56 protein-coding genes, 1 tRNA gene and 2 pseudogenes (2 of these 59 running past the window's edge) are annotated in these 55,659 nt (G+C 63.6%); 32 read left to right on the top strand and 27 right to left on the bottom strand.

The genetic code is table 11. From position 1 onward, the window contains the following. Positions 1–368, top strand: the 3' portion of a protein-coding gene (locus tag JQ592_RS16770) for a PAS domain-containing protein (protein ID WP_211403914.1). It extends 187 nt beyond the left edge of the window; the window shows 368 of its 555 coding nt (coding positions 188–555); the start codon falls outside the window, past its left edge; it ends in the stop codon at positions 366–368. Between the two features lie 215 nt (positions 369–583). Further along, positions 584–1,372 carry a Crp/Fnr family transcriptional regulator gene (locus JQ592_RS16765; RefSeq protein WP_246820441.1) on the top strand — a complete coding sequence of 263 codons (789 nt, stop codon included), beginning with the start codon at positions 584–586 and terminating at the stop codon, positions 1,370–1,372. 278 nt (positions 1,373–1,650) lie between these two features. On the opposite strand, the gene JQ592_RS16760 is transcribed toward JQ592_RS16765, so the two are convergent. Beyond that, positions 1,651–2,136 (bottom strand): phasin, encoded by a 486-nt coding sequence (locus JQ592_RS16760; protein ID WP_211403913.1) that lies wholly within the window; start codon positions 2,134–2,136, stop codon positions 1,651–1,653. A gap of 439 nt (positions 2,137–2,575) precedes the next feature. Then, positions 2,576–2,962, bottom strand: coding sequence for a COG4315 family predicted lipoprotein (locus JQ592_RS16755; protein ID WP_211403912.1), 387 nt, complete (start codon positions 2,960–2,962; stop codon positions 2,576–2,578). Between the two features lie 146 nt (positions 2,963–3,108). Between JQ592_RS16755 and JQ592_RS16750 the strand changes: the two genes are divergently transcribed. Both JQ592_RS16750 and JQ592_RS16745 read left to right on the top strand, forming a co-directional pair. After that, positions 3,109–3,615, top strand: a complete 507-nt coding sequence (locus tag JQ592_RS16750; protein ID WP_211403911.1) for a GNAT family N-acetyltransferase — start codon at positions 3,109–3,111, stop codon at positions 3,613–3,615. A gap of 127 nt (positions 3,616–3,742) precedes the next feature. Beyond that, positions 3,743–4,042 (top strand): hypothetical protein, encoded by a 300-nt coding sequence (locus tag JQ592_RS16745; RefSeq protein WP_211403910.1) that lies wholly within the window; start codon positions 3,743–3,745, stop codon positions 4,040–4,042. Positions 4,043–4,111: 69 nt separating this feature from the next. On the opposite strand, the gene JQ592_RS16740 is transcribed toward JQ592_RS16745, so the two are convergent. Beyond that, positions 4,112–6,055, bottom strand: a complete 1,944-nt coding sequence (locus JQ592_RS16740; protein WP_211403909.1) for a DEAD/DEAH box helicase — start codon at positions 6,053–6,055, stop codon at positions 4,112–4,114. A gap of 248 nt (positions 6,056–6,303) precedes the next feature. On the opposite strand from JQ592_RS16740, the gene JQ592_RS16735 reads away from it, so the two are divergent. Together JQ592_RS16735 and JQ592_RS16730 are read left to right on the top strand one after the other, a co-directional pair. Continuing rightward, a complete protein-coding gene (locus JQ592_RS16735; protein ID WP_211403908.1) occupies positions 6,304–6,804 on the top strand; it encodes a hypothetical protein in 501 nt (166 codons plus the stop codon). A 74-nt stretch (positions 6,805–6,878) separates the two neighbouring features. Further along, entirely contained in the window at positions 6,879–7,232 is a 354-nt protein-coding gene (locus JQ592_RS16730; RefSeq protein ID WP_211403907.1) for a cupin domain-containing protein, read from the top strand. Between the two features lie 23 nt (positions 7,233–7,255). Here the strand turns inward: JQ592_RS16730 and JQ592_RS16725 are convergent, their stop codons facing one another. The 3 genes from JQ592_RS16725 to JQ592_RS16715 form a co-directional block, all read right to left on the bottom strand. Next, a complete protein-coding gene (locus tag JQ592_RS16725) occupies positions 7,256–7,768 on the bottom strand; it encodes a hypothetical protein (protein WP_211403906.1) in 513 nt (170 codons plus the stop codon). 287 nt (positions 7,769–8,055) lie between these two features. Beyond that, positions 8,056–8,469, bottom strand: coding sequence for a VOC family protein (locus JQ592_RS16720; protein WP_211403905.1), 414 nt, complete (start codon positions 8,467–8,469; stop codon positions 8,056–8,058). Between the two features lie 5 nt (positions 8,470–8,474). Beyond that, positions 8,475–9,626, bottom strand: coding sequence for a zinc-binding dehydrogenase (locus JQ592_RS16715; protein ID WP_211403904.1), 1,152 nt, complete (start codon positions 9,624–9,626; stop codon positions 8,475–8,477). Positions 9,627–9,826: 200 nt separating this feature from the next. Between JQ592_RS16715 and JQ592_RS16710 the strand changes: the two genes are divergently transcribed. From JQ592_RS16710 to JQ592_RS16695, 4 genes are all read left to right on the top strand, one after another. Continuing rightward, a complete protein-coding gene (locus JQ592_RS16710; RefSeq protein ID WP_246820439.1) occupies positions 9,827–10,306 on the top strand; it encodes a GNAT family N-acetyltransferase in 480 nt (159 codons plus the stop codon). Between the two features lie 153 nt (positions 10,307–10,459). Then, the gene (locus JQ592_RS16705; RefSeq protein WP_283816131.1) at positions 10,460–11,701 is read left to right on the top strand and encodes an MFS transporter; all 1,242 of its coding nucleotides are present in this window, start codon (positions 10,460–10,462) and stop codon (positions 11,699–11,701) included. Between the two features lie 142 nt (positions 11,702–11,843). Beyond that, the gene (locus JQ592_RS16700) at positions 11,844–12,455 is read left to right on the top strand and encodes a PilZ domain-containing protein (protein WP_026312634.1); all 612 of its coding nucleotides are present in this window, start codon (positions 11,844–11,846) and stop codon (positions 12,453–12,455) included. 331 nt (positions 12,456–12,786) lie between these two features. Next, positions 12,787–13,410: a transglutaminase-like cysteine peptidase gene (locus JQ592_RS16695; RefSeq protein ID WP_211403902.1), complete on the top strand. Its 624-nt coding sequence runs from the start codon at positions 12,787–12,789 to the stop codon at positions 13,408–13,410. A gap of 119 nt (positions 13,411–13,529) precedes the next feature. On the opposite strand, the gene JQ592_RS16690 is transcribed toward JQ592_RS16695, so the two are convergent. The 4 genes from JQ592_RS16690 to JQ592_RS16675 all read right to left on the bottom strand — a co-directional run bounded on the left by JQ592_RS16690 (position 13,530) and on the right by JQ592_RS16675 (position 20,117). Then, positions 13,530–15,284 (bottom strand): CYTH and CHAD domain-containing protein, encoded by a 1,755-nt coding sequence (locus JQ592_RS16690; protein WP_211403901.1) that lies wholly within the window; start codon positions 15,282–15,284, stop codon positions 13,530–13,532. 466 nt (positions 15,285–15,750) lie between these two features. Continuing rightward, positions 15,751–17,091: a metal-dependent hydrolase family protein gene (locus tag JQ592_RS16685; RefSeq protein ID WP_246820438.1), complete on the bottom strand. Its 1,341-nt coding sequence runs from the start codon at positions 17,089–17,091 to the stop codon at positions 15,751–15,753. Positions 17,092–17,388: 297 nt separating this feature from the next. Beyond that, positions 17,389–18,936: an FAD-dependent oxidoreductase gene (locus tag JQ592_RS16680; RefSeq protein WP_211403899.1), complete on the bottom strand. Its 1,548-nt coding sequence runs from the start codon at positions 18,934–18,936 to the stop codon at positions 17,389–17,391. Between the two features lie 473 nt (positions 18,937–19,409). Continuing rightward, positions 19,410–20,117, bottom strand: a complete 708-nt coding sequence (locus JQ592_RS16675) for a GntR family transcriptional regulator (RefSeq protein ID WP_211403898.1) — start codon at positions 20,115–20,117, stop codon at positions 19,410–19,412. Positions 20,118–20,373: 256 nt separating this feature from the next. On the opposite strand from JQ592_RS16675, the gene JQ592_RS16670 reads away from it, so the two are divergent. The 6 genes from JQ592_RS16670 (at position 20,374) to tcmP (ending at position 26,339) form a co-directional block, all read left to right on the top strand. Beyond that, positions 20,374–21,360: an ABC transporter ATP-binding protein gene (locus JQ592_RS16670; protein WP_211403897.1), complete on the top strand. Its 987-nt coding sequence runs from the start codon at positions 20,374–20,376 to the stop codon at positions 21,358–21,360. A gap of 42 nt (positions 21,361–21,402) precedes the next feature. Further along, entirely contained in the window at positions 21,403–22,692 is a 1,290-nt protein-coding gene (locus JQ592_RS16665) for an ABC transporter substrate-binding protein (RefSeq protein ID WP_211403896.1), read from the top strand. Positions 22,693–22,696: 4 nt separating this feature from the next. Then, positions 22,697–23,656, top strand: coding sequence for an ABC transporter permease (locus JQ592_RS16660; RefSeq protein WP_211403895.1), 960 nt, complete (start codon positions 22,697–22,699; stop codon positions 23,654–23,656). A 2-nt stretch (positions 23,657–23,658) separates the two neighbouring features. Continuing rightward, positions 23,659–24,537 carry an ABC transporter permease gene (locus tag JQ592_RS16655; RefSeq protein WP_211403894.1) on the top strand — a complete coding sequence of 293 codons (879 nt, stop codon included), beginning with the start codon at positions 23,659–23,661 and terminating at the stop codon, positions 24,535–24,537. Positions 24,538–24,557: 20 nt separating this feature from the next. Then, positions 24,558–25,289 (top strand): aspartate/glutamate racemase family protein, encoded by a 732-nt coding sequence (locus JQ592_RS16650; protein ID WP_211403893.1) that lies wholly within the window; start codon positions 24,558–24,560, stop codon positions 25,287–25,289. A gap of 147 nt (positions 25,290–25,436) precedes the next feature. After that, on the top strand, positions 25,437–26,339 hold the full coding sequence (gene tcmP, locus JQ592_RS16645) for a three-Cys-motif partner protein TcmP (protein WP_211403892.1): 903 nt from the start codon (positions 25,437–25,439) through the stop codon (positions 26,337–26,339). Here the strand turns inward: tcmP and JQ592_RS16640 are convergent. Beyond that, positions 26,295–27,038, bottom strand: a complete 744-nt coding sequence (locus JQ592_RS16640) for a DUF5131 family protein (protein WP_211403891.1) — start codon at positions 27,036–27,038, stop codon at positions 26,295–26,297. The genes tcmP and JQ592_RS16640 overlap by 45 nt on opposite strands. A gap of 69 nt (positions 27,039–27,107) precedes the next feature. Between JQ592_RS16640 and JQ592_RS16635 the strand changes: the two are divergent. Then, positions 27,108–27,314, top strand: a pseudogene (locus JQ592_RS16635) (aspartate/glutamate racemase family protein); the annotation flags it as partial. Between the two features lie 180 nt (positions 27,315–27,494). Further along, entirely contained in the window at positions 27,495–27,986 is a 492-nt protein-coding gene (locus tag JQ592_RS16630) for a hypothetical protein (protein ID WP_211403890.1), read from the top strand. A gap of 189 nt (positions 27,987–28,175) precedes the next feature. Here JQ592_RS16630 and JQ592_RS16625 read toward each other — a convergent pair whose 3' ends face one another. Then, positions 28,176–28,550, bottom strand: coding sequence for a hypothetical protein (locus tag JQ592_RS16625; RefSeq protein ID WP_211403889.1), 375 nt, complete (start codon positions 28,548–28,550; stop codon positions 28,176–28,178). 104 nt (positions 28,551–28,654) lie between these two features. Next, positions 28,655–28,972 (bottom strand): hypothetical protein, encoded by a 318-nt coding sequence (locus JQ592_RS16620; protein WP_211403888.1) that lies wholly within the window; start codon positions 28,970–28,972, stop codon positions 28,655–28,657. A 94-nt stretch (positions 28,973–29,066) separates the two neighbouring features. Here JQ592_RS16620 and JQ592_RS16615 point away from each other — a divergent pair, with 94 nt between their 5' ends. Next, positions 29,067–29,231 carry a hypothetical protein gene (locus tag JQ592_RS16615; RefSeq protein ID WP_211403887.1) on the top strand — a complete coding sequence of 55 codons (165 nt, stop codon included), beginning with the start codon at positions 29,067–29,069 and terminating at the stop codon, positions 29,229–29,231. A 2-nt stretch (positions 29,232–29,233) separates the two neighbouring features. Here JQ592_RS16615 and JQ592_RS16610 read toward each other — a convergent pair whose 3' ends face one another. Continuing rightward, a complete protein-coding gene (locus JQ592_RS16610; protein ID WP_018647061.1) occupies positions 29,234–29,764 on the bottom strand; it encodes a gamma carbonic anhydrase family protein in 531 nt (176 codons plus the stop codon). A gap of 79 nt (positions 29,765–29,843) precedes the next feature. After that, a complete protein-coding gene (locus JQ592_RS16605; protein WP_211403886.1) occupies positions 29,844–30,173 on the bottom strand; it encodes a DUF6949 family protein in 330 nt (109 codons plus the stop codon). A gap of 225 nt (positions 30,174–30,398) precedes the next feature. On the opposite strand from JQ592_RS16605, the gene JQ592_RS16600 reads away from it, so the two are divergent. Further along, positions 30,399–31,106, top strand: a complete 708-nt coding sequence (locus tag JQ592_RS16600; RefSeq protein WP_211403885.1) for a hypothetical protein — start codon at positions 30,399–30,401, stop codon at positions 31,104–31,106. Between the two features lie 218 nt (positions 31,107–31,324). Here the strand turns inward: JQ592_RS16600 and JQ592_RS16595 are convergent, their stop codons facing one another. After that, a complete protein-coding gene (locus JQ592_RS16595) occupies positions 31,325–33,763 on the bottom strand; it encodes a murein L,D-transpeptidase catalytic domain-containing protein (RefSeq protein ID WP_211403884.1) in 2,439 nt (812 codons plus the stop codon). A gap of 279 nt (positions 33,764–34,042) precedes the next feature. After that, positions 34,043–34,897, bottom strand: a complete 855-nt coding sequence (locus JQ592_RS16590) for an AraC family transcriptional regulator (protein ID WP_211403883.1) — start codon at positions 34,895–34,897, stop codon at positions 34,043–34,045. A gap of 238 nt (positions 34,898–35,135) precedes the next feature. Here JQ592_RS16590 and JQ592_RS16585 point away from each other — a divergent pair, with 238 nt between their 5' ends. From JQ592_RS16585 to JQ592_RS16575, 3 genes are read left to right on the top strand one after another with little or no spacing between them, the layout of a single operon-like run. Continuing rightward, positions 35,136–37,262: a molybdopterin-containing oxidoreductase family protein gene (locus JQ592_RS16585; RefSeq protein ID WP_211403882.1), complete on the top strand. Its 2,127-nt coding sequence runs from the start codon at positions 35,136–35,138 to the stop codon at positions 37,260–37,262. Between the two features lie 2 nt (positions 37,263–37,264). Next, on the top strand, positions 37,265–37,570 hold the full coding sequence (locus JQ592_RS16580) for a ferredoxin family protein (protein ID WP_211403881.1): 306 nt from the start codon (positions 37,265–37,267) through the stop codon (positions 37,568–37,570). Further along, positions 37,567–38,883 (top strand): FAD-dependent oxidoreductase, encoded by a 1,317-nt coding sequence (locus JQ592_RS16575; RefSeq protein ID WP_211403880.1) that lies wholly within the window; start codon positions 37,567–37,569, stop codon positions 38,881–38,883. The genes JQ592_RS16580 and JQ592_RS16575 overlap by 4 nt, the downstream gene beginning before the upstream one ends. 33 nt (positions 38,884–38,916) lie before the next feature. Here JQ592_RS16575 and JQ592_RS16570 read toward each other — a convergent pair whose 3' ends face one another. Together JQ592_RS16570 and cysE are read right to left on the bottom strand one after the other, a co-directional pair. Continuing rightward, positions 38,917–39,135: a DUF3126 family protein gene (locus JQ592_RS16570; protein ID WP_007602550.1), complete on the bottom strand. Its 219-nt coding sequence runs from the start codon at positions 39,133–39,135 to the stop codon at positions 38,917–38,919. A gap of 121 nt (positions 39,136–39,256) precedes the next feature. After that, positions 39,257–40,081 (bottom strand): serine O-acetyltransferase, encoded by an 825-nt coding sequence (gene cysE, locus JQ592_RS16565; RefSeq protein WP_211403879.1) that lies wholly within the window; start codon positions 40,079–40,081, stop codon positions 39,257–39,259. Between the two features lie 276 nt (positions 40,082–40,357). Here cysE and JQ592_RS16560 point away from each other — a divergent pair, with 276 nt between their 5' ends. Beyond that, positions 40,358–41,734, top strand: a complete 1,377-nt coding sequence (locus tag JQ592_RS16560) for a hypothetical protein (protein ID WP_211403878.1) — start codon at positions 40,358–40,360, stop codon at positions 41,732–41,734. Here the strand turns inward: JQ592_RS16560 and JQ592_RS16555 are convergent. Together JQ592_RS16555 and JQ592_RS16550 are read right to left on the bottom strand one after the other, a co-directional pair. After that, positions 41,720–42,475 carry an alpha/beta fold hydrolase gene (locus JQ592_RS16555; RefSeq protein ID WP_211403877.1) on the bottom strand — a complete coding sequence of 252 codons (756 nt, stop codon included), beginning with the start codon at positions 42,473–42,475 and terminating at the stop codon, positions 41,720–41,722. The genes JQ592_RS16560 and JQ592_RS16555 overlap by 15 nt on opposite strands. Positions 42,476–42,639: 164 nt before the next feature. Further along, positions 42,640–43,776, bottom strand: a complete 1,137-nt coding sequence (locus JQ592_RS16550; RefSeq protein WP_211403876.1) for a hypothetical protein — start codon at positions 43,774–43,776, stop codon at positions 42,640–42,642. A gap of 307 nt (positions 43,777–44,083) precedes the next feature. Between JQ592_RS16550 and JQ592_RS16545 the strand changes: the two genes are divergently transcribed. Then, a complete protein-coding gene (locus JQ592_RS16545) occupies positions 44,084–44,329 on the top strand; it encodes a zinc-finger domain-containing protein (RefSeq protein ID WP_007602543.1) in 246 nt (81 codons plus the stop codon). Between the two features lie 19 nt (positions 44,330–44,348). Then, positions 44,349–45,551 carry an FAD-dependent monooxygenase gene (locus tag JQ592_RS16540; RefSeq protein WP_211403875.1) on the top strand — a complete coding sequence of 401 codons (1,203 nt, stop codon included), beginning with the start codon at positions 44,349–44,351 and terminating at the stop codon, positions 45,549–45,551. Between the two features lie 21 nt (positions 45,552–45,572). Here the strand turns inward: JQ592_RS16540 and JQ592_RS16535 are convergent, their stop codons facing one another. Then, positions 45,573–46,001 (bottom strand): twin-arginine translocation pathway signal, encoded by a 429-nt coding sequence (locus JQ592_RS16535; protein WP_211403874.1) that lies wholly within the window; start codon positions 45,999–46,001, stop codon positions 45,573–45,575. Between the two features lie 171 nt (positions 46,002–46,172). Between JQ592_RS16535 and JQ592_RS16530 the strand changes: the two genes are divergently transcribed. Beyond that, a tRNA-Leu gene (locus JQ592_RS16530) sits at positions 46,173–46,261 on the top strand. Between the two features lie 319 nt (positions 46,262–46,580). Further along, entirely contained in the window at positions 46,581–47,825 is a 1,245-nt protein-coding gene (locus JQ592_RS16525; RefSeq protein ID WP_211403873.1) for a hypothetical protein, read from the top strand. A gap of 90 nt (positions 47,826–47,915) precedes the next feature. Here the strand turns inward: JQ592_RS16525 and JQ592_RS16520 are convergent, their stop codons facing one another. Then, on the bottom strand, positions 47,916–48,695 hold the full coding sequence (locus JQ592_RS16520) for a hypothetical protein (RefSeq protein WP_211403872.1): 780 nt from the start codon (positions 48,693–48,695) through the stop codon (positions 47,916–47,918). Between the two features lie 243 nt (positions 48,696–48,938). Here JQ592_RS16520 and JQ592_RS16515 point away from each other — a divergent pair, with 243 nt between their 5' ends. Next, positions 48,939–49,916, top strand: coding sequence for a hypothetical protein (locus tag JQ592_RS16515; protein WP_211403871.1), 978 nt, complete (start codon positions 48,939–48,941; stop codon positions 49,914–49,916). A 33-nt stretch (positions 49,917–49,949) separates the two neighbouring features. After that, positions 49,950–50,330: pseudogene (locus tag JQ592_RS38845) on the top strand (HEPN-associated N-terminal domain-containing protein); the annotation flags it as partial. 13 nt (positions 50,331–50,343) lie between these two features. On the opposite strand, the gene JQ592_RS16505 reads toward JQ592_RS38845, so the two are convergent. The 4 genes from JQ592_RS16505 to JQ592_RS16490 all read right to left on the bottom strand — a co-directional run bounded on the left by JQ592_RS16505 (position 50,344) and on the right by JQ592_RS16490 (position 54,197). Continuing rightward, on the bottom strand, positions 50,344–50,715 hold the full coding sequence (locus JQ592_RS16505; RefSeq protein WP_246820437.1) for a hypothetical protein: 372 nt from the start codon (positions 50,713–50,715) through the stop codon (positions 50,344–50,346). A gap of 56 nt (positions 50,716–50,771) precedes the next feature. Then, entirely contained in the window at positions 50,772–51,728 is a 957-nt protein-coding gene (locus JQ592_RS16500) for a hypothetical protein (protein ID WP_211403870.1), read from the bottom strand. Between the two features lie 189 nt (positions 51,729–51,917). Beyond that, a complete protein-coding gene (locus tag JQ592_RS16495; RefSeq protein WP_246820436.1) occupies positions 51,918–53,210 on the bottom strand; it encodes a hypothetical protein in 1,293 nt (430 codons plus the stop codon). A gap of 207 nt (positions 53,211–53,417) precedes the next feature. Further along, complete coding sequence (locus tag JQ592_RS16490) at positions 53,418–54,197, bottom strand: crotonase/enoyl-CoA hydratase family protein (protein ID WP_211403868.1); 780 nt, start codon at positions 54,195–54,197, stop codon at positions 53,418–53,420. A gap of 88 nt (positions 54,198–54,285) precedes the next feature. Here JQ592_RS16490 and JQ592_RS16485 point away from each other — a divergent pair, with 88 nt between their 5' ends. Beyond that, on the top strand, positions 54,286–54,870 hold the full coding sequence (locus JQ592_RS16485) for a TetR/AcrR family transcriptional regulator (protein WP_211403867.1): 585 nt from the start codon (positions 54,286–54,288) through the stop codon (positions 54,868–54,870). 152 nt (positions 54,871–55,022) lie between these two features. Continuing rightward, positions 55,023–55,659 carry the 5' portion of a multidrug effflux MFS transporter gene (locus JQ592_RS16480; RefSeq protein ID WP_211403866.1) on the top strand. 614 nt of this gene lie beyond the right edge of the window, so only the first 637 of its 1,251 coding nucleotides appear in the window; it begins with the start codon at positions 55,023–55,025; its stop codon lies off the right edge, out of view.

Below are 55,659 nucleotides of genomic sequence, written 5' to 3'. Positions count from 1 at the left end.
TGGCCGGGATCGACCTCAAGGACCAGAGCTTTGCGGCGCTGTTCACGGCAGCCAGCCGCAGCGAGATCGAGGAAATCGCGACCATCGTCGCCGACGAGACGCTTGGTGCGATCGCCGGCGTCACCGCCGTGCGCGAGGACGGCAGCAAGGCGCATCTCGAACTCCTGCTGCTGCCCTTCAACGCCCGCCCGCATACGCCGGTGAGCGTCACCGGCGTGCTCGCGCCGTTCGACGACGAATGCGGCGCGCTTTCAGCCTTCACCCTCACCTCCTGGCGCTACCTGCACCAGCCGGAGAAGCTGCTGCCGCGCGCGATCCGCAAATTGCAGATCGCCCGCGGGCTGATGGTGTATGAGGGGCTGCGCTAGGAGCAGCGCTCGCGTCAGACGCGCAAGCCTTGCAAACGGCGAGCGATCTTCGAGGGCCTAGTCGCGATCAGACGCATTCGCGTATCGGCTTGCCAATCGGTCAGAGGAACCTTAACTTTTAAGACGCGTTTATTTCATTCGCCATGGCAAGCGGCAGCGCGGCCCAATTGGTGAAGATGCGTCTGCCGGGCGTCCGTCCAGGGACAAGTCCCGTCATGGAGCGCGCGACCAGAGTTGGCAATCGGTTGTTAGCTGCGTTACCGCCGGCCGATTTCGCGTTGCTTGCACCCCATTTGCGAAAAGTAGAGCTCCAGCACGACGCAGTCCTGGTTCGATCGGGCGACAAGATCGAGCACCTCTCCTTTCCCTGCAGCGGCGCGATCGCCCTCATCATGGAGTTGCCGAACGGACAGACGGCGGCAACTGCCGTGATCGGCAACGACGGCGCCGTCGGACTTATGACGGCGCTCGGCCCGATCCGATCACCCATGACTGCGGTCGTCCGCGTGGCCGGGACGGCGCTGCAGATCTCGCCCGCACGATTTCATATTGCGCTCGAACGCAGTCCCGCCATTGCAACCTCGGTTCAGCTTCTCACCAGGATGCTGCTGACGCAATTCCAGCACGTCGCAGCCTGCAATGCTCTGCATTCGGTCGAGGCGCGCCTCGCCCGCTGGCTGCTGCACATCCACGACCGGACGGATGGTGGCAACATCCTGCCCCTGACCCAGGAGACGCTGTCGGAATTGCTCGGCGTCCGCCGCACCACGGTCACGCACGTGGTGAGCGCACTTCGGTCATCGAGGGCGATCAAATCCAGCCGGCGCGGCCAGCTGGAGATCGACAGGCACCGGCTCGAGATCATCGCCTGTGAGTGCTACAAGGTGATGACCCGCAGGATCGATCGGATCGTTTCGCAGGATGCGCCAAGGGTCCTTCACGCCGCGCCGGCGCGGATTGGCTGCCCACCCCCGGACCCGCCCTTCGCCAAGACCGACTCGTAGACCCACGCCTCTCTGGCGAACCATTCGTGCGTCGCGGCGCACATCCTGCAATAGGTGCGCGAAAAGAACACCGCACTGCACCGAAACCTCTCGCCATCCATCTCGATGCCCGTCGGAATGGCGTTTCCCGTTTCCGGGCACTTGATCATCACCATACCCATCCTGATTTCCTCCAGCTTGGCATCACCTCAACAGTGAGGGAGGCCGCAACCGGCTGGACGGCGCCTCTTCTTGCGAAGACGCTCGTCCAGCCGGTCCGCGCGGCCAACCGCTTCGATTCAAGCAGCGCTACGCAATACCCGGTTGAAGCTCTGCTTGATCGGCTCGGCCGTTTCCGTCGCGACCTTCTGGGCGAGGTCCCAGAGTTCGCGGTTCTGGGCCGAAGTCGCTTCAAAGGTCTTGCGGCTGTGGGCGGTGGAGAGATTGACGAGATCGGCAAACGACCTCGCATCGACAAGCTGGGAAATGAAGTCCAGCGTGGAGGTGGTATTGACGTGGGATATCTCGATGAGCTTGATGCCGTAGTCGGCGGCACGCTTGGCATTGGTCGAATAGGCATCGCAGAGAGCTGTGGTGACTTCCTCCGAAGTCGCCCTCACCTTCGCAAAATTTGCCTGGGCCCGCGTGGCGCCCTGCTCGGCGAAACTGCCGAACACCGTCTGCATGTTGAAGAACGGTACGTCGAACTGGAGCTTTGCGCTTCCATTGGCCCCCACGTCTTGCGGAGCGGCATTCGTCTCGACTTTCACATTGGCATCACTCACGGGCTTTCATCCTTTCAAGCGAAACTAGATAACGGATTGAAGACTCCCCGAGGCGTCGAGGTGCGTGCCGCACCAGGACACCAATACTGCTACTTTCAACGCGGTGGGATTGTTGCTGCGGATAACCGCCCCCGTCCCCCTTGTGGAAGCAACTATGAACGAGGAGAGTCGCCAGTTCGGTTCGCTTTCAGACTCTCGGCGTGAATTAATTCAATTCCTGCGACGAAGCGGCGCAGACCGCGTTCCGCATCTCTAAAGTTGTCGCAATCGCATGCGCCAACTTGAGATCAGTGCAGCAACGCCCCTGCAAGGCAAATGATCGCGCTTGCAACATGACTTTTCTTGCCGGACTTGCGTCATGTCCCGAGCCGTTCCGGCCCGCGTGCGGCCCGGTGCGCCTGCCTCCGTGAGGCGGCGCACCGGGTCCGTGCGCGATCCGTCAGGGCATCGCCAGATGCCAGGCACCGTTCAAGAAGCCGTCGCCGATGATGTCGCCCGGCTTCTGGTCCTTGGCGAAGGTGTAGAGCGGCTTGCCCTTGTAGGCCCATTGCCTGGAGCCGTCGTCGCGCGTGATGATGGTGTAACCGTCGCCGGGGGCGTCGCTCGCCTCGGCCTTCAGCACCGGCCAGTTCGTCGCACACGGCCCGTTGCAGGCCGACTTGCCGTCGGCATCCTTATCGAAGGTGTAGAGCGTCATGCCCTTGACGTCGGTGAGCACGTTGCCCTTGTCGGTCTTGCCGGTCTTGGTCGGCGGCGCGGCGAACGCGGCGGGAACGATCGCGAGCGAGACGGCGAGCGTGAGTGCGAGGCGGATCGAGGACGTCATGGTGTCTCCTGTCATGCAATTGGCTTGCATGGGTAGGACGCCGCGCGAGGCGTCGTATTCCTACGCGCGCGGCGAAGATATTTTTCGCTGCGCGCACCGGCGCGGCGGAATAAACTGGAATGAGTGAGACGGAACGACAGCCCGACATGAGCAAGCCGCATTGGCGTCCCGCGCGCGCCTCCGACCTGCCCGCGATCAGCGCGATTGCAGTACGCATCCATCCCGATCTTCCGGAACGCCCCGAGGTGTTCGCGGAAAAGATGCGGCTCTATCCCGATGGCTGCCGCGCGCTCATTGCGGACGACGAAATCGTTGGTTACGGCCTCGCGCATCCCTGGAAGCAGCACCGGATTCCGCTGCTTGATGTCTTCCTCGAACTGATCCCCGACGATGCGGATTGCATCTATGTGCACGACGTCGCCGTGCTGCCCGATTTCCGCGGCGGCGCGTCGCGCGCTTATGTTGCCGATATCGAGAAGTTGGCTCGTGCGTCAGGCATCGCGGCGCTCGCGCTGGTCTCGGTCTATGCCACGCGGCCGCTATGGGAGCGGTCCGGCTTTCGCCCCGTACCGCCGGATACGCAATTGCGCGCAAAGCTCGCATCCTACGGCGACGGCGCAACCTACATGCTCCGCGACCTCGCTGCGACGTAACGCCCCGGCCGGCCAATCCCGCCTCACGCGGGCGTGAAGCCGCGCCTTCGAACCGCTTTCGGCCAGCTCCCGTCGAAGAACCGTGCGGGCCGTTCCGGTCTCGCCGAACCGAGACTGGAGAATGTCCATGAAACTCACATTGTCGAAACTTGCCTTGATTGCATTCGCTGCGACGGCTGCGTTCAGCGCGACCAGCGCCAACGCCACGCAGTATCGCACCTATGGCTGCGAGTTCGCCTTCTTCGAGGGCTGTTCCGGCCTGGTCGAGCTGCCGAACCAGGGCGGCGCGCGTCGCATCGTTCGCCCCACCCACGATATCTCGCCCGTTTACATGAAGCAGACCGACCCGCGCTACAATTCGGCGCTGCGTGATGCCGGCGGTGGCGGCGGCGGCGGAGGTGGTGGTGGCGGTGGCGGCGGCCGCTGAGCTCACACCTGATTTCCAACGCGATGCCGCCGGAGCGATCCGGCGGCATTGCTCGATTCAGACTGAAGATCAGCCGCGACGCTTCTTTTTCGGCTTCTTTCCCGGCGCGCCCTTCACCGGCCACGGCGTGACCGAAGGCTCTGCGTGGCCTGGCTTGTTCTTGTGCTTCTTTTTCTTTCCGAACGAAGAACCATCGTTGAATTTCGGCCTGCGCTCGCCGTCAGCTTTGTCGCGGGACTTGAATCCACCTGCGTCGCGCGGGCGATCGTCGCGACGCTCACGATGATCGTGCTCGCCGCGCTCACGCCGCGGCGCGTGTGATCGCTCCTCCGAAGGCTCGTGCCGCTGCGGAGCATCCGTCATCGGCTCGATGCGGATGCTGTCCTCCTTGTCCGGACGCTTGACCTTGGCGGCGAAGGACTCCGCGACCCGCTCGGAAATCTCGAACTCGGTGGTGGTGTCCATGATCTTGATGGCACCGATGTCGCGCTTGTCGATACCGCCTCTGCGGCAGATCATCGGCAGCAGCCAGCGCGCCTCCGCATTCTTGCGCCGTCCGATCGCGGCGCGGAACCAGACGCTGCCCTCCGCCATGGCGTGTTTCGACGACGCTTTTCCGGACTTTGATCGCGGCTTGGCGGGACGATCGTCGCCGCCTTCAAACCTGTCACGACCACGCTCGTCGCGCGGCCGGGCGGTCCGCTCGCCAGGATCGATGATGTCTTCGGGCGCCGGCAGCCGCGCGCGATACAGCCGCGCGAGCGCCGCGGCGATGTCCTCGGCCGACCGCTCGGCCAATAGCGCCTGCGCCAAGGCCAGGTCGTCGGGAGTCGTCTCCTCGGTGAACAGCACGTCCTTCATGCGCTCGTGATCGAGCTTGCGGATCTCGTCCGCCTGCGGCGCCGTGCCCCAGACCGCGTCGGTCCCGGAGAGATTGAGCAGCAGCTCTGCGCGCCGCCGCCGTGCGGGCGGCACCAGCAGGACGCTCGTCCCCTTCCGGCCCGCGCGCCCGGTGCGGCCCGAGCGATGCTGCATCACTTCGGCGTCGTTGGGCAAATCGGCATGAATGACGAGGTCGAGGCTCGGCAGATCGATGCCGCGGGCGGCAACGTCGGTCGCGACACAGACGCGGGCGCGCCCATCGCGCAGCGACTGCAGCGCCAGCGTCCGCTCGTTCTGCGTCAGTTCGCCCGACAGGGCCACCACGGCAAAGCCGCGCTCCAAGAGCGCTGCCTGCAAATGCCTGACGGCGTCGCGCGTGCTGCAGAACACCAGCGCGCTCGGCGCCTCGTAGAAGCGCAAGACGTTGACGACGGCATGCTCGACGTCGGCGGGCGCGATGCGGATCGCGCGATACTCGATATCGGCATGACCCCCCTCGTCGCCGGCGACCTCGATCCGGAAGGCGTCGCGCTGATATTGCTTCGCCAGCGCGACGATGCCGCGCGGAAACGTCGCCGAGAACAGCAGGGTGCGGCGCGTCTCCGGCGTGGTCTCGAGGATGAATTCCATGTCCTCGCGAAAGCCGAGATTGAGCATCTCGTCGGCCTCGTCGAGCACAACGGCGGCAAGTTCGGAGATATCGAGACGACCGCGCCGCAAATGATCGCACAGCCGCCCGGGCGTGCCGACGACGATGTGCGCACCGGCGGCCAGCTCGCGCTGCTCGCGCCGCGGATCCATGCCGCCGACGCAGGAGACGACGCGCCCGCCTGCATGCCCATACAACCAGGCCAGTTCGCGCTGAACCTGCAGTGCGAGCTCGCGGGTCGGCGCCACGATCAAGGCGAGCGGCGCGGCCGCGGGTCCGAACTGCTCGGCGTCATCAAGCAGATTCTTCGCGATGGCCAATCCATAAGCGACCGTCTTGCCGGAGCCGGTCTGGGCCGACACCAGCAGGTCGCGGCTGGTGGCTTCGTGGGCGAGCACCGCGAGCTGGACGGGTGTCAGTGATTCATAGTTCCGCTCGGCCAAAGCTCGGGCGAGCGGCGGGGTCAGGGCCGGAAGAGACACGAGATGGGAAACCTTGGTTGATTCAGGCGCGGAACGATGAACCCGGCGGGCCTGAGCTGGCGTGCGCGGCAAAGGGCCTGGCCGCACGCTGGCGATTTGATTGGGGGCTCTTTACGCCAAGTGCTGCCAAATCACCATGCCTTTGATGCATGGCTTTCCGGAGAGAGCCCCGCGCCTGAAGGTTGCAGCGGATTTTTGTGGCTACCTTTATTAACCTGAGACCGACCGGATCTGATGGGAATGCCCCCGTGACGTCCTCCGTCAAACGCACCTGCGGCGACTGCACGCTCTGCTGCAAAGTGATGGCCATCGAGGCGCTGGCCAAGCCGGCGAACAGCTGGTGCCGGCACTGCAGACCCGGCCGCGGCTGTGCGATCTACGCCGCGCGGCCGGGTGAATGCGAGGACTTCGCCTGCCTGTGGCTGGTCAACGATCTCCTCGATGAACGATGGAAGCCAAGCCGGTCAAAGCTCGTCCTGACCACCTCGGAGGACGGCATCGAAGTCCGCTGCGACCCGGGCTCTCCCAACGCCTGGCGCAGGGAGCCCTACGCCGGCGACATCCGCGCATGGGCGGCGGAGGGCGAACGCAACGACATGACGGTGGTCGTGATCGCCGGTCAGCGCCTGACCCTCGTCACGCCGGATTGGGAGTTCGATCTCGGGATCGTGGGGCCGGACGAACGGATCGTGCGGGAGATCGAGGGCACGAAGGTGGTGGGCGCGAGGGTGGTGAAGGAAAGCGATTGACTGGATGCGAGCCCTTGTCGCGTCGGAGATTCGATCCCAAATCGTGCCTCACTGAAAACAAAACTGAGTGAAATATGACCGACAGCATATCGCTTGCCGACAAGCTCGCGACCTTTGGGGATTATTGGTCGCCGCGCACGGTCACGACCTTCAACGATTGCGACGTGATGGTGGTGAAGGTGAAGGGCGAGTTCACCTGGCACAAGCACGATGACACCGACGATTTCTTTCTGGTCCTGAAGGGCAGTCTCGACATCGAACTGCGCGATCGCACGGTGACGCTCGGCCCGGGCGAGCTCTATGTCGTGCCCAAGGGCGTCGAGCATCGCCCGGTGGCGCGCGAGGAGGTTCATCTGATGCTGATCGAGCCGACCGGCACGCCGAATACGGGAGACAAGGCCACCGCCGCTGCGCGCAAGCTCGCATAGAGGGCAACTCGCCCGGCGCGGGCCTAGTCCCTGGAGATCGCGAGCCGGCTGAAGCTGGCGACCAGCTTGGCTCTTGCCCGCGCAACACTGTCCTTGGCCGCGTGGGCCAGGGCCCGAATGGCCCGCCAGGCTTCGGTTGCCTGCAGCCACGCTTTCATCTCGGTGAATTTGCCGTACGCCCAGGCGAATGCCGGAATTCGCATCAGCTTGTCGCGCGTGAGATGGAACAGGCGCTCCACCAGCACGAGCTTGAGCAGCTCGCCGATGATGAAAGTCGCCGCACCGCCCACGACCTGACCGGTTGCAGCGAGGTAGGCTGCGACCGGCTTTATCGGCTCCAGAATGATGACGGGCACGGAAAACAGGGCGAGTGACGGATAAGGCGGAAGCGCCCTGATCCAGGCGCGCAACCGCCTGAATTCGAAATGCCGCCCGATCCAGCGCGCGATGGGCCTTGCCACGGCCATGAAGACCGCATCCACCAGGAAGTAGATCGCAGCCAGGATATAAGTGACGGGTTTCAGGATTCGCTTCACGATACCTCTCCCGCGAACTGAAAGCCGGAACTGGGACTTAAGTTTCACCCAGGCGTGAATAACTTGCGGATTCCTGGTGGAACTTTTTGGGCGGCCGTTGTGCGTCTTTCCTTCTCCCCTTGCGGGAGAAGGTGGCGCGAAGCGCCGGATGAGGGGTATCTCTCCTCGTATTCAAATGCGAATAGGACTCGCGGAGAGATACCCCTCACCCGTCTCGCCGCTTTGCGGCGAGCCACCCTCTCCCGCAAGGGGCCCGCAAGGGGAGAGGGTGAAGTCGCCCTGCGCGCTCAGATTTCGGCATAGACCTCCAGAAGATTGCCGTCAGGATCGCGAAAGAACAGCGTGCGATGTCCGAAGGGCTGGTCCGTGGGCGGCGAGAGCAGCGCCACGCCCTGCCGCACGAGTTCGTCGGCGCATTGATCGACCTCGGCCGCGGAGACCTTGAAAGCCAGTTGCAGCGAGGCGCTGCCCGCCGGTGTCGGCGGGTCAGTCGCGGTCCGGCTCGGACTTGCCAGAGCCAGCGTATTGCTGCCCAGGGCGTACTCGATCCAGTTCGGCGAGAGCTCGCGCGAGAGCGGAAAGGCGAGCACGTCCTCGTAGAAGCGCCGCATCGCGGCCATGTCGCGCACGAAGATCACGGTGTAGTCGACCGCACGGATGGCGCGGAAGGGTGAGCGGGATTTGCTTGGCTTCTCGTCCATCACAGCTAGTCCACCAGCTCCGGCCACGGTATAATGGTCGACTTCACCGTCTTCATCGCCATCGCGTCCTTCACCGCCTGGGCGACGCCCTCTTCGGTGAACGGATAGATCGTCTGCATCTTCAGCCACGGATATTTGTCACGCGTGCGGTAGAGCATGTCGACGCCGAGCGGCAGATCGTTGCCGGTGAAGCCCCAGGATCCCAGCACGTTGAGATCCTTGGTGCAGATGCGGTGCCATGACGTGTCGATCGAGCCGGCGTCGGTGAACTGGCCCATCTCGACATAGGTACCGCCGTCGCGCAGCATCTCGATGCCTTCGGGGCCGGCCGTGGGATGGCCCGAGCAATCCATCACGAGATCGGCGCCGAAGCCGCCGACGATTTTGCGCACGCGATCGATGCGCTCCTGCGGCGATTTGAGCTCTTCGATGTTCACCGTCGCCTCCGCGCCGAACTCGCGCGCGAGCTTGAGCCGCGGCTCTTCCGGCGCGCCGACGCAGATCACGCGCCCTGCGCCCATCTCCTTTGCGGCGGCGACCGCGAGAATGCCGATCGGGCCCGAACCCTGGATCACCACCGTATCGCCCCAGGAAAAACCACCGGCCCGGGTCGCGCGGTTGAAGGCGCGGATGCAGGAGGTCAGCGGCTCAGACAGCGCGCCGAGGCGCAGCGACATGTCGTCGGGCAGCTTGTAGATCTTGGTGCCCGGCAGCATGTCGAGATCGACATAGACATATTCGGCCCAGCCGCCCCACATGTGCGGTGCCTTGTCGAAGCCGAGATAGCGGCCGTAATAGACCGGCGTCAGGCACTTGTTCGCCGTCTGCGGATAATGGATGCAGTAGTAGCAGCGCCCGCACGGCATCAGCGGCGGGATCATCACTTTCGAGCCGACGCTGAGCGGCTTGCTCATGAAATCCTCGGTGAACTCGTCGCCGCATTCGACGATGATGCCGCCGAGCTCGTGACCGAGCGTGAACGGCCAGGGCAGCGGCTTCGGCCAGTGTCCCTTGAGGATATGCAGGTCGGTGCCGCAGACCCCGCAGGCGCCGACCTTGATCAGCGCGGCCTTGCGACCGACCTTCGGCCACGGCACGGTGCGGATGACGGGCTCCGAGCCCGGCCCTGCGTGGGTGCAGACGCGGATTTGTTGCATGGCTGTTTCCTCGGTGCCCGCTTTGTTATGGTTGGTGATGCGGGCTGAGGCGAAGCGTATGTGAGATGGGCGATCGTGCCAAGCGGACAGTCTCGTAGCCCGGATGGAGCGGAGCGTAATCCGGGAAAAAGTCCATCCACGGCGATACGGCCCCGGATTTCGCTGCGCTCCATCCGGGCTACGGATCGAGGATGATGCCAATGCTACGTGACTATCAACCAGCGGATGCCGACGCGATCGTCCGTGTCGCATTGGCGGCCTTCGCGCAGTTCGAGCAGCACTATTCCGACTGGCCGCTGTTCATGACTCACGTCGCGAAGATGCCGCTGCTTGCCAAAACCGGCGAGATCATCGTTGCCGAAGACGATGGCCAGATCATCGGCGCCGTCGCCTATGTTGGCGCGCAAGCGCCGAAGCCGGCGTTCTTCGATCCGGCCTGGCCGGTCATCCGCATGCTGGTGGTCGATCCCCTCGCGCGCGGCAAGGGCATCGGCGGGCAATTGACCGAAGAATGCCTGCGCCGCGCCGAGCGCGACCAGTCCCCGGTCATCGCCCTGCACACGACGCCGATCATGACCGTCGCGTTGCCGATGTATCTGCGGATGGGATTTGTGAGGATTGGAGAGGCGCCGGATATTTTGGGCGTGCCGTATGCGGTTTACGTGAAGTCGCTCGGGTAGGATCCGGTTCGTAGCCCGCATGAGCGTAGCGACATGCGGGGAACAGTGGCCCCGGATATCGCTTCGCTCATCCGGGCTACGGGACACACCCAAGTGTCTTGAGCACGGGACAGCGAACGTGTATGGCCCGAACAGTCCCACCCTGGTGCCCGCTTGAACCCCCTTCCCCAAAATCCCGTGGTCGCGTCCGGCTCGTTCGCGGCGATGAGGTCCGTGCCGTATCGTCTCCAGTTCACGGCCTACGTGCTGGCGATGATGGCCGACAATATCGAGCATGTGATCAGCTATTGGGTGGTGTTCCAGAAATTCCATTCGCCGACGCTGGGCGGTTTTGCCGTGCTGTCGCACTGGCTGCCGTTCCTCTTGTTCTCCGTCGCGGTCGGCGGGCTGGCCGACCGGGTCGACCCGCGCCGCATCATCCAGTGCGGCATGCTGCTGTTCATTGCCGCCTCGGCCGGATGGGGCTTCTTCTTTCTCACCGACACCATCCAGATGTGGCATGCGATGCTGCTGCTGGTGATCCATGGCTGCGCCGGCGTGCTGTGGCAGACGCCGAACCAGCTGCTGCTCTACGACCTCGTCGGTCCCGCCGATCTGCCGAGCGCGGTGCGGCTGAACGCGATGGCGCGCTATCTCGGCATCCTGGTCGGACCGGCTGTCGGCGGGATCATCATGCTGACGCTCGGCCCCTCGCACGGCATCATCTTCAACACGTTGGTCTATCTGCCGATGCTGCTCTGGCTGTTCTGGGCGCCGGTGCGGGACAAGAGCCTGGCTGCGCGACGCTTCGCCGTACGGGGCCTTGCCGACATCGTGCTCACTATCCGCGCCATCGGCAAGCAGCCGGTGCTGACGGCAATGACGTGGCTCGCCGGCCTCACCTCGTTCATGATCGGCAATGCCTATCACGCCCAGATGCCAGGCTTTGCCGGCGATCTCGGCCATGGCGATCCGGGCGTGTCCTACAGCGTGCTGCTCGCGGCGGATGCGGCCGGCGCGCTGCTGGCCGGCATCGCGCTGGAATCCTGGGGACGGCTGAAGGGCACGCCGCGCACCGCGATCACGCTCGCGATGCTCTGGAGCGTGGCGCTGCTCGGCTTCGCCGCCATGCGCATCTATCCAATCGCGATCGTGCTGCTGTTCTTCGCGGGCTTCTTCGAGCTGTCCTTCAACACCATGGCGCAGGCCCTGGTGCAGCTGAACGCGCCGCATGACATCCGCGGCCGCGTCGTCGGTCTCTACAACATGGCCGGCCTCGGCATGCGGGCCTTCAGCGGCATCACCGTCGGTGTGTTCGGCGCGGCGATCGGCATCCACTGGTCGCTCGGGCTGTCGGCCGCCGTGCTGCTGACGCTGCTGGCCCTGCTGTATCGGCAGGGGGCACGGACGGCTTGACCGGTCGCTCCCGCCCCGGATGTGGCTGTTCGAGCGCATTGTGTCTGTCCGTAACGGGCGCGTCCGATCCTAACGCGGCATTAACCCTATGCACCTTAGGGTCGTGCCGGACTCCGCCCGGGCGGGGGGTCGGGTGTTGAAAATGGCGTTGGCGAACAAAAAATTTCTTCCGGCCGCCGAGGAACGTCGGCGTTTCCAGCGGGTCAAGGTGCACCTGCTCGGCCGTTACATGCTGCCCGACCGCCGGGAATTCCCCTGCCAGGTCATCAACATGTCGCCAGGGGGCCTTGCTCTGCTCGCCCCCGGCATCGGCAATGTCGGCGACCGCGTGGTCGCCTATCTCGACCATATCGGCCGCGTCGAGGGCAAGATCACCCGCATCATCGACAATGGCTTTGCCATGACGATCGGCGCGACGCCCAGGAAGCGCGACAAGCTCGCGGCACAGCTGACCTGGCTCGCCAACCGCGACATCCTCAATCTGCCGGAGGACCGCCGCCACGACCGTATCGTGCCGCGCAACCCGATCGCGGTGCTGACGCTCGAGGACGGCACCAAGATGACCTGCCGCATCATCGACCTCTCGCTGTCGGGCGCGGCCATCGCCGCCGAGAACCGCCCGCCGCTGAAATCGACCGTCCTGCTCGGCCGGGTCCAGGGCCGCGTGGTCCGAAACCTCGAAGACGGCTTCGCGCTGGAGTTCATGCACGAGCAGCCGGCAGAGACACTCGAAGAGAGCGTTACCGCGCGGTAAAGCGAAAGAACGCCAAAACCACCGATTTTCCAGCCCTGAAGGCGGCCTCCGCGACACGGACGCCGCCTTTTTCATGCGTTGTGATGGGCGCTGCGCGGGTTAACGCGAGGGCGCCTTGCGCGCCGAAACGGCGGTTCCGCCAGCGTTTCCGCGTTAATCGATAAAGTTTGAATCAATTGCAGTCATTTCAAATTTTATGCGAATTTTATTCAAGTATAGATCGAATTCGCCGAGCGTTTTACTTGTATTCGTCTCGACTTGACTTGGTCGACTTAGCGGCAACTCAAAAGCTCCGTGCGAAATGTGGTCCCAACAAGAAACGGGGGCCGCAATGTTTGATTTCAGGGGACAGGGGAAGGGACTGGCGATCGCCGCCATGCTCTTCGGGATCAGCGCGGCAGCGCAGGCCGGCGAAGGCCGTCTGCTCTACGCGAGTCTCGGCGACACCACACGTGCGCCGATCGGCTGGGTCGAGTTCTGTGCGGACAATGCCGCTCAGTGCCAGGGCGGGCCGACGCAGCCGCGCGACATCGTGATGTCGCAGACCGCGTGGCGCGACCTCGTCAAGGTCAATCGCTGGGTCAACGAGACCGTCAAGCCTTTGACCGACCAGGAGCACTGGGGCGTGATCGAGAAGTGGTCGCTGCCGTCAGACGGTTACGGCGACTGTGAAGATTATGTGCTGTTGAAGCGCAAGATGCTGATGGATGCCGGCTGGCCGCGCGAGGCCCTGCTCATCACCGTTGTGCGCGACAAGAAGGGCGAAGGGCACGCGGTGCTGACGGTGAAGACCGACAAGGGCGAGTTCGTTCTCGACAACCAGAACGAGAACGTCGTTGCCTGGACGGAGACCGGCTACCGCTTCGTCAAGCGCCAGTCGCAGGGCGATCCCAACGTCTGGGTCTCGCTCGGCGATACCAAGCCGGCGGTCTCCACCGCCAGCGCAAGAGATTAGGAACGAGACAACAGGTTACGCGACCCGGTCACATCCCCACCCCTCCCCGTCCCAGACCGGTTCGCGCGCGCCCAGCCATCCCCCAATGGCTGGGCGCAACTTTTTTGGAGAACACGCAATCAGTTCAACGACGACCAGGGCACGCGCGCGGCGGTGAAGTCCCGCCAGCTGTCCTGCAAGGTCTGCTGCACACCGATCGAAGCACGCGCCTGCCAGCCGGCGATCGCGGCCGCTGCAATGGCGCTGTCGCGATCTTCGGCGCCGAGCCCGTCGAGCAATGAGGCCATCACCGCCATGTCGTTGAAGGCGCCGAGCTCCTCCTGCAGGCCGGCGAGCCTGCGGGCGAATTTTCGTGCGGACTTGCGATCGGCGAACAGCGGCAACAGGAACTCGCCGAGATAGCGCAGGCGCTTGGTCGCGAGCCGCACCCGGTGCACCTCGTCGACCGTGAGCGACTTGAAGCGGCGGCCGCGCTTGAGCACCTTGGCGTGCTGCGCCGACAGGACGCGCTGCGCGAAGTTGACGGCGGGCTCGGCGAGCCGGCCGAGATCTTCCGCCGCGACGTCGTTGCGCCAGCCGCGCGTCTCGATCCAGCCGCCGAGGCTGATCAGGAAGACGGCGCAGCGGCGATCATCGAGCGCAAGATGCGCCTTGCGATAGGCCTCCGACTGACGCTGCGCTGCGACCCGCCCCAGCGCATCGAAGCCTGCCACCGAAGGACAGGCTTTTGCGATCGCCGGCAAGGTGTCGAGCTGGAACACGTCCCAGTCGCGCGCGGCGGACAGGTCCTGCGCCAGCCATCTGGCTTCCGACCGCAGCGCGTCGAGATTAGAGAGCGCGCCGGCTGAGCGCATCAGGTCCAGCGCCGAGCGCAGCCGGCGCAGCGAGACACGCAGCTGATGCACGCCTTCCGGATTGCGGCCGTCTTCGGCCGCCGGAAGCGATTGAAGCAGATGGAGGAAGCAAGAGCGCAGGATTATCGCGAAGGCTTCGTCGAGCGTGACGGAGGGATCGAGGCGAAGCTTGCCCGGCCGGCGCGCCGAAGGCGCCTTGTCCGCGGCAAGGTCGAAGCCGCGCGCGGACTTGCTGCGGATCGACGGCTTCACCGCACCATGCTCCGCAAGCCGCAGGGCGATTTCGTAGATCGCGCTCGCGCTGCCGCTCTTGAGCTCCAGCTCGATCTCGCTCACCGGCAGCGACCGGTCGCCCGCCGTCAGTTCGCCCTGGTCGAAGGCGATCTCAACCGTGCCGGACGGCAGGTCGACGATGCGCGTGTGCCGATGGATATCGGCCGTGAAGACCGCTTCCAGCGGCTGCGTTTCGAGTTGCTCGCGAAGCTTCTCCGGAATGAATGGCATCGCCAGAGCGGGATCGGGCGCAAGCGAGGCCACGCTCGCCTCCCACTCGCCACGGCGTAGCGGATCGTCCGCGGCGTCGGTTTTCACGGTCTGCACGAAGCGCGTGCCGCTCTGGCGTACGCGCAAGCTCAAGCCGGCGCGCCGAAGCGTCCGCTCCGGCGTATCGTAGTAGACGGATTTCAGGTGCTTGCGCGAGCCCTTGTTGCGTGCGTTCGCCGCGACGACCGGCGCAGCGCCGAAATGTGCCATGCGATCGGCATCGACGAGAAGCTTGAGCTCGACTTCGCCGATGGGACGCGCGGTGGTGCTCGGCTCAGATGCAGGCGCCGTGCCTTGCAATGGCGCCTGCTCGATCACGGCGCTCTCGACGTCTGCAGGTTCCGCGCTTCGCTCAGCCGGTTCAATTTGCCTGAGGAAGCCGGCGACGGCTTGCGTTCTCTTGTTATCCTTGGAGACAGGATTCTGATCCGGCGCGCCCGGGTTCTTGCGAGCCGGCGTTGCGTCTGATTTTAGCATTTGTGGTGACATGACATTTTGATGACAGAGCAACAGCATATAGCCGGAGCGATCCACGTTGAATAGTAACGTTGCGCTGCAGTGCGTGATCGTCCACATGAGGTGTCGGGGCGCAAAATCCGGCAAGGTTTGTCATAATCCGGGTTCCGACGCGCCGAATTAAATTGCTGCGAAGCGCATTAGGTGATCGAATTCAATTGCGAATCTTGCCGTTCTCGAAAGCGAGATGAACGCGTCAGTGAGATTGACTCATGCTAGCCGAGAAATTCTTTCTGGTTCTGGAGACGCTTAGAAGTCACGCCGCCGATGACAGCCCCGGAATTGTGACAAGCCCTGTTGCGACAAGCCCCGTGCAGCCTCCTGCGGTCCCGGAAGTTGCAACGGATTCGGTGCGCAAGAGGCTGGTTCCCGACGATCGGGACTAGAAGCGGTTCAAATTTCGCCAGATCGCACCAGACGATTGGCGTCAGTGTGCGAGACTGTTCCTGTAGATCTTGCCGCCCTTCATGATCACGACGATATTCTTCGCGGGATCTTCGATGAGGGCAATGTTGTCGAGCGGATTGCCGTCGACGAGCAGGAGATCGGCCAGCGCGCCCTCCTCCACCACGCCGAGCTTGCCGGGATAGGGATTGCGCAGGCCCGACAGGCTCAGCAACTCGGCATTCGCGGACGTTGCCATGGCCAGCGCTTCGGCCGGCGTGTACCAGCGCGTCAGCGCGGCCAGCATCGATCCTTGCCTGTCCGCCAGCGCCTTCGAGAACAGCACGTCGGTGCCGAACGCGGTCTTGATCTTGTACTTCTTCACGAGCGCATAGACGCGATCCGTGCCCGCAACCACCTGCCGCATCTTGTCCTGCTCCGCAGGTCCCAGCGCAGCGGCGCCGGACAGGTCGAGGAACGGCTGTGTACTGAGCCAGATGCCCTTCTCCGCGATCAGTTTCGCGCTCGCCTCGTCCATGAGATGACCATGCTCGATGCACCTCACGCCGGCCGCGATCGAGCGCTGGATCGCCACCGGCGTATAGGCATGCGTGACAACGTAAGTCCCCCAATTGTCGGCGGCTTCGACGGCTGCGCGCAGCTCGGGCTCGGTGAAGGTGGAGACATCGAGCGGGCTGAACGGCGATGCAACGCCGCCGCCGGCCGTGAGCTTGACCTGCGAGGCGCCCTGCATCAGCTGCTCGCGCGCCCGCACGCGCACTTCGTCGGGACTGTCCGCAACCATGCTGCCGCCGATCCGCTCCATGCGGCTGAGCATGCCGCCGATCGTGCGCGGCAGATCGGAGAGCTGCCGGAAGTCACCATGTCCGCTGGTGACGGTGATGATGGCGCCGGACGGATAGATGCGGGGGCCGGCGACGAGGTCCTCGTCAATGGCCTGCTTGAGGCCGAAGCTCGGCCCGCCCATGTCGCGCACGGTGGTGAAGCCACGCATCAGCGTCGCTGTCGCTTCGCTGGCGGCGAGAAGATTGTTGTAGCCGATGTCGCCGGCGAGCGCGGCCATCGGCGTCGGGCGCACCAGCATCGCGTGCCAATGCGCATCGATCAGGCCCGGCATCAGCACGCGCCCGCCGCCGTTGATGACCTCAGCGGTGGTCGTGACGTCCGCCGTCGAAATCTTCTCGATGACGCCGTTTCTGACGAGAACACTTGATGGCGCCGAGAGCGCGCTGCCCCTACCATCGAATATCCGGACATTGCGGAACAGAACCGCGGCGTCCTGAGCCGGTGCTGATGACAGGCTACCGAGCACCATCGCAATGCCGGCAAGCAATGCAGCGATGGCGAAGACTTTGGCCGACATCCTCAAACCCGACATATCAGCCTTCCGCACTGGTTCAGGCTACGCGAGGGGCGATGGCAGGCACGCAACGTCGGGCGACAGTTAACGCCGCCGTTTAGCTACCGTCAACTTACAACCATGGCGGCAATATGCAGCTCCGCCATCCGCTGTGATGAGGGATCGGCTCGTCCGACGGCAATTGAATCAAAGCAAAGAGAGGTCGCCTGTGGCGTCAGGCTGCGCGCGCTCAGGCGCCCAGCACATCCGCCGGCGGCGGAGCTCCTTGAAACCTCACCGCAACATGTTGGGGATTGCCGCTCACTCTGCGGCTTGAACATTAGTCGGCCAATCGGCCTCGCCCAGCGGCGAGACCGCGGGGCCGTTGAGCGCGGTGCCGTCAGGCGCAAATTGCGATCCGTGACATGGGCAATCCCAACACTGCTCGAGCGAATTCCAGTGCACGACGCAGCCCAAATGGGTGCAGCTCGCCGAGTGCAAATGCAAAAGTCCGTTCCGGTCCCGGCATGCCGCGACCTTTTTCAGGCCATCGCGGACAAGGCGCCCCTCCCCCGGCCGCAAACGTTCGACGCTGGCAATCTCACTCGCGGTGAGATACTCCGCAAAATTCTTCAGCGGCGTGATGTTCTCGCTGATGAATTCGCCGATGTTCTTCTGAATCTTCCGTGCCGGGGCGTAGACCTCCTCCCACGGGCTCGCGCCAGTCATGATGAGATCCGCAATCAACATGCCCGCCATAAGCCCGTTCGTGATGCCCTGTCCGGAGTCGCCGCTGACGATAAAGAGGTGCTCCTCACCTGGGCTGCGGCCAACGAAGCCGGTGAAATCGAGCGGCTCCAGCACCTGACCTGACCATCGATGAGTGACCTCGCGCAGGGCCGGCAATCGCTCGCGCGCCCAGCGTTCGAGCGCAGCTAGCCGCTGTGCGCCGTCGTCAGCTTCACCGGACTTGTGATCTTCTCCGCCGATGATGACGAAGTCCTCGTCCGCAGAGAACGGCTGAAGCCTGACATAGTGATAGGGATCGAGCGTGTCCCAATACAGCGCATCCTCCAACGCGCCGGCCGGAATCTTGGCGGCGAGCGCATAGGTGCGGTAAGGCGCCTGCTTGGTGTGGATCGCCACCTGCACATTCACCGGCGAGTTCGTCGCGACCACCACGTCGCTGGCACGGACCTCGTGACCCGAGGTGGTGGTCACGACCATGTCGCCATGCTGTTCACGGATGCTTTCAACGCAGGTGTCGGCGTAGAGCTGCGCCCCACGGCGCTGCAGTGCGCCGGCGAGTCCGGCGAGATATCTGGTCGGGTGCAGGCGCGCCTGGCGGGTGAAGCGCAACGAACGCGCCAGACCTCCGGAGTGGAATGCGGTCGGCTCGACGCAATTTTCGACGAGAATCCCGAGCCTGCGGCAGCAATCCAATTCCTGATCCAGTTCAGACGCGGGCGTTTCGGGCGCCAACACCCAGTAGCCGTCCACCCGCTGAAAATCGCAGTGGATATCCTCGGCACTTTGAATGGCCTCGGCACGGTCGATCGCGGCTTCGACGCTCCGATAATAAAGTCGCGCACAGTCGACGCCGCGGACCCGGATCAGTTCGTCGTAGCCATCGTCGAGCGCCGTCGCCAGATGCGCCGTAGTGCGCGCCGTCATCCCGCTGCCAATGTGACCACGATCGAGTACCGTGACCGAACGTCCATGGCTGGCGAGTTCATAAGCGACCGACAGCCCGGCTATTCCGGAGCCAATGACGGCGACGTCTGTGCCGACCGTACGCGACAGCGCCGGAGCGTCGGCGACCGAAACATCCATCCAGAGCGATCGAGTGTGCTCGTCCCGCACATTCATGGCGCTGCTCCTCGGAAAAGCAAACGATGCAGCAGGATGAGGGTTCCTATGTGCCCTGCCACAGCGCTCTTTAGGAACCTTCGTCGCGCTCGCGCTTGAACCGGCATGAAAGATCCATCACCCGGCATGCGCAGGGCGCTGCGTCAGGCGCAACTATACGGCCATTTGCTCGTCCGAAACGACAGGCTGTATTACCCGGGAGGCAGCCATCCGATCTGCTCGGTGCAGCTTGCACGAGAGATGGTCAGATCAGGATGGATGACAAAGCGAAACGGCGACTACGAGATCACACCAGACGGGCAGCTCGCAGCAGAACGCGAGCTCGGTCACTAGAGCATGATCCGGAAAAGTGTGAAGCGGTTTTCCGAAAAGATCATGCTCAAACAATAACTAAAGCGCGATGACGATTCATCCCAATCTCATCGCGCTTTAGTGTGGTCCCGCAGCTCCGGCCGAAACGTCTGTCGGTACCGTCAGGCGCCCAGCACGTCCGCCAGCCGCAGCTCGTCGGCGGCGGGATCCTTCAGGAACAGTTCGGCTTCGATCTCTCGCAGATGCGACAGCATTTGTGTACGCGCGGTCTGCTTGTCGCGCTTGCGGATCGCGGTGACGATGCCGGCGTGGTGGTCGGTGCCGCAGGCCGGCGTATCGTGGCGGCGGTAGAGCAGGATGATGAGCGAGGAGCGCGCGATCAGCTCCTTGAGGAAACCGAGATAGATGCTGTGCCCGCTCATCTCGGCGACGAGCCGGTGAAACTCGCCGGAGAGGCGAACCGAAGCGCGCGCGTCGCCACGCAATTCCGCTTCGCGCTCCTCAGCAAGATGCTGGCCGAGCCGATCGAGCCAGGCCGGTGAGACCGCGTCGATCGCGTGGTCGACGATGGTGGGCTCGATCAGGCGCCGCGCCTCGAACACCTCGCGGGCGTCGGCAGGCGACGGGCGCGCGACGAAGGCGCCGCGGTTCTTCTCGATGTTGACGATGCCCTCATGCGCGAGCTGCTGCAGCGCGGTACGCACCAGCGTTCGGCTCGCGCCATAGATCTCACCGATCTCGTCCTCGCCGAGCTTGGTGCCCGGCAGCAGGCGATGCTCGAGGATCGCCGCGGTCACACCCTCCCTGATACGGCTGACGCGATCGCTCGCGTCTGGCGCATCGGGTTTTTGGCGGGTCTTGGCGGCCATGGATGTGAGGCTCGATCGGCGAACGTTCGGCCTCGAATGTTAGTCGACGAGCTGTATCCAATCACAGGCGAAACTTTATACAATCTTCGCCCGTTTTGTGTGCAGATGACTGCGCAGGCGGCGGGCAGCCCAAATACGCGGGATTCGATCTAACGATCTGACTCCGCTGCACAGTTTTGGGATTTTGCCGACCGACGGCTGTTGGCACGGACCTTGCGGAGAGAGGCGGAAGCAATCGCCCCTCCTCGGACATGCCATGGCCACTCCCGCCGCTCTCGAACTGGTCGCCGTCACCAAGCGCTACGACACGACACTGGCGGTCGACACCGTCAATCTAAAGATCCCGGCGGGCACCTATTGCTGCCTGCTCGGCCCCTCCGGCTGCGGCAAGACCTCGACCCTGCGCATGATCGCGGGCCACGAGGCGGTCAGCGAGGGCGACATCATCCTGGGCGCGCAGAACGTCACCGACCTCGAGCCCGCCAAGCGCGGCACGGCGATGATGTTCCAGTCCTACGCGCTGTTTCCGCACCTCTCCGTGCTCGACAATGTCGCCTTCGCCCTGAAAATGCGCGGGGTCGACAAGCCGACACGGCACAAGCGTGCCGGCGAACTCCTGGAGCTCGTGGCCATGAGCCCCTATGCGGGCCGCTTGCCGGCGCAGCTCTCCGGCGGCCAGCAGCAGCGTGTCGCGCTCGCCCGCGCGCTGATCACCGAGCCGCAGATCCTGCTGCTCGACGAGCCGCTGTCGGCGCTCGATCCGTTCCTGCGGGTGAAGATGCGCGGCGAACTCAAGCGTCTCCAGCGCGAGCTCGGCATCAGCTTCATCCAGGTCACCCACGGCCAGGAAGAGGCGATGGCGCTCGCCGACCACATCGTGGTGATGAACCACGGCAGGATCGAGCAACAGGGCTCTGCCCGCGACATCTTCCACCATCCCCGCACCGAATTCGTGGCGCGCTTCATCGGCGGCCACAACGTCCTCAGCGACGCCGGCAACCTCATCGCCGTGCGCGCCGATCAGCTCGGCATCGTGCCGTTTGCCGACGGCGCGTTCGGCGCGCCGGCGCTGCTGACCCAGACCGAGTACCAGGGCTCCTACATCGCCGTCTCGCTCACGCTCGACGACGGCACCGCCCTGTTCTCCCATGTTCCGGAAACCACCTTCGACGTTCACCCGTTCCGTCCGGGCGACCGCGTGCTGGCGACCTGGGATCCCGCCAAGGCGCAGCGCCTGCAATAGCGCCGATCGATCACTGGAATGCGCAACAGAGGAGTGACTGATATGACCGAGACCACCAGGACAAAAGGCGTCAGCCGCCGCACGCTGCTCAAGGGCACCGCGGGTCTTGCCGGCCTTGCCGCCGGCTCCGGCGCCATCACCGGCTTTCCCTATGTGAAGTCGGCCGATGCGAAGGTGCTGCGCTATCTCGGCACCGCCGTGAACGAGGGCGATGACATCTCCAAGCAGTGCCTGAAGGACACCGGCATCAAGATCGAATACATCACCGCGACCACCGACGACGTCACCAAGCGCGTGATGACCCAGCCGAACTCCTTCGACGTGCTGGACACCGAATATTTCTCGCTGAAGAAGCTGGTGCCGTCGGGCAACATCCTTGCCCTCGACGCCAAGAAGATCAAGGAATTCGACAACATCACGCCCGTCTTCACCAAGGGCGAGACGCCCGGCGGCAAGAAGATCGGCAACCAGGGCACCGCGCCCTGGAAGGTGCTCTATCTCGAAGGCAAGGACTCCAAGAAGTTCGCGACGTCGGCAACCGAATTCGTCACGCTGATCCCGACCGTCTACAATGCCGATACGCTCGGCATCCGTCCGGACATCATCAAGCGGCCGATCAGCTCGTGGGCTGAACTTCTCAATCCCGAATTCAAGGGCAAGGCCTCGATCCTCAACATCCCCTCGATCGGCATCATGGATGCCGCGATGGTCGTGGAAGCCACCGGCAAGTACAAATATGCCGACAAGGGCAACATGACCAAGGAAGAGATCGATCTCACCATGAAGGTGATGACCGAGGCCAAGAAAGCCGGCCAGTTCCGCGCCTTCTGGAAGGATTTCAACGAGAGCGTCAACCTGATGGCCTCGGGTGAAACCGTGATCCAGTCGATGTGGTCCCCGGCGGTGACGAAGGTGCGCTCGATGGGCATCCCCTGCACCTTCCAGCCGCTCAAGGAAGGCTATCGCTCCTGGGCCTCGGGCTTCTGCGTCTCCAAGGGCGTGTCGGGTGCCAAGCTCGAATGGGCCTATGAGTTCGTGAACTGGTTCCTGTCCGGCTATGCCGGCGCCTATCTCAACCGCCAGGGCTACTACTCGGCCGTGCTCTCCACCGCGAAGGCGCACATGGAGCCCTACGAGTGGGCGTACTGGATGGAAGGCAAGCCGGCCGAGAAGGACATCAAGGCGCCCGACGGCTCGCTGCTGGAAAAGGCCGGCGCGGTGCGTGACGGCGGCTCCTACGAAGACCGCATGGGCGGCGTTGCCTGCTGGAACGCCGTGATGGACGAGAATGACTACATGGTCCGCAAATGGAACGAGTTCATCGCGGCCTAAATTGATGGACACGTCAGAGGACATCCTGCATCAGGCATCCCCGGACCTCGTCCGGGGATCGGAGACGGCGCGCCGCAGCAAAGCGGCGCGCCTGTCGCCGTCCTTCATCTCCTGGCTCCAGGCCGGGCCGATGATGCTGGTGTTCCTCGCCTTCTTCCTGATTCCGCTGGTGTTCGTCGTCATCGTGTCCTTCTGGGACTACAACGAATACCAGTTGCTGCCGGCCTTCTCCGGCCGCGGCTACACCGACACGTTCGAAGGCTGCATCGCGCAGCTTCCCGAACTCTGCACCATCGGCAAGACCTATCTGATGACGCTGAAGCTCTGCTTCATGGTCTGGGCCATCACCCTCTTCATCGGCTTCTGGGTCGCCTATTTCCTCGCCTTCCACGTCAAGTCCAAGACCTGGCAGATGGGATTGTCGCTGCTCTGCACGATCCCGTTCTGGACCTCCAACGTGATCCGCATGATCGCCTGGATCCCGCTGCTCGGTCGCAACGGCCTCGTCAATTCCGGCCTCGTCAAGACAGGGCTGATCAACCATCCGCTGGAATGGCTGCTGTTCTCCGAATTCTCCGTGGTGCTGGCACTGGTCCACCTCTTCACCTTCTTCATGGTGGTGCCGATCTTCAATTCGATGGTGCGCATCGACAAGTCGCTGATCGAGGCCGCCTATGACGCCGGCGCCACCGGCTTCCAGACCCTCGTCAACGTCGTCATTCCGCTGGCCAAGCCCGGCATCGTGATCGGCTCGATCTTCGTCATCACCATCGTGATGGGCGACTTCATCACCATCGGCGTGATGGGCGGCCAGCAGATCGCGGCGGCCGGCAAGATCATCGAGACGCGGGTCAACGCGCTGCAGTTCCCGGCTGCCGCCGCGAACGCGGTGATCCTGCTCGCGATCACCTTCCTGATCATCACCATGATGTCGCGCATCGTCGACATCAAAAAGGAGCTCTGAGCATGAAGGAAGGACGCCCGCGCTCTTTCTACGTGCTCGCGGTCTTCTTCGCGGCCTACACGCTGTTCCTCTACGGCCCGATGATCGCGATCTACGTGCTGTCGTTCCAGGGCCCGCAGGGCGGCCTCACCTTCCCGATGAACGGCGTGTCGACGTTCTGGATCGCAAAACTGTTCCAGGGCACCGGCATCGTCGATCTCGGCGCGGCCTTCCGCCGCTCGCTGCTGCTCGGCGTCATCGTGATGATCGTCACCGTCGTGCTGTCGGTCGCCGCCGGCATGGCCTTCCGCAGGAAATTCAAGGCGCAAAGCATCCTGTTCTACTCGGCGATCGCCAGTCTCATCGTTCCCTCGATCATCACCTCGCTCGGCATCTCGCTTGAATTCCGCATCATCGACGACCTGATCAAGGCGCACTGGAACGAGAATTTCGAGACCTCGATGGGCCTGCTCACATCAGGGCTCGGTGCACACCTGACCTGGACGCTGCCGTTCGGGCTGCTCATCATGTTCGCGATCTTCAATCGCTTCGATCCGCGCCTCGAGGAAGCCGCGCGCGATCTCGGGGCGACGCCGTGGCAGACCTTCCGTCACGTCGTGCTGCCGATCATCCTGCCCTCGGTGATCGGTATCGGCCTGTTCGGCTTCACGCTGTCCTGGGACGAGCTCGCGCGCTCCAGCCAGGCGATCGGAGCCGTGAACACGTTGCCGCTGGATCTGCAGGGCCTCACCACCACCGTGACCAACCCCGACATCTATGCGCTCGGCACCGTGATCTCGGCCGTCTCGTTCACGGTGATCACGCTTGCGCTCGGCACCATCCACGTGCTCAACAAGCGGCAGGCGGCCAAGGGCTCGGACGCCGGCAAAGGGCTTGTCTGACAAGGGCTTGTGTGATCGCGATGCGGCTTCACGTCGTCAATCCCAACACCACGGCGTCGATGACGGCGAAGATCGCCGCTGCGGCGCGCAGCGTTGCCCTGCCCGACACCGTGATCGATGCGCGCCAGCCCGCGATGGGCCCGGTCTCGATCGAGGGTTTTTACGACGAGGCTTTTGCGGTGCCCGGCATGCTCGGCTGCATCCGCGACGCCGATCGCGACGGCGCGGATGCGCACATCATCGCCTGCTTCGACGACACTGGCCTCGATGCCGCGCGCGCCGCCGCGAAAGCGCCGGTGATCGGCATTGGCGAAGCCGGCTTCCACATGGCGAGCCTGATCGCGGCGCGCTTTGCCGTGGTGACGACGCTGGGCGTCTCCATAGTGCCGATCGAGCATAATCTCAAGAAGTACGGCCTCGCTGATCGCTGCGCCCGCGTGCGCGCCGCCGAGGTCCCGGTGCTCGCACTCGAGGAGCGCAACGCGGACGCGCTCGGCAAGATCTCGGCGGAGATCACCGCCGCCATCCGTGACGACCGGGCAGAGGCCATCGTGCTCGGCTGCGCCGGCATGGCCGATCTCGCCAATGAGCTTGCCGCAACCCACGATCTGCCCGTGGTCGACGGCGTCACTGCTGCGGTGACGCTGGCGGAATCGCTGGTGCGGCTGCGGCTGAAGACGTCGCGACTGGGGCCCTACGCGGCGCCGCGACCGAAGACGTATTCCGGGCTATTGTCGCCGTTTCAGCCCTAGCCTCGGTCGAACACCGACAGGCCTAGACTGAACCGGCTGCCACACGTTTTCTTATCGCAAATAGATTGATACTATTTTTAGTAGAGTGTACTTTCGAGCACATATTTTGGCGAACATTAGCTACGCCGCTGGGGCGTGCGAGATATCATGATCGCAGATCACGAATTTGGCGGGCAACATACCGAACTCAAGTTGTCGATCATTGAGGGGTATTTAAACGCCTTTACCACAGCGCTTCGTCCTCACTTCAAAAACCTCTGGTACGTTGACGCGTTTGCTGGGAGCGGGACTCGGACGGTACGAACTGAACGACAAGGCGCTACCCTAGTAGAAAAGCCTGTCGAAGAAGTCGTCGAGCGAAGGCGCGGATCAGCCCAGATAGCCCTGGATGTAAGACCTGAGTTTGATTTCATAGTCTTCATCGAAAAGAATCCCAACTACGTGTCCGCACTGGAAGATTTGCGCGCCAAAAATCTCCGACGCAAGATCGTTGTCGCAGAAGAAGATGCGAATTCGGCCTTGAAACGACTTGTTGCCAACAACAGCTGGGACGACAAGCGGGCCGTTGTCTTCCTTGACCCATATGGAATGGAGGTCGAATGGACAACGCTTCAAGCGCTTGCCGGAACACGAGCGATTGATGTCTGGTTTCTATTCCCGTTGGCGGGATTGTTCCGACAAGCCACTAGGAAACTGACCGACATTGACGAGCATAAGCGCGCTGCGCTGACGCGAATCTTCGGCTCAGAATCTTGGGAAGAAGAGCTTTATCCCGATGTCGGCAACCCCGACATGTTCGGTGTGTTGCCCGAGCGACGAAGAGATTTAGATCCGGCCGGCCTCGAGCGTTACGTACAAAAGCGGCTCAGCGAAATCTTCGGTGCTGTATTGAAGCCGCTTGCGTTACCCATCGACCGCGCGCCGCAGATGTTCTCACTGTTCTTATGCATTTCTAACCCAGCGCGAGAAGCGATCGGTCTCGCCACAAGGATCGGAGAGCACCTCTTAAATCCCAAGCGGCATCTCATCATACGTCCGACCACGAAGTAGTCTGCCGGATGCTTTCTTGTTCCTACCGCCCCATTGCTTGAAGAAGAACGCTGTGCCGTGACGACGGCAAGCAATCTCGATTTCATCCACCCACTTTGGGTCCATGGGCCGGGCGCGTGGACCGCTCTCACCGCCAACGATCGCCCAATGAATGCCGGAGAGATCCGCAGTTGCAACAGATCCAAGCAGCGGTTCGAACGAAATGAACCTGACCACTGCTCGCACCCGTCGTAGATCGTTGATGCGATCGAGGTAATCGGCGTTCTCGACACTAGTACCAAGCCAGACATTTTGGAGCGTTGGCAGCGCCTGCGAGATCTCGGCCATCCGGTCGGGGCGCTTAGTCAGGATTTGATAAGTGTGCTGCGGTGTCGCCTCCATCGTCGACCACACCTCGTGGATAAAATTCTCAGGCACGTTCGCGTGGAAAAGATCGGACATGGAGTTCACAAAAATCTGGCGCGGCTTGCGCCAAGCCTTGGGAGCTTCAAGTGCTCGGCGATCGAGGAACAACTTGCCAGTCCAAACAGCTCGTCCGCCGCTCTTTCGAGTTAGACCGCGGTATTTTCCAGCTCCCATGGCCTCGAGTCGCGCGGCCATACGCATCGCGTAGCAATTGGTGCAACCAGGCGAGAGTACAGTGCACCCCGCCACAGGATTCCAAGTTGCGTCGGTCCACTCGATTGAAGTCTCGGCCATCCTGCATCCTCCGAGTGGTTAGACCTGACAGAGCGCAGTAAATTATCCCTGAGGGTGCTCGATCGCACCAGCGTCGTGCTCGGCTGCGCCGGCATGGCCGATCTCGCCGCCGAGCTTGCCGCAACCCACGGCCTGCCCGTGGTCGACGGCGTCGCCACCGCGGTGACGCTGGCGGAATCGCTGGTGCGGCTGCGGCTGAAGACGTCGCGGCTGGGGCCCTATGCGGCGCCGCGACCGAAGACCTATTCCGGGCTGTTGTCGCCGTTTCAGCCCTGAATCTGGCCATTTGGCCCTAGCTCCAGAGGGTAAAGCCAAGCGCTGGCTGCTTTTTTGGCCGCCAGCCTCTTTTTGGTCCCAATTGTTGCCGAACAGTAACACTTTCGGGACATCCCGGTGGCCGTTTTGGGCTGCCGGTCTTCGCCACTCACCAAGTTTCAGATTTGGGTTTTGTCAGCGATGATCGATCTCGTGGAGGACACACGGTCCACCCCCCTGTTTCGCCTTGGCGCCCAGCCCATCGCGCTGACCGCCGCCGTCCTTTTCTTGCTGATCGCCGGCGTGACTTCGATCGCGATCTGGCGCGCCTATACCGGCTCCGTGCCGGAGACCGACCGGGTGGTGGCGTCGCGGCAGCTGCAGGCCCGCACCGCCCAGGCCTCCGAGCAGCTGGTCGAGAAGACCAAGGGGCTGGAGGCGACCCAGCAGGAATCGATCGACCAGCTCCAGGTTGTGCAGGATCAGCTCCAGACCGTGAAGCGGCTGCTCGCGGCCCAACAGACCGATACCAAGCGCCTGTCGGAGCAGGTGGCGAGCCTGAACGAATCCATCGACGGCTTGCGCCAATCCTTCGCCAGTGCCCGCGCCACCGAGGCCGAGACGCCCTCGGTTACCCGCAGGAAACCGGCTCGTCACCGCCATGCCAGCGCGCGCAAGCGCTCGCGCGGCTAAACTGGCCTCCGCCGGCGGCTTTAATTTTCTCCACTTGTGAACTGGATCACATTCGCCGGTATGATTCCGCGCGATGCTGCCCCCTACCGGATGGCGTGAGCCGATTTCAATATCCGGGGCTGGCAAGGTCGTTGACGGTATACTGCGTCAACGGCCTTGTTTTTTATTGGGCCAGCTGATCTTCCCGCCTCATTCACAGACGTCGACGCGACGATATCGCCATCCCGAAGGCGTCATCACGCGCTTGCGGACGACGTAGCAGCCGCCGTAACCGCCATCGTCATAGCCGGTACCATAATAATAGGGATCGCCATAATACGGGTAGCCGTAGCCGTAATAAGCGCCGTAATAGCCGGCGCCGGCAAGGCCCGCGCCGATGGCAACGCCCGGCCAGAAGCCGCCGCCATGCCAATGGCCGTGACCGCCATGGCCCCAGCCGCCATGGAAGCCACCGCCATGGAAACCGCCACCATGTCCGAAACCGCCCCGCGCCTCTGCCGCCTGCGGCGCCGACAGCCCGACCGCCGCGACGGCCAGCGCCGCCATCATCGTCTTACGTAGCATCACTCGATTCCTCCGCGTGGACACGCTCCACGCTTCAAAGCGGGATCAAGCTAGCGTTGTCGGGGCAATCGGGACAGCCACGCTGTCTCACTTCCGCGCGAGCATCAGCAGCCGCGACAGATGCTCTTCATCTTCTTGTCGAGCTGTCGGTTCTCGGCACTGACGGTGGCGTCGGCGGCTCCGCCGGTCCCGGAGCCGGTGGTCACTCCGGAGCCCGGGCCCGACGATTGAGCCGTACCCAGGCTGTTCGTGCCGGGCGGCGGCGCCGGTGCGTTGGCAACACCTCCGGTCGGCCCCGACGAAGTGCCGGTCGATCCGGCAGTGCCGCCGGTCGCTTGTGCGAAGGATACGGCCGGCATCGCCGCGAGGGCGAAGATCAAGACCAACGTCTTCATTGAAGCGTTTGCACGCGGTGGGGCCATTGGGATGCTCCTTTATCCGTCAACGGTCCCGACCAGGACCCGTTCCGGAACCAATGCCGTCACATCGGCTTGAAAGCGAGGAGGCCAAATCACGATGACCGATCGCGATCCCTTTGCAGAAGGCGAACGCGCCGCGCGCGAACGCATCCCGGCCGAAGCCAATCCCTACGTCGACGGCAGCGACGAGCATGCGCTATGGGCGGCCGGCCACGAGAAGGTTGCGGGCGCGATCGAAGCGCGCGAATCCGGGGGAAGCTGAGCTCAGCCGATCCGCTTCAGGCCCTTCTTGAAACGCGGGCCGTTGGCGACATAAAACTTCGCCGCGCTTCCCATCCTCTGCACCTGCGCATCGTCGAGCGTGCGGATCACGCGCGCAGGCGATCCGATGATCAGCGAGCGTTCGGCAAACTCCTTGCCCTCGGTGATGACGGAACCGGCGCCGACGATGCTGTTGCGACCGATCTTCGCGCCGTTCATCACGATCGAGCCCATGCCGATCAGCGCGCCCTCCTCGATGGTGCAGCCGTGCAGAATCACGTTGTGGCCGACGGTACAGTTCCTGCCGATGACGAGCGGAAAGCCGAGATCGGTGTGGCAGGTCGAGCCATCCTGCACGTTGGCGCCCTCGCCGATCTCGATCCACTCATTGTCGCCGCGCAGCACCGCGCCGAACCAGACGCTCGCACCCGGCTTCAGGCGCACCCGGCCGATCACGGTCGCGGTCTCCGCGATGAAATAGTTGCCGTCGGCGGGAAGTTCGGGCGCCTGCCCGTCGAGCTCGTAGATCGCCATCAAGGTCTCCTGTCGGGTTGACCCAGCCATAGCGAAACGGCGGCCCCGACGCAAAGGGCCGCGCGGCCTGTCAGGCGCTTCAGATCAGAACGCCGGCGGCGCGCAAGGTCATCAGGAAGAAGGTGCCGCTCATCATGCTCCAGAAGCCGGCGATCACGGTCGCCATCATCACGAATTCAACGCGGCGGCTTTCCATCCGCATGCCGCGCAGCGTGTTGCGCATGATGATGAAGGGCGCAGCGAACACCAGGAACGGCACTGCCGCGAAGGTCTTCGGCGCGACGCCGTCCTGCAGCAGGCCGAAGCCCGCGGGCCGCTGCGCGACCGCCTGGTATCCGTTCACGAGGGCGCCGGCGAGCGCGAAACCGATGCAGATCGAGAAGAAGGAATTGAGAGCTTCAGGTGTCATCGGAAACTGTCCGCACTTACGCAACGCCGGAGCCTTCCTGTGACAAATCGTGCTGGTTAACGCTACATTATCCTTAAGAGAAGGTTAACGGCGCCAGCCAATCCGCGCAGGGCCCTCCCCCCTCCCCGCGGCCGGCAAGGCTGCGCGAATTCGCCGCCCCGTGGCATATTCGCCGCTGATTCGTCGGCCATCGGCCGACTTCGGGTCTTTACGCGCGCGCATGTCATGACGGTGTTTTCGGCAGCTCCCCTCAGGTCCTCCAGGACGCGCACCCGGGCGCATGTCGTTCCGATCGTGCTCGGCGGCGCCGCCGCCCTGTGTGCGGTCGCGCTGGTCGCCTATTTGCTGTGGCCGACCTGGGGAGCCGGCGGCGCCAGTGCCCCGGACAAGCTGCCGGTCAGCGTCGGCGGCACGCTGTTCAACCTGCCGACGACCGCGATCCGGATGAAGATCCAGCGGCACTCCGGGCCCCAGGAGCGTATCGATCTCGATTTCCTCTATCCCTCGCTGGAGCCGCCCGGAGCGCCCAAGCACGTCACCGCCGATACGGTGGAAGCGGCGGTGCAATCGATCGACCGCATCTTCCTGTCGATCGCGGCCCATCACGATGCGCTCTCGCCCGAGCAGCGAACGGCCACGATCTATCCGCGCTATCTCGACCAGGCTGCGACCCAGCCCGAGGACGGGCTGACGATGCGGATGTTCCGCACTGAGACGCCTTACGGCAGCGAGGATTTCTATTCCGCGACAAGCCCCGCGCTGGCCGCGCGCTGCACGCGCGATGCGGCGACCCCCGGCATGTGCCTCTCCGAGCGCCGCGTCGGCGGCGCCGACCTCACCTTCCGCTTTCCGCGCAGCTGGCTGTCGCAATGGCGCGAGGTGGCGGAGGCGATGGAGAAGCTGACGGCGCAATTGCGCGGACCGAAGAGCTGAGCGGGGCCTTTCCGCCCCGCCGCTAGATCGGCTTGCTGGGATGGGCTGGAGCCTCCCGGACAAAAAACGTCGAAAACAACCCCATGCACAGTAGCCGGGGGCCTGGCACGACTTCGTATTTTTCGAAGTCACGTTGACCCGTCGGGCAAAACAGGGGCATGATGGCATCATGGGGCGGCGGTAAGGTTGGGAACGAGCGCCTGCGGTCTCCGCCGACGTCAAGGTCGCGGCCAGCCCGCGTGAATATGCGTCGAATGCCCCGCATCGCCGGGCCCCAGCACTTCCGTTGCTCCAAGCTCGCGGCAGCGTTGCTGAAACAAAGCGGCCGACGGGTTGCCGGCGCCCACATGCCGGCCGTTGATTGTGTTGAGGTCGGCGGTGCACCCTGCGTAGTGGCGGGAGTTCGTATTGTGGCTGCCACCGCAGAACTCCGATACCGAGAAGCTGAACGATTCCGCCAAATCGAGCATGCCTCTGAGCATTCGGGGATCGAGGTTGACCACACCGCCAGGCGCGTTTCTGTAGGAGCTGCGGTGTGCCGCACGCCCCTCGGCCGTGTCCTTGATGTTGTCAAAGGCCGTGGCGTTGTCCTGGACTCCCGAGGTGTGCGCGCGTGCAAGCACGATTTTCGGCGATTGCAGGATTCGCATTGCCAGCGAGGCCGTCGTTTCGCTGGCATCTGCTGCGAGATGGGCCGCCGGCGGCTCGAGCTCGCTCCAGATTTCGTCCGCTGCGCTGTCTGCGACGAAGCGCGCGGCAGCAGGCCCGGCAGCTCTCGAATACCACGCAAGGACGAGAGAACCGCCGGTCAATGCGGTCACGACCTCGGTCACATACCGGTTCTCGAGGGCGAGACATCCGTCGCTCCGTCCGATCCGGCCTGTACGGCTGATGAAATCCTGGGACACATAATCCGCGCCGTGCACAACGACGGCGCGCGCCCGGGCGTTGGAGTTGGTCGCTTCAAGGCCGTCGAGGCGCATCGAAAAGCCGTGCGCTCCAGAATAGGTCTCAGCGCAACGGTAGACACCGAGCGAGGTGCAGTTCGAGCCGGGTCGATTGGAGAAGACGCTCGCATAACCGTCGTCCGTGGGACCTTCGGATCCCTTGCCGTGCGCGCAGAGATAGGACTGGACGTGCTTGTCCCTGACGTCGAACAGGAAGAGTCTGGGCTCGCCGGATCGCCGGTCGAAATCGGCAATCGCCCAGTACCGGGCCGATACGGGACCGCCGTGGTCGTTCCTGAAGCTGATCAGGGTTTCCATCGGCGCGGAGAGTTCATGGCTCGCTGCGAGCTCGCGCAAAATCTCCTCATCGTTGTCGCGCGCGGCGACTGCGGGAGCGCTCGCCGCGGCTGGCGCCGCCAGCATGGGTCTCGCAAACGCTGCCATGTCCATGGCAAGGCCCCGGGTGACGAGCATCGGCGCGCTGCCGAATGCGTCGACGAACGTCACGTTGCGATCTATCGCAACGCCGCCGATCTTGTCATCCGGAATGATGTGCTGAACCATGCAGTAACCGCGGTGCGGAATGTCGGGCACGTTGCTGCCAGACTTCCAATAATGTTTTGTCTTGAGACTAAAATAGAGCTCATCCGCAGACAGAATACAGTTCGCGCCGACGTAAACACCTGTCGTATAGCCGGCGCTCTCCACCTCCCTGAACCAGGCATTGCAGTAGGCGATGACCGCGCTCGCCGGCGTTCCAGCCGCGATCCCCTCCAGATCGAGCCATACGCTGGACTTCTCTGCCAACCCGATTGCCCGGGCATGCGCAGCGGCGTTGCCGCCGCACTCGACCCCGAGCGTATCGGAAGGTGTCCAGCCGGACGGAGCGACATGCTGGACCGCCATGACGGCAAGCCCCGCGTCCAGGATGATATCGAGCTCGTTGGCGGTCAGATCCTTGGCAGGCGGTTTCGCTTTGCGCGACAAATAGCGGATCGCGAACTTGAATCCCGCTTCTTTCAGAGCCTTGGCCGTCGTCGCCGTCAGCTTCGTATTCGCGTCGAATCCATGCATCCCGGCCTCGGCCGGTTGTGCTCTCACGCTGGGAATACTGGCCGCCGCCACGCTTTCCAATCGCAACGCCGAGATCATGGAAGGAGTCCCCAGCATGGCTTGAAACTCGTCGACGGCGTCTCGGCGCAGCCACTCGTCAATTTCGTGTCGCTTGACGGGGCCATTGGCCCTTACGGTTCGGCGCAGAAGGCGAGCAATGTATTCCATCGCCAGAAGGTGGTCGCGCTTCATGGCCTTTTGGAATGCGTTCCCATCCAGTGAGCCGACCTTTGTGAGAACAAGATTCTTGAGCTCCGGCCCAAATGCCATGGAGTTCGCACTGACCTGCCAGGCACCCGCTTCAATCGTGGTCGGCGTCGTTGACGTTGGATTGGTGGTATCGACGCCTGCGTTCCAGTCCCAGGATGATTCAAAGCCCGCAAGCACGCGCATCACTTCCAGCATGGCGGCGCGGCGATGCGGAAGCCCCTGCCAGGGGCCGAGTACCTCGACCACGCTCGAATAGACGTCTGCGTTTTCGTTCGGGGCGAAGATGTCGTCGGGCGCCGTTCTGCCCCACGCAATTAATTCATTGAGAAAACTGTCCGGAGGGATACCCCGATTGAGAACCTTCCGCTTCGTCGCACCGAAAGCCATCGTGAGATTCTCCCTCGCGTGTTCGTGCGGACAGTTCGTTTAATGACGCCAGCCAACAACTTGGCTTCGCACTCGCCTTTCTACCAGAGGATGAACTATTTCACGATGATGCGTCAAGGTCGGGATGCCGGCAGTTAGTGGCATCTCAGGGGAGATATTCGGACGCGGTACACTTTGGGTCTCAGAATGTCGGCGACGAAGGCTGTCTCGATCTCCGTCGGCGATGGAGGAGAACCTATGCGGAAGGCCAGTTGAGATGCGCTCGCCAACTCGATGCGGTCAGTCCCGGCCCTTCTGCGCCCGGTACAGGCTCGGCGTCGTTCCGACCGCCTTGCGGAAGGCGCGGTTGAAATTGGCCTGCGATGAAAATCCGGCGGCATAGGCGATGTCGACCAGCGGGCGATCGCTGGTGGACAGGAGCCGCTTGGCGAGATCGAGACGCTGACGGCTGACATATTCATGCGGCGCGGCGCCAGTCGCCGCCTTGAAGCTGCGGGAGAAATGCGCCGGGCTCATGCACGCCACCGACGCCAGATCCTTCACCGTGACATCGCGCTCGACGGATGCGTCGATGAACTCGGTCACGCGCGACAGCCGTTTGGCGTCGAGCGGTTTCTGGACAGCGCAGGACTGCTTCAGCCGGACTGACGTCGCCGCATAGCTGTGCACCAGATGAGCCGACAGGGCTCGTCCCAGGCTTTCGACCAAAAGGCGGCCGGTGGAGGTTTCCTGTTCGAGCTCGGCGAGGATCCGACTGGCGACATGCTCGATGAACATGTCCTGATCGATGGCCTCATAGCGGATCGACATTCCCGACGGATCGATGTCGAGATCCCTGAGCATGGTGTCGTCAAACGGCTGTCCGGGAAGAAAGATATGCAGGCATTCCTGCATCTGGTTCTCGACGCGGATGAAATCCTCGCGGATGCCGGCCGGACAGAGCCACACGGTGCCCCTTCTGCCGAAGGTGCGCTGCCGCATGCCCGCGCCTTCCCGATCGACGACGGAGTTGCCACGCAGCAGGATTGCGATCTCGGTGTCGCGCGGCAATTGCGGCGGCAGATCGCCCGGCTCATGGCTCCATCGCTCGGCAAGGAGATGACCCCATCGCCGGTCATTGGACGTCTGAAGCATTCTGCCGGTAACATATTTATCGACAGAGTTGCCAAGCATACCCATCGTGAATCTCCGCCAGATAGCGCGATGTGGGTAAAAAGGTATTGCCGGGTCCAGCAATTAGCATGCCAGACATCCGGCCGGCCGTCCACGGGCCGAGAGCAGTCCGGGACAACAACACCGCACATTTTGAAAAGCCAGACCGCGCCCGGCCGCCGCATCCTCGGCCGTCTTGAATCAGGAAACGGAGAGATCCATGGCCCGGACCACGGTCATCGGCGCGTGCCCCCACGATTGCCCGGATACCTGTTCCATCCTGACCACGGTCGAGGATGGCAAGGCGATTGCCGTCCGCGGCAATCCCGACCATCCGTTCACGCGTGGACGGCTCTGCGTGAAGGTCAACAACTATGAGGAGCGCGTCTACAGCGACAAGCGTATCCTCCATCCGCTGAAGCGGGTCGGCCCGAAGGGCTCCAGGCAGTTTCAACGGATCTCCTGGGATGAAGCCCTGGAGACCATCGCGTCGCGCTGGAAATCTGTCATCGCCGAGCACGGGGCGCAGGCGATCCTGCCCTACAGCTATCTGGGCACGCAGGGCATCATCAACGGGCTCAACGTCGGCGATCCCCTCTTCAACAAGCTCGGTGCGACCGTGCTTGAGCGCACGTTCTGCGACTCCGCCTCGTGCACGGCCTACATGATGACGATCGGGCACACGCCGGGTGTCGATCCCGAGAGCTTCGTGCATTCGAAATACATCATCCTGTGGGCCTGCAACACGCTGAGCACGAACTCGCATCACTGGCCGTTCATCGAGCAGGCGAAGAAGGCCGGCGCCAAGCTCGTGGTGATCGATCCCGTCCGCACCCGCACCGCGCGCCTCGCCGATTGGCATATTCCGATCCGGCCCGGCACCGATGCCGCGCTCGCGCTGGCGATGATCCACGTCATCATCAAGGAGAACCTGGTCGATCGCGACTACGTCGACAAATACACCGTCGGCTACGACGAGCTGGCGGAACGGGCGTCGAGCTACACCCCCGAATTCGCTGCGCAAGAAACCGGCATTCCCGCCAGCGACATCATCAAGCTTGCCCGGGAATATGCGACCACGCCGCCAGCCGTCGTGCGGATCGGCGTGGCGGTCGAACGGCATGCCGGCGGCGGCCAGACCGTGCGCGCGATTGCGTGCCTCCCGGGATTGATCGGCGCCTGGAAGCATGTCGGCGGCGGCCTGCTTCAGCTGCCGATCTGGGCATTCCCGGTCAGATGGGACGTGCTGATGCGGCCCGATCTGCAGCCCGAGAAGATGCGCGTGCTCAATTCCTGGCGCCTTGGAGCTGCGCTGACCGGCGAGCTCGGCTTCGATCCGCCGATCAAGGCGCTGTTCGTCTACAACGCCAATCCGATGGCGATGGTGACCGAGCAGGGCAAGCTCGAGGAGGGACTTGCGCGCGAGGATCTCTTCACCGTCGTCAGTGAACATTTCCTGACCGACACCGCCAGATATGCCGACATCGTTCTGCCCGCGACCACCCAGCTCGAGCAGAAGGACATCATGTTCTCCTGGGGACATCTCTACCTGTCCTACAACAACCAGGCGATCGCGCCGCTCGGCGAAGCCGTCTCCAACACCGAGCTGTTCCGCCGCCTCGCGCATGCAATGGGCGTCACGGATCCGTCCTTCTTCCGCAGCGACGACGAGATCATCGAGACCTCGCTCGACTGGACGAGCCCGGTGCTCGCCGGAATTGCACTCGACGACGTCAAGGCCAAGGGCTATGTGCGCCTCAACATGCCGGCGCCCGCCGACTGGGCGCCGCATCGCGAGGGCAATTTTCCGACGGCCTCCGGAAAGTGCGAGTTCAAGTCGACGATCGCCGGCGGCGGCAACTTCGTGGTGCCGCTGTTCCGCCAGGGCTACAACGGCGACCAGGATGGCGCGCCGGTCGATCCCCTGCCCCACTACATTCCGCCGAATGAGAACGCGCGCACGGCGCCCGTGCTCGCAACGCGATATCCGCTCAGCCTGATCTCGCCGAAGAGCCACGCTTTCCTGAATTCCAACTACGGCAACCTGCCGGCCCAGACCGCGCAGGCCGGCGAGGAGCAGGCCGTGCTGCTCAACCCGGACGATGCGGCCAAGCGCGGGATCGTCGCAGGTGCGCCGATCCGCGTGTTCAACGATCGCGGCTCGTTCGAGGCGTTCGCCACCGTCTCGCCCGACATCATGCCGGGCGTCGTGGTGGCACCGTCCGGCTACTGGCAGCGGTCCAACCGCAGAGGCGCGACGGTCCACGTGCTGACGCCGCCGGCCTTCGCCGACCTCGGCCGCGCGCCGACATTCTCCGACATCCTTGTTCAGGTCAGCGGGGCCTGACGATGACATATGTGGTCACCGACAATTGCCGCGGCTGCCGATACACCGAATGCGTCACGGTCTGCCCGGTGGAGTGTTTTCACGTCGACGAGGCCATGACCTATATCGATCCGGAAAACTGCATCGACTGCGGCGGCTGTGCACCGGCCTGTCCGGTCGGCGCGATCGAGCCGGACTATCGCCTTGCCGCGGACAAGAAATATTGGATCGACGTCAATCGGAAACGCGCGGCTGAAACTCCCGTCATCAGCGCACGCTTGGCGCCGCTGCCGGGTGCCGACGAGCGCAAGCTGGCACTGGGCCGATGACGGGTTCTGCTGCGAACGAACTGCGCATCGCCGTCGTCGGCAGCGGACCGAGCGGCTTCTACACGACCGAGGCCCTGTTGCGTTCGGGCGCGCCCGTGACCATCGACATGTTCGAACGGCTGCCGGTGCCGTACGGGCTGGTGCGGTTCGGCGTGGCGCCCGATCATCCGAAGCTGAAGCAGGTCACCATGGCCTTCGACAGGATCGCGAAAGCGCCTGGCTTTCGTTTCATCGGCGGCGTCAAAGTCGGAGACGATGTCACCGTCGACGAGCTCCGCGAGGCCTATGACGCTGTCGTACTTGCAACGGGCGCCGAACTGAGCCGGCCTCTCGGCATTCCGGGCGAAGCTCTGCCCGGGAGCCACAGCGCAGGTGATTTCGTCGCGTGGTACAACGGTCACCCGGAATTCCGCGACCTCCAGTTCGATCTCGACCATGAGGCTGCGATCGTCGTCGGTCATGGCAATGTCGCGCTCGACGTCGCACGCATTCTCGCCAAGACAGCCGACGAGCTGCGCCAGACCGACATCGCGCGCCATGCGCTCGAAGTTCTGGCGGAGAGCCGGATTCGGGAGATCTCCATCGTCGGCCGCGGCGGACCGGCCCAGGCAAAATTCAGCGCGAAGGAATTGCGCGACTTCCTCGAATTGAGCGCATGCGACACGGCTGTCGACGGCCGCGACGTCGCGCCGGACGAATTCGAACCGCTGAATCCCGGAGATCCGGAGCTGATCGAAAAGCTGTCGCTGCTGCGCGGCTTCTCGCAGCATGCCGTGACCAAGCCGCGGCGCTGTCTCGTTCGCTTTGGCCTGTCGCCCGTCGCGATCAAGGGTCGCGGCCGGGTCGAAACAATTTCATTCGGGCAGCGGTCGGGCGCCGTCGAGGACATCGCTTGCGGCCTCGTCTTCAGCAGCGTGGGCCGACGAACGACGCCTGTCGCCGGCGTTCCCTACGATGACGATCGCGGCGTCCATGCCAACATGGATGGACGTGTCGCGAACGGTGGTTCGGTGATCGAGGGGCTCTATGTCTGCGGATGGAGCAAGCGTGGGCCGAGCGGCACGATCGGCACCAATCGCGGCTGCGGAATTGCGACCGCAGAGGCCGTCCTGGCGGACATCGCCCACCGGCGGCCGCGCACGGATACGCCCGAGGCATTGCTTTCGCGCGTGGTCAGCCGCGTCGCACGAATCGTGAGCTATCCGGATTGGGGCACGATCGACGCCGCCGAGAAACGCCGGGGAGCCGCGCTCGGCAAGCCCCGAGAGAAATTCGTGACGATCCCCGACATGCTCGCGGCGGTGGACGCGTGACCCGAGAAGGGTCACGCCACGGGGCAACGGCAGTTATTCCTGATCGACGAGATCGTCCTCGAGGATCGCCATCTGGAACTGGAACGAGCGATCGTCGTCCTCGTCGTCGACGAAGAGCACGCCGATGAACTCCTCGCCGATATAGACCTCGGCGGAATCATCTTTCTTCGGCCGCGGCACGACGCGGATCTTGGGATTGCCGAATACGCGCTTCAGATACGCGTCCAGCTTTCTGACTTCTTTGACGTCCACGGCAAGTCTCCGATCAAAATTGGTCGGCGGGTTTTAGGACGAGACGCGACGAACCGCCAGCATGAATTGCCAAAGAATTTTGGGGACGAAAGGGCCGGAGAATCCGGCCCTTGTTACGAGCTTAGAGCCCCATCGCGTTGATCATCTGATCCATGGTGCGCGACGGCTCGGCGCAGCCGGCTTCGCCGACGATCTTGGCCGGCACGCCCGCCACCGTGACGTTGTGCGGCACCGGCTTGACCACGACCGAGCCCGCCGCGATGCGCGCGCAATGGCCGATCTCGATGTTGCCGAGGATTTTTGCGCCGGCGCCGATCAGCACGCCATGGCGGATCTTGGGATGGCGGTCCTCGTTCTCCTTGCCGGTGCCGCCGAGCGTGACGCCGTGCAGGATCGAGACGTCGTCCTCGATGACAGCCGTCTCGCCGCAGACGAAGCCGGTGGCGTGATCGAGGAAGATGCCGCGGCCGATGCGCGCGGCCGGATTGATGTCGGTCTGGAACACGGCGGAGGAGCGGCTCTGGAGATAATACGCAAAGTCCTTGCGGCCCTTCAGCCAGAGCCAGTGCGCGAGGCGATGGGTCTGGATGGCGTGAAAACCCTTGAAGTAGAGCAAGGGATCGATGAAGCGCGAGGTCGCGGGGTCGCGGTCGTAGACGGCGACGAGATCGGCGCGGAAGGCGTTGCCGAGATCGGGATCGTCGCGCAGCGCCTCGTCATAGGTCTGACGCACGAGATCGCCCGACAGCGCGGAGTGATCGAGCCGGTCGGCGAGACGGTGGATCACCGAATCCTCAAGGCGGCTGTGATGAAGCACCGTCGAGTAGATGAAGGTCGCAAGCTCGGGCTCGCGATGGACGATGTCCTCCGCTTCGCCCCGGATCCGGTCCCAGATCGGATCGAGCGAGGCGAGCTTTCCTCCCGGATTGACCTGATGCACTGCCATGGGATTTGCTCTTTCGAATTGGCTCGTTTTGCGGGCTCTATAGCACAGTCTAGACGACAAAGTCCTGACCGGCTTGCCTGAGAGTGAACAGCACCTTGCCCCGCGAAAGCATGCCAACGCCTTGAAAGACAACGATTTATTCTGGCGCCCCCAAGCGACAAGGTTGGCTCAAAGTGGTCAGGGTTTTGCCAAATTCAAGCCGGGGCGCGTCAAACTATTGGTGAATTCTGTCCCAAGCCTTATTGCGGGCATGGTCCCGGCGACGACGGAGCGGTTTTGAGCATCACCACCGATCAATTGCGCGCAGGCGCCGCAGGGTCGCTTTGGCTGCGGCTGGCGGCCGTCTCTCTGCCCCTCCTGATGATCGCACCGGCATTCTGGAACGGCTATCCGCTGTTGCAATGGGATACCGGCGGCTACCTGGCGCGCTGGTACGAAGGCTATCTCGTCCCCAGCCGGTCCACCGTGTTCGGCCTCTATCTGCACTATGGCGAAAGCTTCGGCTTCTGGATCAACCTCGCGGTCCAGTCGCTGGCCGCGCTCTGGCTGTTGCAGCTCAGCTTGCGCGTGCTCGGTTTGATGCAGACGTCCCGCTTCGTCGCGATCGCCCTGCTCCTGATCGTGTCGACCGCCCTGCCCTGGCTCGCCAGCATGCTGCTCACGGACATCTTTGCCGGGCTCTCGATCCTGTCACTGTTCCTGCTGGTGATCGGCGGGCAACGGACATCAACGCTCGAAAAGATCTCGCTGTTCGGCTTCACCGCCTTTGCCGCCGCAACTCACAGCGCCACGCTCGGCGTGCTGCTCGGCCTCTGCGTCGCCGGCTGGATGGCGCGGCCATTCGTGGGCCACAGGCTTCCGCGCGCCGGACTGGCGCAGGCGAGCATGACCATCGTCGCCGGCGCCCTGATGCTGGTGTCGGCGAACCATGCGCTGTCGGGGAAATGGGCCTGGACGCCCGGCGGCTATGGTGTTGCCTTCGGCCGCATGATGCAGGACGGCATCGTCGCGCGCTTCCTCAACGACCATTGCCCGCGCGAAAACTTCAAGCTCTGTCCCTATCGCAACCAATTGCCGGCGAGCGCCGACGAGTTCCTGTGGGGCAAGAGCATGTTCAACACGCTCGGCCGTTTCGAAGGCATGAACGACGAGATGAGCTACATCGTCGTGCATTCGCTCGCCGATTACCCGGCCTGGCAGGCCGGCGCGGCCCTGCGGGCGATGGGACAGCAATTGCTGCATGTGGCGACCGGCGAAGGCACCAATGGCTGGATCCCGCACACCTATGGCATCATCGAGCGCTACATCCCAGCCCAGGTCGCGCCGATGCGCGCGGCGCGCCAGCAGCACTGGGGCGTCGATTTCGACTACGTCAACTGGCTGCACGTGCCCGTCGCGCTGGCCTCGATGCTGGCGCTGGTCGCGCTGCTCGGGCGCGCGCTTGCGAACCGCCGGCTCGACGACCTGACGCTGCTGGCTGGGACCGTGATGCTGGCGCTGCTCGGCAACGCCTTCATCTGCGCCGTCATCTCCGGCCCGCACGACCGCTACGGCGCGCGCATGGCGTGGGTTGCGACCTTCGTGGTGCTGATGGCGCTCTTCCGCGCGTTCGGTGACGACAAGCCGGCAGACAAGGCTTCAGCCGCGGCGTGACAGGAAATCGAGCACGCCGGTCTTGTAGACCTTGTCGCCGACCGCGCGCATGTGATCGCGGTTCGGAATGTCGAGCACTTCCGAACCCGGAATGATGGCGCCGAGCGCGCTGGCGGAGCCCGCGACGTCGTCGGTCGAGCCGACCGCAATCAGCACCGGCACCTCGATGCGTGCAGCCTGCTGCCTCGTCATGAGGTCGCGCGTCCCGCGCAGGCAGGCGGCGAGCGCCTTGCGGTCGGACCGGGTCTGATCGGCGAATGCACGGAATGTGCGCCCGACGGGATCGGTGACGTCGTCGAGCGAAGGCGCTTCCAGCGCTTTCGCCACGTTCTCGCCGGGGCCGGTGCCCTCGATCAGGCCGCCGATGCCGATGCCGCCGAGGATCGCCGAGCGCAGGCGTTGCGGCTCGTTGAGGCCGAGCCAGGCCGTCATCCGCCCGCCCATGGAATAGCCCATCATATCGGCCTGCGGGATGGCGAGATGGTCCATCAGCGCCAGCACGTCGCCGGCCATGACGGGAATCGAATATTGCGCCGGCTCGTAGAGCTTTGCGCTGTCGCCATGGCCGCGATTGTCGAGCGCAATCACCCGGCGGCCGTTCTTGCGCAGCTCGGAGACCCAGGTCGGATAGACCCAGTTCACGTTCTTGCTCGAGGCAAAGCCGTGCACCAGGATGATCGGATCGCCCTCGCCTTCGTCGAGATAGGCAATTTCAACGGCGCCGTTGTGAAAGCTCGGCATCATCAGTTCCAGAGGTCTTGAGGGGGGACGATCGATCTTAGAGCATGATCCGGAAAAGTGTGCAGCGGTTTTTCCTCGCGACAAACGCGGAACGCGTTTGCGCGGAGATCATGCCCAAACATTAGCCCAAAGCGCGACGCCGAATGACCTCAATCTCGACGCGTTTAGGCCTTGAGGGCCGCATCCGCCAGAGCGACTTCGGCGGCGATCTGCGCGCGGCGGAGCCGGCGCGCCCTCTTGCGATCGCACCAGGCCTGGGTCAGGCGCTCGGTGGTCGCCTTGATCGAGGACAACAGGCCGAACAACGTCAAAACCGCGCCGAACAGCCACATCGCCAGATCGAACACGCCGCCGACGAGCAGCAGCGCGCCGCGGCCGAGCAGCTTCATGATCGCACGGGTCTTGCTGCCTTGCGCTTCGGCCAGCCGCGCCGCGCGCGCGACGTCCTTGGGGCCTTCGGCGATCCGCAGCGTGTCCATGGCACCGCGCGTGCCGGTCTTCTCGGCGACGCGCGTGACGTCCTTGCCGAGCCGGACCAGCGCCCCGGCCTTCTCGGCCCGGAACGCGGCCCTGATCGCGCTCGCGGTCTCGCCCGGGCGGAACACGGAACCCTTGGCGACCGCGTTCTGAAGCATCGGGGTGTCCACGATCTCGCGTGCGGAACGGCCGGCCCATGCGGCCAGCCCTTTGCCGAGCCGTCCGACCTTCCGCGCGTCCTTCACCAGCGTCAGCCCGGCGCGCACCGGCGCGGCGCCGCCGACGGAGACGTAGGTCGCCGCCGTCACCACAAGGCCCGCGGTCGCAAGGCCGAGCACCAGACGGTCGGTCTCCTCGCCCATCGCCATATGCTTGCCCTCGCGCACGACGTCCCTGACGTCGCCGATCACGAAGAGGTCGCCGGCAACGGTTCCGGACAGGCTCGCGACGTCGTCGGCATTGCCGGTGACGAGGCCGGTGGCGAAACGTTTCGCGAAATGCGAGGTGGAGTTCTCCGCCTTGACCGCATCGCTCACGCGATTGAGGAGGTCGTCCGGAAGCGCGATGTTGCGGTCACGCGCCAGTGCCACAAAGCTGTCGGCGAGATCGGCGTCGCCGGCGGAAAGCGCGGCCTCGATGTTGTCCTGGACCAGGTGGTCGTTCTGCCGCAGCAGCGCGTCGAGCCTCAGCTCGGAGAGCACGGCCGGATCGTCCTGGGCGGCGAGGATCGCGCCGGCGTTCCGGGCATGCGGCGCTACCTGCGCGAGCAGAAGGCTGCAAGCCGCAATACCGGTCAACGCTGTGCTGATTCGCAGCCATTTCATGCGGAAAAGCCCGGACGGTCCTGGATCATCGGCGCCTGATGATTCGTCTTTTGTCTCAATTGCGCACGTCCTCAGACATAGTATGCCAAAATTGCGACACAACGTCCCCGACGAAAGAAGGGCTTCTCTCAGGCGGCAAGATTGTGTCGAATTTGCATGAGCAAATGAGCATGGGGCAATTGCGGGCCTTTCGGTTCCGCTGGACTAGCAATCATCTGCACCCGCCTTTATGGTCCGCGGCGCCTCAAAGAAGCCGCGTCAGTTTTTGATTGTGTCTGCCGCCATTGCCACTCCAGGATGAACTACGATGTCCGACCATGTCGTCCCGCACTTCCACAACGATGCCGGTGTCCCCGTCATCGAGATCGGCTCGCAAGAGTTCATGTGCGTGGGCGCCAACCCTCCGTTCGATCATCCGCACGTCTTTCTCGACCTCGGCAACGACAACGAGATCATCTGCCCTTACTGCTCGACGCTGTATCGCTTCGCGGCCGACCTGAAGGCGGGCGAAGCCCGCCCGCCGGAATGCGTGCTGAAGGACAAGGTGGCCTGACCGCGTCCATCGGTCAGGGGTGGCGCTCTCCCGAACGATTGTCATCGCCGGTGCCGGCATCGGTGGACTGACGGCCGCGCTTGCGCTGGCCGCCCGCGGTTTCCGCATCGTGGTGCTGGAAAAGGCCGAGCGTCTCGAGGAAGTCGGCGCGGGCCTGCAGCTTTCCCCCAATGCCAGCCGCGTGCTGGTCGAGCTCGGCCTGACCGATCGCCTCAAGCAGCGCGCCGTCGTTCCGGAGGCGGTCTCGATCATGAGCGCGCGGGCCGGTGGCGAGCTGCTGCGCATGCCGCTCGGCGAAGCCGCCTCCGTGCGCGCCGGCGCCCCCTATTGGGTGGTGCACCGCGCCGATCTGCAATCCGCGCTCGCCGGCGCAGTCGCCGACCATCCCGATATCGACCTGAAGCTGGGGGCGACCTTCGAAGACGTCGCCCCTCATGCCAAGGGACTGACGGTGGTCCATCGCAGCGGCACGATCCGCCGCAGCGATCTCGCCAGCGCGCTGATCGGCGCCGACGGCATCTGGTCGACGGTACGCCAGCATCTGTTTCCCGAGGTGCAGCCGCGCTTCTCCGGGCTGATCGCCTGGCGCGGCACGCTCGATGCCACGCAGCTGCCGAAGAACTACACCGCCCGGCGGGTGCAGCTCTGGATGGGGGCGAACGCGCATCTCGTCGCCTATCCGATCGCAGGCGGACGCCAGATCAACGTGGTCGCGGTGCTGCCCGGCACCTGGAACAGGCCGGGCTGGAGCGCGCCCGGCGATCCGCGCGAGGTGATGGACGCGTTCGCCGCGCCGCGCTGGCCGCCGGCGGCGCGGATGATGCTGTCCGCGGTCGACAGCTGGCGGAAATGGGCGCTGTTCGGCGTGCCCGACGGCTGCCCCTGGAGCAAAGGCCCGGTCGCGCTGCTCGGCGACGCCGTGCATGCGATGCTGCCCTTCGCCGCGCAAGGCGCCGGCATGGCGATCGAGGATGCCGCCGTGCTCGCGCAGCTTTTGAGCCTCGAGGCGGCCGAGAGCACCGCGGGCATCACGGCCGCGCTGAAGCAATATGGCGCTGCGCGCCAGGCCCGTGTGCGGCGGGTGCAGCGGACCGCACGGCAGCAGGGCCGCATCTATCATCTCAGCGGGCCGCTCGCGATCGCGCGCGATCTTGCGATCCGTGCGCTCGGCCCGGACCGCATGCTGGCGCGGCAGGACTGGATCTACCGCTGGCGGCCCTGAGGTTGGTGCACTTGTGCCGGATCAGCGCGCGGCGCTGCCGGATCTCGTCGGAGCCGGCTTGATCGCCGGCGGCTGCGGGGTCGAGGCCGCCGGTTTTGCGTCGGGTGGCGTCTCCCGGCACCTGTTGCGGCGCCAGGCGTCTTCAGCGAGCTGCGCCTGCCCGCGCACCGCGACGTAGTCGTTGCGATAGGCGAGCTCGGACACGACGGCCCCGCCGGCCCCGGTCTCCGCCTTGTCCATCAGTCTCTGCAAGTCCGCCGTGCGAGTGGCGAGCGTCTTGCGCTCGGTCTCGAGCTGCTTGCAATCGTACAAATCGTACTTGGCCGGATCGGCAAAGGCCGGCGCGACCGTCTCGCTGATGCCGGCGCAGCCGGCAAGGGCCGCGCCGCCCGCGAGCAGCACGAGAAGCGCGCCGCAACAGCGCAGGGAAGCGGAAAGCGAAGCAGCCATGCCGGATGAATAGTCCCCGTGGATTGAGAATGCCTAAAGCAGCAACAGATGTCCGGATTGAGGCTTTGCCTTGTGCGCCCGGCTCGCTTAAGGAAGGACACCCGCCGGGCCGCAAAACGCCAATTCCAGACGGCCGCAGGTGGACTTAAGTGTTTGATCTCGTTGGATCAAGCGGGCATGGCGGAATTGGTAGACGCAAGGGACTTAAAATCCCTCGGTGCGCAAGCGCTGTGCCGGTTCGACCCCGGCTGCCCGCACCACGAGAGCTGATGGGGCGAGGATGGCGCCCCGGCGTGAAAATCTCGATTTCGGGCATTGCAAGAAGTCAGCAAATGGCGATGCAGCGCGGAGCCGTCCTATTCGGCGAACTGGCCGTCGCAAGCCAGCGCGCGAACCATGGCAGTCATGGCTGGCGGGGCGCGCGCAGCGACCAGAGACGAAGGAGTAGACCGCGGCCGCCGCCATCGACGTCGTCATTCTGGCCCGTCTCATCGTTAATCTCAGGAGATGTCCAATGAACCGCTTTGTTCTTCACAAGACAGTTGGATTTTGATTTAGGGCCCGCTACCATAGCGGGTATTGTATATTTCATTCCCGCTGATGGCGGAAAATCATTTGGAGTCATCGATGGCTCGGATACCTCGGCAAGCTCACCAGGACGAAACAGTGAGCGGAGAAAGCAAAGTCTCCATTCGGACCAAGCGTTTCTTGTACATCGGATATTTTACTCTAGCTCTGGCTGCGGCTGCCTTATCTTTGAAGAAGGCACCAGGAGCGTTGCTTGGCGTTGCACTCATCCTGATTGTTTTGGCGACCATCGTTTCTCTTCTCACTTCAGCGCTCGCCAAACGGCAGACAGTTGCCGCACTGGCATGCCTCTGGACCGTGCTCGTTCTCTCAGTCGGTGTCACGCTCCTCTTTCTGTCGTCGCTTTTCTTGGGAGTTCCGGAAAGAGGTGCAGTTTTCGTCGCTCGGCTGCTTGGTGATACGCACCTTGCAGTATTTTCGAGCGACACACCCGCTGTCGTCATCGAGTCCGACAAAAAGACCCTACCGGATGCATTCCGACAAGCTCCGATCACCTCGGGCGATCAATATGATAAGACCGCAGCTCTATCCAAACTTCCGACTGCGACCATCAAGGGAGCGGTCGTTAACGTCGATAGCCCGATAATCTATTTCAGTGTTCTACGCTTGCAGGATGCAGAGCTGCAAACCGGCGGGCGTGATGTGACCATTGAAGCGGTGAGGATAGAGACGATCGGTAGTGCGGCCATTCGCGCGGCAGTGCCTGCGCCACAGCCTGGACAGCCAGGCAAGCCCGGAGGAACGGTTACTCTCGTTGTTTATGATAGGTTGGCGGGAGCCATTGCCATTGACCTCAAGGGAGGCGACGGCGGACGGGGAGCGGACGGGCTGCCGGGCCCCAAGGGTGGAAATGGCGGACCCGGTGAGAACTCTGCTTCTGGAGCATTCGACTGCAAACACGGCGGCGGCCCAGGTGGACCGGGCCAGCCTGGTGGCGCCGGTGAAAACGGCAAGCCAGGGCTTCCTGGTGGCGAAGGAGGACGGTTCATTCTCAAATCGAAAGAGCCAGACCGAGATAGCGGCCTTATCACTTTCAGCGCGAAGGGAGGCGCGGGTGGTGCTGGAGGTGCCGGTGGCAGAGGCGGCCCAGGCGGAGACGGCGGCCCTGGCGGCCATGGCGGCGGCTACTGCGGCGGAGGACAGGCCGGTCCGGTGGGGCCCGCTGGAAAACAGGGAAGCAATGGAGATCCGGGCGCGATCGGTAAGGATGGCACGTTCGCCAAAGTGCCGCTGTGAGGGAGCCGCCACGTTAATTTTGCTCTGAGCCACGTCCCCACTCGACATGGCTTTCCAAAGCAGGAAGTGCTCCACAGGGCACATGCAGGTCTACGTTCCACGTTGGACCAAAGAATTGTCCTGATCGCGCGTACCCCGCAGCACTTCGAGGAATTCACCCCACTCTTCGAGCGAGGCAGAACTCTTGGCCAGATTGCAACCGACGTGCGTTAGGTGAACGTTCTCGGCGTTATAGGCCTTGTTCGTGCTGCCGATGCGGTCCGCCGACATTTGCAGCACAGGGTTCTCCTCACCAGGCACGATCCGCCCGTTGCATAGTCCGCATCTCCCTTGCTGCTTCCGCCACAGATCATTGAGAAGTTTGAACAGGTCCGAGAAGTTCAGCGAACTGCGCTCCGGATAAACGCCCGTGCGGTCGGTACCTGCACGCGCCACAGAATTCGTGATGTTGCCTACGAGCCGGGTTAGATCCTGGTTCAAGAGTTGATCTTCGGGAATCGTATGCAGGCGCCGCTCAACGTAGGGCGGAATGTCTATGGCCGTGAGCTCAAGGGCCAATAACGTCTCACGATCCGCGTTCTCGACTGGAATAGGTCTTCCCCGCTTCGTGGGATTAGCAAACCATTGATACGTTGCCGGCATGCATACCTTTGCCTCCGGAAACTCTGAGAATGTCCAGCAGCGGACGATCGGCATCGACAACTTCCATCGACCGGGATGCGTCTGTTGCGCACGCCTCCAGGTCTCTGGTTCGACCAACTCGCCCGTGGCTACGATGATGTTTGGTGCCACGTCCACAATCGACATCAGCCGTTGCCGATGTGCCGGATCTAACGTGTCTTTTGGATTGGCGGTGCCGACCGTGATCACGAGGTCTCTGCCGCGGGTGTAGATACCGCCAAACCTGTTGGCGATCCCCGGCTGAGAGAACGAGAGAGCCGGCCACAGTGGTCCGGCCGGTCCCCACTCACTTTTGGCGTATAGTCGGGTGTCAGGTCCGACAATGTCTTCCAGAACCATTGAAGTGTGCCCGTCGTCAAATAATGAGGGCAGAATAGCCCCAAATGATCTAGAAAATTGAGCCCGGCGAATAGTGCATGCTAAGATAGCATCATGCCACAACCCGACGAGCTTTCCTTCGATTTTCTGACCGGCCGTGAGGGCGACTTCATGGAAACGGTGATGGACGATCTTAAGGCCGTGCCATGGGCCAAGCCTCTGGTGGCCGACATCAATAAAAACGGGGGTCTGAAGGGCGAAAACAAGGCGAAGCTGTTTGAACTCCGCTTCGGCTCAGAGCTTCATAAGGCGGGGATCCAGCCGCGATACGAAGTCGCGGGCGAAGGAGATTCGACGCTGGATTACGGGTTCGCGTCTGGCGGCCAAGAGTATCTGGTCGAGATGATGCGCCTAGAGGAAACCGATGCGGTTCGGGCCGCCACCACAAAGGAAGAATTCGAAGACGGCGCGGTGATGGTCAAAAGGCAGCTCACGACGACTGCCGAGGACTCGCGCCAATCCGAGGAAGGCGAAACTCTCAAAGCGGTTGAAAGGATCTGCCAAAAGTTCGAACGGGACGGCACGCCGCACAAATTTCCGCCACCAGGATCAGCGACGCATGTACTCCTTGCGGATGTTCGGACGCTTTTCAATGGCGGTGATAAGTGGGACCGCGTGAACGTGGGGCTTGGCGGGGAGTACGTGCCCCATGAGTTCTTCCGTCGTTATTACAGGGGTAGACTGGTTACTGGTGTTTTCAGCCCCAAGACCACCTTGAAGGGGGCGGCAGAAGCTCGTGAACGTCTTCACTTCATTGGCTTCGTGAATGAGCAATCCTATGAAAATGGTGGATTTGGGTCTTCTATCCAGTTCATTGCCAATCCGCATTTATTCAAAAGCGTGGAGGACGCCCGCGCGGCACTAGCCGGGTGGCCGCTTGGCGAGCCAGAGATATTGAACGCACCGAAAGTCCCACCTCGCCTTCAGAAGCTCGTCCATGCAATGTCAAACCTCAAGGTTGGCGAGGCGGCAGAGCTCTCACAGCTTCTCCGTAGCAAATGGAGGTTGCCTTCGTCGGATGCTGACCGCTAGTCAGATCGGGGCAGAGCGCGGGGCCATTACCTTATGTCTTTTAAGTCTTACGAATTCGTGTGTGACAAATGCTTCAACGATGAGGACATACAGGGCTATGTCCAAGGCATGGCCGAAAACAAGAAGTGCGATTTTTGCGGAAGGGTTTCGAAGAAGCCGATTGCCGCTCCCCTTGAAGATGTTGCCGAGTACATCGCCGAGCGTGTCTGCAGCTACTATGACGATCCCGCAAACGCAGGATTGCCGTACGAGAGTGCTGAAGGGGGTTATCAGGGAGTGACTTACATAACCCTGGAAGTGTTTGATGAGATGGGGCTCGATTTCCCGCGTAAAGGTGGAGAACGGCTGCGGGACGAGTTGGCCGAGAGGATGCCTCACGAGCTTTGGTCAGATGCAGAGCCATTTCGGCTGTCAGAGCATGAACAGCTTAGATACAGCTGGGAATCATTCTGCGAGGTAATAAAGCGCCGGAGGTTGTCCATGACATGCGGCTATCTCGCGAGCAGCCGAAGTCCTGATCCTGGGGGACGAGGCGGCGCTTCACTGTGCGGGGCCGAGACGGTGCTGGCGCCCGGCGCGGGACGAAGAGGCTGGCTACGACGATCGGGTCGGTATCGCCAAGGGCAGCGCGCTCCTGGGCTAGTCCGCTCATCACGGTCCGCATCTTGAGGATCTCCTCAGCAACGAAGGTGCAATCCTCGTCCCGGTTGATCTGCTCGTGCATAATGGCCTCGGCCTCGCGCATGCTCACACGCAATGCCCTGATTAATCTACGAATTTCGTTGATACGGTTGTCCATGGCTCGCTCCTTGGCTGGACGTGCAGCATAAGAACGAAACATGAACAAAGAGTGGCTCAGACGGCAACATTCCGCTCGACTTGAAGCTCCCTGAAAACTTTCGTCACGGGCAGGTGAAACGGCAAGTCCGTGTTGGTGTGGTGCCAACTGAACGGACACGCTTTCTCGATCGAGATGCCGAGCGTCGAGTTGAGCGCGCCGAAGCCATCGATCGTGCCCATCACATCGATGATCTTCCTGTATCGGGGCGGCATCGCGACTGCTGCGGACACCGTGACGATCCAGAACTTGTCGGCGGGAATAGCCTGTTCGATCGCCGGTGTTTCCTTCAACTCGTACAGCGCTTCCGAGATCACGAGGTTGCCCTTGGAGTGTCCGGTCACCAGGGAGAAGCTGAAGCGGCCATCGCTCAGCAAGGCCATGACCGTCCTTGTATCCAGGCTGATGCGGCCGAGTTCGAGCGGTGACGTCGGCGGGCTCAGAGTCTCCGGACGGTTGAGCGCCCGGCTCATGTCGTCCAGCTCCTCGAACTGATGGCGCAGGCGGTTGAGGGTGCCGAACCAGAACCAGCCGCCGAGCGCCTCGGTCAGCAGATCGGCAAGCCCATAGCCCGACACGACGGCTGCGACCGCGACACCAAACGCATCCGCCACGTTTCGCGCGAAGGCCGCCGCCCCCAGCGCCGAACTGCCGACGCCCGCCACCGCCAGGATGCGGACATCGGCGCCGCCGGCATTGGCGAAATCTTCCACGGTGTTGCAGAGCTTGAGCGTTCCGGCGCCGAATGGCGGGACGATCAGGATGGCGCCCTCGCGCGCCAGCCAGGGGGCCGTTTCGCGGGCCTCCTCATCGGTCACCTTGCCGATGTCGTAAAAGATTCCGTCGAGGACCGCGTTCCTGCGGCGAAATGACTCCAGGGCCGCCTCGCGCAACGGTGTCCGGGATTCGAAGATCTCCTCAAAACTGTTGCGGCGAAGCTGGGCCGTCGCGAGCGAGCGTTGCGTCGAGAGCATCATGGGTCTCCGCAGCCAGTCGAGCGAAGGTTACCGTAGCAAGAATCTTGCCACCTTGGGTGGTATCACCGCGCCGCTCGGGGCAGCGCCTGGGTCCGACAATGGATCGCGCCCTTCTTTTCAATTGCGCAGCTCGTTGGCGTCGCGAGACGCTAAGGCCTGCAGCGCCGGCTTCGATGGTGAGAGCTCTCATGAACGCACGTCCTGCGCCTCAGGTCGCATCGGCTCCGCGCGAAAATCGAGCAGCAGGATCCAGAAGCTTGCCAGCGCGACGATGAGGAGGATGAAGCCGCCGTCCACCGTGTGTCCCGAAATCGACACCAGGCCGGGAGCGAGGAGGCCGACGGTGAGCATGGCGGCGAGTGCCAGGGCCGGAAGATCGGCGATGAGAACCGCGGCATAGACCGCGAGCTCGAAGAAGGCATATTCCTTGAGGCGCGGCGCGCTGACATAGAGCGCAAACATCGCGAGCACGGTGACGCGCGTGGCCACGCGGGGATGGTCGATCAGCCAGCGATCGAGCTGCGTCAGAAGCAATCCCCCTGCCCGAACCGGTTCGCTGCCGGCCGCGCGCAGAACGGACAGCACGAACGGCACGAGCACGAGCGCGAGTGCTGCGAACGCATAGGTGGCGAACATCACCGGCTTGCTGTCGCCGAGCCCAACCTGGTCCATGAGGCTACGCGCCAGCAGCAGCAGCGACGGATTGGTTTCCATGAGCTCGACGGCATGCTGATCGGGGATCTGCTTTGTCAGCGCAGCGAGCCAGCTCGAGAACAGGTCGGCGTAGAACACTCTCGAGATCAGGATCGGCAATGCGAAGCCGAATGCGGCCACCGCGATCAGCACCAGCTTGCGCGCTCGCGGCAGCGGCAGGAAATAGAGCGCGGCGATCACGGGACAGAACACCAGCTTCAACGAGGTCACGAGACCAAGCAGCGCGGCGCCGCCGACGCGCAAGGCAAAGCCGCGGTCCCATGCGCCGGATGCCGTTGCGCGAAGCAGGAGCCTCAGCGCGACCGCAGTCAGCACGCCGCCCAGGATCGCGAAATTCCCGGTCGCCCAGACCCATTCGAAGCCGAGGAACGCGCCGAACACGCAGAGCAGCCTGAGCGCGACATCGCGCGGGCTTGATCGCGTCCGGCCAAGCCCCGGCAAGAGCAGGCCGCAGAGCACGGCGAGGACGAGATAGACGCCCATGTGATGAGCGACGAGGACGCCGCCCGCGCACACGGGACGGAAGACGTCGAGCGTCACAGGCAGATAGGGGTAGGAGAGCCTGGTGCCTTTCAGGTTCTTGACGAAATAGGGATCGAGCCCGTCGGCATAAGCATCGACCGCGGCGCAATTGACGCGAGCGTCCCAGCCGTAATTCACGGGAAGCGTCGCGTCGCTGGCAAGATTGCCGAGCACCAGCAGCGCCGTCAGCCCGATCAGGCAGGAAAGCCAGATGTTTCGCCCTGTGTTTCGCCGTTCGGTCATATCGACCGAGGGGCCCAACCATCGTGCTACGTCGGACACTGCGAAATACCTTGTCTTGCGGGATTCCTCCGGGGCGCCTGCGCCCCGTCAGGCCACAATGGACAGGATGAGTTGCGGATTCATCTCCCCGATGCGGCGTCCGCGATCATATGGTGAATGACTGGTTGCCGGCCCGCGGCCGGGACGGCGGCGGAACTCGTCGCCTGCCTATCGCGGCGTGCGAGCCGCCAGCCAGGCATCGAGCGCTTCGCGCGTATCCTGGGTTGCCGCCATGCGCGCGAACTGCTCCCCCTCGATGGCGAGACCTTCGGAGATGGAGACGTTGAGGCCCCGCGTGGCGGCGGTGATCACCCGGGCGACCGCCAGCTGCGAATGCCTGACGATGCGGCCCGCCAGCGCGAAGGCGGCGTCCATGAGCTGCTCGTGCGGCACAATGCGGTTGACCAATCCCATCTCGAGGGCTCGCTGTGGTGAAAAGGAATCTCCGGTCAGCAGGTATTCCAGCGCCCGCTTCCGGCCCACGAGCCGCGGCAGGCGCTGGGTGCCGCCGAAGGTCGGCGTGATGCCGATGGCAATCTCGGGCTTGGCGAAGCTCGCCCGCTCGCTCGCGACGGCAAGATGCACGGCTTCCGTGATCTCGCAGCCGCCGCCGAAGGCGATGCCGTTGACCGCGGCGATGACCGGCTTCGGAAACGCTTCCAGGCGCGCCGTCATCGCCTGGCCGCGCCGCACGAACGCCTTCACCGCGGCATCGGGTCCGGCTTTCATGCTCTCCGAGAATTCGGCGATGTCGGCGCCGGCCGAGAACGCCCGGTCGCCCGCCCCGGTCAGGACGACGGCACGGATGTTTGCATCGTCCTCGATACGGTCGAGCATCGCCATCAGGCGGTCGATGAGGGCGTAGCTCAGCGCGTTGAGCTTGTTCGGACGATTGAACGTCAGCAGAGCAACGGCACCGCGCGTTTCCGAGAGGACGAGATCGGACAAGTGAAGGCTCCTTCCAGGTCGAACAGGCCCGGAAGTCAGCCACACCGGCTTCATTGTGTATACTCACTAGACGGTATACATTGGATCGATGTCGAGACAGGGTGACAGCACGCGGGAGCAGATCGTCGTTGCAGCGACGCGCCTGTTTTATGGTGAAGGCATCAGGGCGGTGAGCATGGATGCCGTCGCCGAGAAGGCGGGCGTCACCAAGAAGACGCTCTATTATCATTTCACCAGCAAGGACGAGCTCGTCGCCGAGACCATCGCAGCCCGGGATCAGCCGACGCTGGAGCTCTACATGCGCTGGTTCGCGGAGACCGACGGCAGCGTGGCCGACAAGGTCCGCGGTCTCTTCACCAAGCTCGGACGCTCCGTGAACACGCCGCGGTGGCGCGGGTGCGGATTCCTCCGCACCATCGCCGAGCTCGCGAACACCCCGGCCCACCCTGCCGTCAAGGCCGGCGCGGCCCACAAGAAGCGCTTCGAAGCCTGGCTCGAAACGGAATTGCAGGGCCACGGTGTTGCCGATGCGGCGGCGCTCGCGCGCCAGATCGTGATCCTGCTCGACGGCGCCACGACCGTGATGCTGATCCATCGCGATCTCGACTATGTCGAGACAGCGGGGCAATTGGCGCTCGGCCTCGTCGAATCAGCCAAGAACCGCCGGACTTGAGCCGCCTTTAACCCCTCGCGGGCCTGCCGGAGTGACGGGCGACCTCCCCAACTCGTGTCCGCTCCGACCCCGCCTGACAGCCATCCCGAAACATGGGTTGTGCGGCGCAGCATGGACGCTAGAAAAAGCCCTGAATTTCAGAGGTGAGCTTCTTGTCCGACGTCAATGCCGACGATTGGGTGTCCTCGGGACACCGGCCCATGGGTTTCCCCGAATTTGTCATCGTGATCGCGTCCATCATGGCGCTCAATCCGCTTGCCATGGACATGATGCTGCCGGCGCTGCCCAATATCGGGGCGGCATTCAAGATTCCCGTCGCCAATCATCTCCAGCTCGTGCTCTCGACCTTCCTGATCGGCTTCGGCGCCGGCCAGTTCGTCATGGGCCCGTTGTCGGACCGCTTCGGCCGCCGCCCGGTGCTGCTCGGCGGCATGGCGGTCTATGCGGTCGCGAGCGTGCTGGCGGTTGCCGCGCCCACATTCGAGACGCTGCTGCTGGCGCGCGCGCTGCAGGGGCTCGGCACTTCGGCAACGCGCGTGATCGCGACCTCGATCGTGCGGGACTGCTATGTCGGCCGCCGTATGGCGAGCGTGATGTCGCTCGCGATGATGGTGTTCATCGCCGTGCCCGTGATCGCGCCGTCATTCGGACAGGCGGTGCTGCTGGTGACGGCCTGGCGCGGCATCTTCGTCGTGCTGATGCTCTACGGCCTGCTCGCGCTCGCATGGTGCGTGCTGCGGCTGCCTGAAACCCTGCCCGAATCGGAGCGTCGGTCGCTGGCGCCCGCCG

It is taken from the genome of Bradyrhizobium iriomotense (assembly GCF_018129405.1).
GTDB classification, from domain to species: Bacteria; Pseudomonadota; Alphaproteobacteria; order Rhizobiales; family Xanthobacteraceae; genus Bradyrhizobium; species Bradyrhizobium iriomotense_B.
The sequence above is the reverse complement of the archived record's forward strand: the minus strand, read 5'-3'. Positions and strand labels throughout refer to the sequence as shown.

Excerpts from the sequence above, each read along its gene's own strand:
- JQ592_RS16765 (WP_246820441.1), top strand. The coding sequence starts at position 584 with ATGGAGCGCGCGACCAGAGTTGGCAATCGGTTGTTAGCTGCGTTACCG.
- JQ592_RS16755 (WP_211403912.1), bottom strand. The coding sequence starts at position 2,962 with ATGACGTCCTCGATCCGCCTCGCACTCACGCTCGCCGTCTCGCTCGCG.
- JQ592_RS16750 (WP_211403911.1), top strand. The coding sequence starts at position 3,109 with ATGAGCAAGCCGCATTGGCGTCCCGCGCGCGCCTCCGACCTGCCCGCG.
- JQ592_RS16745 (WP_211403910.1), top strand. The coding sequence starts at position 3,743 with ATGAAACTCACATTGTCGAAACTTGCCTTGATTGCATTCGCTGCGACG.
- JQ592_RS16730 (WP_211403907.1), top strand. The coding sequence starts at position 6,879 with ATGACCGACAGCATATCGCTTGCCGACAAGCTCGCGACCTTTGGGGAT.
- JQ592_RS16720 (WP_211403905.1), bottom strand. The coding sequence starts at position 8,469 with ATGGACGAGAAGCCAAGCAAATCCCGCTCACCCTTCCGCGCCATCCGT.
- JQ592_RS16715 (WP_211403904.1), bottom strand. The coding sequence starts at position 9,626 with ATGCAACAAATCCGCGTCTGCACCCACGCAGGGCCGGGCTCGGAGCCC.
- JQ592_RS16710 (WP_246820439.1), top strand. The coding sequence starts at position 9,827 with ATGCTACGTGACTATCAACCAGCGGATGCCGACGCGATCGTCCGTGTC.
- JQ592_RS16700 (WP_026312634.1), top strand. The coding sequence starts at position 11,844 with ATGGCGTTGGCGAACAAAAAATTTCTTCCGGCCGCCGAGGAACGTCGG.
- JQ592_RS16695 (WP_211403902.1), top strand. The coding sequence starts at position 12,787 with ATGTTTGATTTCAGGGGACAGGGGAAGGGACTGGCGATCGCCGCCATG.
- JQ592_RS16690 (WP_211403901.1), bottom strand. The coding sequence starts at position 15,284 with ATGCTAAAATCAGACGCAACGCCGGCTCGCAAGAACCCGGGCGCGCCG.
- JQ592_RS16685 (WP_246820438.1), bottom strand. The coding sequence starts at position 17,091 with ATGTCGGCCAAAGTCTTCGCCATCGCTGCATTGCTTGCCGGCATTGCG.
- JQ592_RS16680 (WP_211403899.1), bottom strand. The coding sequence starts at position 18,936 with ATGAATGTGCGGGACGAGCACACTCGATCGCTCTGGATGGATGTTTCG.
- JQ592_RS16675 (WP_211403898.1), bottom strand. The coding sequence starts at position 20,117 with ATGGCCGCCAAGACCCGCCAAAAACCCGATGCGCCAGACGCGAGCGAT.
- JQ592_RS16670 (WP_211403897.1), top strand. The coding sequence starts at position 20,374 with ATGGCCACTCCCGCCGCTCTCGAACTGGTCGCCGTCACCAAGCGCTAC.
- JQ592_RS16665 (WP_211403896.1), top strand. The coding sequence starts at position 21,403 with ATGACCGAGACCACCAGGACAAAAGGCGTCAGCCGCCGCACGCTGCTC.
- JQ592_RS16660 (WP_211403895.1), top strand. The coding sequence starts at position 22,697 with ATGGACACGTCAGAGGACATCCTGCATCAGGCATCCCCGGACCTCGTC.
- JQ592_RS16655 (WP_211403894.1), top strand. The coding sequence starts at position 23,659 with ATGAAGGAAGGACGCCCGCGCTCTTTCTACGTGCTCGCGGTCTTCTTC.
- JQ592_RS16650 (WP_211403893.1), top strand. The coding sequence starts at position 24,558 with ATGCGGCTTCACGTCGTCAATCCCAACACCACGGCGTCGATGACGGCG.
- tcmP (WP_211403892.1), top strand. The coding sequence starts at position 25,437 with ATGATCGCAGATCACGAATTTGGCGGGCAACATACCGAACTCAAGTTG.
- JQ592_RS16640 (WP_211403891.1), bottom strand. The coding sequence starts at position 27,038 with ATGGCCGAGACTTCAATCGAGTGGACCGACGCAACTTGGAATCCTGTG.
- JQ592_RS16630 (WP_211403890.1), top strand. The coding sequence starts at position 27,495 with ATGATCGATCTCGTGGAGGACACACGGTCCACCCCCCTGTTTCGCCTT.
- JQ592_RS16625 (WP_211403889.1), bottom strand. The coding sequence starts at position 28,550 with ATGCTACGTAAGACGATGATGGCGGCGCTGGCCGTCGCGGCGGTCGGG.
- JQ592_RS16620 (WP_211403888.1), bottom strand. The coding sequence starts at position 28,972 with ATGGCCCCACCGCGTGCAAACGCTTCAATGAAGACGTTGGTCTTGATC.
- JQ592_RS16615 (WP_211403887.1), top strand. The coding sequence starts at position 29,067 with ATGACCGATCGCGATCCCTTTGCAGAAGGCGAACGCGCCGCGCGCGAA.
- JQ592_RS16610 (WP_018647061.1), bottom strand. The coding sequence starts at position 29,764 with ATGGCGATCTACGAGCTCGACGGGCAGGCGCCCGAACTTCCCGCCGAC.
- JQ592_RS16605 (WP_211403886.1), bottom strand. The coding sequence starts at position 30,173 with ATGACACCTGAAGCTCTCAATTCCTTCTTCTCGATCTGCATCGGTTTC.
- JQ592_RS16600 (WP_211403885.1), top strand. The coding sequence starts at position 30,399 with ATGACGGTGTTTTCGGCAGCTCCCCTCAGGTCCTCCAGGACGCGCACC.
- JQ592_RS16595 (WP_211403884.1), bottom strand. The coding sequence starts at position 33,763 with ATGGCTTTCGGTGCGACGAAGCGGAAGGTTCTCAATCGGGGTATCCCT.
- JQ592_RS16590 (WP_211403883.1), bottom strand. The coding sequence starts at position 34,897 with ATGCTTCAGACGTCCAATGACCGGCGATGGGGTCATCTCCTTGCCGAG.
- JQ592_RS16585 (WP_211403882.1), top strand. The coding sequence starts at position 35,136 with ATGGCCCGGACCACGGTCATCGGCGCGTGCCCCCACGATTGCCCGGAT.
- JQ592_RS16580 (WP_211403881.1), top strand. The coding sequence starts at position 37,265 with ATGACATATGTGGTCACCGACAATTGCCGCGGCTGCCGATACACCGAA.
- JQ592_RS16575 (WP_211403880.1), top strand. The coding sequence starts at position 37,567 with ATGACGGGTTCTGCTGCGAACGAACTGCGCATCGCCGTCGTCGGCAGC.
- cysE (WP_211403879.1), bottom strand. The coding sequence starts at position 40,081 with ATGGCAGTGCATCAGGTCAATCCGGGAGGAAAGCTCGCCTCGCTCGAT.
- JQ592_RS16555 (WP_211403877.1), bottom strand. The coding sequence starts at position 42,475 with ATGCCGAGCTTTCACAACGGCGCCGTTGAAATTGCCTATCTCGACGAA.
- JQ592_RS16550 (WP_211403876.1), bottom strand. The coding sequence starts at position 43,776 with ATGAAATGGCTGCGAATCAGCACAGCGTTGACCGGTATTGCGGCTTGC.
- JQ592_RS16545 (WP_007602543.1), top strand. The coding sequence starts at position 44,084 with ATGTCCGACCATGTCGTCCCGCACTTCCACAACGATGCCGGTGTCCCC.
- JQ592_RS16535 (WP_211403874.1), bottom strand. The coding sequence starts at position 46,001 with ATGGCTGCTTCGCTTTCCGCTTCCCTGCGCTGTTGCGGCGCGCTTCTC.
- JQ592_RS16515 (WP_211403871.1), top strand. The coding sequence starts at position 48,939 with ATGCCACAACCCGACGAGCTTTCCTTCGATTTTCTGACCGGCCGTGAG.
- JQ592_RS16505 (WP_246820437.1), bottom strand. The coding sequence starts at position 50,715 with ATGGACAACCGTATCAACGAAATTCGTAGATTAATCAGGGCATTGCGT.
- JQ592_RS16500 (WP_211403870.1), bottom strand. The coding sequence starts at position 51,728 with ATGCTCTCGACGCAACGCTCGCTCGCGACGGCCCAGCTTCGCCGCAAC.
- JQ592_RS16495 (WP_246820436.1), bottom strand. The coding sequence starts at position 53,210 with ATGACCGAACGGCGAAACACAGGGCGAAACATCTGGCTTTCCTGCCTG.
- JQ592_RS16485 (WP_211403867.1), top strand. The coding sequence starts at position 54,286 with ATGTCGAGACAGGGTGACAGCACGCGGGAGCAGATCGTCGTTGCAGCG.